Source organism: Lacticaseibacillus saniviri JCM 17471 = DSM 24301, from assembly GCF_001311785.1.
Classification (GTDB): Bacteria; Bacillota; Bacilli; order Lactobacillales; family Lactobacillaceae; genus Lacticaseibacillus; species Lacticaseibacillus saniviri.
Genome location: NZ_BBBX01000014.1, coordinates 1 through 57,671, shown reverse-complemented (window position 1 = coordinate 57,671; position 57,671 = coordinate 1). Strand labels below are relative to the sequence as shown.

The 57,671-nt window shown below is 47.3% G+C and carries 49 protein-coding genes, 14 pseudogenes and 1 CRISPR repeat array (1 of these 64 running past the window's edge); of the genes and pseudogenes, 52 read left to right on the top strand and 11 right to left on the bottom strand.

All coding sequences use genetic code 11. The annotated features are described in order from the left end of the window. The 6 genes and pseudogenes from JCM17471_RS08175 to lpdD all read left to right on the top strand — a co-directional run. Nucleotides 1-1,135 (top strand): annotated as a pseudogene (locus tag JCM17471_RS08175) (glycerate kinase family protein) (it extends 7 nt beyond the left edge of the window). A gap of 126 nt (nt 1,136-1,261) precedes the next feature. Continuing rightward, entirely contained in the window at nt 1,262-1,627 is a 366-nt protein-coding gene (locus tag JCM17471_RS15255; protein WP_225354197.1) for a LysR family transcriptional regulator, read from the top strand. Then, entirely contained in the window at nt 1,624-2,061 is a 438-nt protein-coding gene (locus tag JCM17471_RS15250; RefSeq protein ID WP_263849462.1) for a LysR family transcriptional regulator substrate-binding protein, read from the top strand. Before JCM17471_RS15255 ends, JCM17471_RS15250 begins: the two co-directional genes overlap by 4 nt. Before the next feature lie 189 nt (nt 2,062-2,250). Beyond that, a pseudogene (locus JCM17471_RS08165) lies at nt 2,251-3,724 on the top strand (UbiD family decarboxylase). A 28-nt stretch (nt 3,725-3,752) separates the two neighbouring features. Then, nucleotides 3,753-4,325: a UbiX family flavin prenyltransferase gene (locus JCM17471_RS08160; protein WP_439646758.1), complete on the top strand. Its 573-nt coding sequence runs from the start codon at nt 3,753-3,755 to the stop codon at nt 4,323-4,325. After that, nucleotides 4,309-4,719 (top strand): prenylated flavin chaperone LpdD, encoded by a 411-nt coding sequence (lpdD, locus tag JCM17471_RS08155; protein ID WP_054777488.1) that lies wholly within the window; start codon nt 4,309-4,311, stop codon nt 4,717-4,719. Before JCM17471_RS08160 ends, lpdD begins: the two co-directional genes overlap by 17 nt. Nucleotides 4,720-4,803: 84 nt before the next feature. On the opposite strand, the gene JCM17471_RS08150 is transcribed toward lpdD, so the two are convergent. Then, nucleotides 4,804-5,088 (bottom strand): hypothetical protein, encoded by a 285-nt coding sequence (locus JCM17471_RS08150; protein ID WP_054777487.1) that lies wholly within the window; start codon nt 5,086-5,088, stop codon nt 4,804-4,806. Between the two features lie 33 nt (nt 5,089-5,121). Continuing rightward, a complete protein-coding gene (locus JCM17471_RS08145) occupies nt 5,122-6,219 on the bottom strand; it encodes a low temperature requirement protein A (protein ID WP_054777486.1) in 1,098 nt (365 codons plus the stop codon). A 138-nt stretch (nt 6,220-6,357) separates the two neighbouring features. On the opposite strand from JCM17471_RS08145, the gene JCM17471_RS08140 reads away from it, so the two are divergent. Together JCM17471_RS08140 and JCM17471_RS08135 are read left to right on the top strand one after the other, a co-directional pair. Next, the gene (locus tag JCM17471_RS08140; protein ID WP_082395262.1) at nt 6,358-7,401 is read left to right on the top strand and encodes a DMT family transporter; all 1,044 of its coding nucleotides are present in this window, start codon (nt 6,358-6,360) and stop codon (nt 7,399-7,401) included. Between the two features lie 44 nt (nt 7,402-7,445). After that, nucleotides 7,446-8,258, top strand: coding sequence for a fumarylacetoacetate hydrolase family protein (locus JCM17471_RS08135; protein WP_054777485.1), 813 nt, complete (start codon nt 7,446-7,448; stop codon nt 8,256-8,258). A 54-nt stretch (nt 8,259-8,312) separates the two neighbouring features. Here the strand turns inward: JCM17471_RS08135 and JCM17471_RS14080 are convergent, their stop codons facing one another. Beyond that, nucleotides 8,313-8,468, bottom strand: coding sequence for a hypothetical protein (locus JCM17471_RS14080; protein ID WP_156321648.1), 156 nt, complete (start codon nt 8,466-8,468; stop codon nt 8,313-8,315). Nucleotides 8,469-8,607: 139 nt separating this feature from the next. Between JCM17471_RS14080 and JCM17471_RS16550 the strand changes: the two are divergent. Continuing rightward, a pseudogene (locus JCM17471_RS16550) lies at nt 8,608-8,876 on the top strand (histidine phosphatase family protein). After that, nucleotides 8,873-9,292 (top strand): 2,3-bisphosphoglycerate-dependent phosphoglycerate mutase, encoded by a 420-nt coding sequence (locus JCM17471_RS16545; protein WP_369395842.1) that lies wholly within the window; start codon nt 8,873-8,875, stop codon nt 9,290-9,292. Before JCM17471_RS16550 ends, JCM17471_RS16545 begins: the two are co-directional and overlap by 4 nt. Nucleotides 9,293-9,707: 415 nt before the next feature. Here JCM17471_RS16545 and JCM17471_RS08125 read toward each other — a convergent pair whose 3' ends face one another. Further along, complete coding sequence (locus tag JCM17471_RS08125; protein ID WP_054777484.1) at nt 9,708-11,048, bottom strand: C1 family peptidase; 1,341 nt, start codon at nt 11,046-11,048, stop codon at nt 9,708-9,710. A gap of 187 nt (nt 11,049-11,235) precedes the next feature. Between JCM17471_RS08125 and JCM17471_RS08120 the strand changes: the two are divergent. From JCM17471_RS08120 to JCM17471_RS08080, 9 genes and pseudogenes are all read left to right on the top strand, one after another. Beyond that, nucleotides 11,236-12,184: pseudogene (locus tag JCM17471_RS08120) on the top strand (LacI family DNA-binding transcriptional regulator). Nucleotides 12,185-12,585: 401 nt separating this feature from the next. Further along, complete coding sequence (locus JCM17471_RS08115; RefSeq protein ID WP_054777483.1) at nt 12,586-14,259, top strand: glycoside hydrolase family 13 protein; 1,674 nt, start codon at nt 12,586-12,588, stop codon at nt 14,257-14,259. A 4-nt stretch (nt 14,260-14,263) separates the two neighbouring features. Further along, complete coding sequence (locus JCM17471_RS08110; RefSeq protein ID WP_054777482.1) at nt 14,264-16,009, top strand: glycoside hydrolase family 13 protein; 1,746 nt, start codon at nt 14,264-14,266, stop codon at nt 16,007-16,009. A 373-nt stretch (nt 16,010-16,382) separates the two neighbouring features. Further along, nucleotides 16,383-17,620 (top strand): annotated as a pseudogene (locus JCM17471_RS08105) (extracellular solute-binding protein). 62 nt (nt 17,621-17,682) lie between these two features. Continuing rightward, the gene (locus tag JCM17471_RS08100; RefSeq protein WP_054777481.1) at nt 17,683-19,041 is read left to right on the top strand and encodes a carbohydrate ABC transporter permease; all 1,359 of its coding nucleotides are present in this window, start codon (nt 17,683-17,685) and stop codon (nt 19,039-19,041) included. 3 nt (nt 19,042-19,044) lie between these two features. After that, nucleotides 19,045-19,901, top strand: a pseudogene (locus JCM17471_RS08095) (sugar ABC transporter permease). Between the two features lie 107 nt (nt 19,902-20,008). After that, nucleotides 20,009-22,260 (top strand): annotated as a pseudogene (locus tag JCM17471_RS08090) (glycoside hydrolase family 65 protein). Between the two features lie 95 nt (nt 22,261-22,355). Next, nucleotides 22,356-23,026: pseudogene (pgmB, locus tag JCM17471_RS08085) on the top strand (beta-phosphoglucomutase). 14 nt (nt 23,027-23,040) lie between these two features. Then, a complete protein-coding gene (locus tag JCM17471_RS08080) occupies nt 23,041-24,324 on the top strand; it encodes an alpha-amylase family glycosyl hydrolase (protein WP_054777480.1) in 1,284 nt (427 codons plus the stop codon). 300 nt (nt 24,325-24,624) lie between these two features. Here the strand turns inward: JCM17471_RS08080 and rpiA are convergent. Next, nucleotides 24,625-25,313, bottom strand: a pseudogene (gene rpiA / locus JCM17471_RS08075) (ribose-5-phosphate isomerase RpiA). A gap of 82 nt (nt 25,314-25,395) precedes the next feature. Next, nucleotides 25,396-25,689 (bottom strand): GNAT family N-acetyltransferase, encoded by a 294-nt coding sequence (locus tag JCM17471_RS08070; RefSeq protein WP_054777479.1) that lies wholly within the window; start codon nt 25,687-25,689, stop codon nt 25,396-25,398. Nucleotides 25,690-25,871: 182 nt separating this feature from the next. On the opposite strand from JCM17471_RS08070, the pseudogene JCM17471_RS08065 reads away from it, so the two are divergent. The 4 genes and pseudogenes from JCM17471_RS08065 (at nt 25,872) to JCM17471_RS08050 (ending at nt 29,884) form a co-directional block, all read left to right on the top strand. Further along, nucleotides 25,872-26,408, top strand: a pseudogene (locus tag JCM17471_RS08065) (dCTP deaminase/dUTPase family protein). 21 nt (nt 26,409-26,429) lie between these two features. After that, nucleotides 26,430-27,803, top strand: a complete 1,374-nt coding sequence (gene radA / locus JCM17471_RS08060) for a DNA repair protein RadA (protein ID WP_054777478.1) — start codon at nt 26,430-26,432, stop codon at nt 27,801-27,803. A gap of 192 nt (nt 27,804-27,995) precedes the next feature. Further along, a pseudogene (locus tag JCM17471_RS08055) lies at nt 27,996-29,056 on the top strand (PIN/TRAM domain-containing protein). A 66-nt stretch (nt 29,057-29,122) separates the two neighbouring features. Further along, entirely contained in the window at nt 29,123-29,884 is a 762-nt protein-coding gene (locus JCM17471_RS08050; protein ID WP_054777477.1) for a CPBP family intramembrane glutamic endopeptidase, read from the top strand. Nucleotides 29,885-29,960: 76 nt separating this feature from the next. On the opposite strand, the gene JCM17471_RS08045 is transcribed toward JCM17471_RS08050, so the two are convergent. Continuing rightward, nucleotides 29,961-30,305, bottom strand: coding sequence for a TM2 domain-containing protein (locus tag JCM17471_RS08045; RefSeq protein ID WP_054777476.1), 345 nt, complete (start codon nt 30,303-30,305; stop codon nt 29,961-29,963). 169 nt (nt 30,306-30,474) lie between these two features. On the opposite strand from JCM17471_RS08045, the gene gltX reads away from it, so the two are divergent. The 9 genes from gltX to crcB all read left to right on the top strand — a co-directional run bounded on the left by gltX (nt 30,475) and on the right by crcB (nt 37,246). Then, entirely contained in the window at nt 30,475-31,965 is a 1,491-nt protein-coding gene (gene gltX / locus JCM17471_RS08040) for a glutamate--tRNA ligase (RefSeq protein WP_054777475.1), read from the top strand. Between the two features lie 373 nt (nt 31,966-32,338). Further along, on the top strand, nt 32,339-32,506 hold the full coding sequence (locus JCM17471_RS14075; RefSeq protein ID WP_156321647.1) for a hypothetical protein: 168 nt from the start codon (nt 32,339-32,341) through the stop codon (nt 32,504-32,506). A 63-nt stretch (nt 32,507-32,569) separates the two neighbouring features. After that, the gene (gene cysS / locus JCM17471_RS08035; RefSeq protein WP_054777474.1) at nt 32,570-33,976 is read left to right on the top strand and encodes a cysteine--tRNA ligase; all 1,407 of its coding nucleotides are present in this window, start codon (nt 32,570-32,572) and stop codon (nt 33,974-33,976) included. Then, nucleotides 33,973-34,413 carry a Mini-ribonuclease 3 gene (locus JCM17471_RS08030; RefSeq protein ID WP_054777473.1) on the top strand — a complete coding sequence of 147 codons (441 nt, stop codon included), beginning with the start codon at nt 33,973-33,975 and terminating at the stop codon, nt 34,411-34,413. The genes cysS and JCM17471_RS08030 overlap by 4 nt, the downstream gene beginning before the upstream one ends. Further along, nucleotides 34,370-35,236, top strand: a complete 867-nt coding sequence (rlmB, locus tag JCM17471_RS08025; RefSeq protein WP_147660984.1) for a 23S rRNA (guanosine(2251)-2'-O)-methyltransferase RlmB — start codon at nt 34,370-34,372, stop codon at nt 35,234-35,236. The genes JCM17471_RS08030 and rlmB overlap by 44 nt, the downstream gene beginning before the upstream one ends. A gap of 2 nt (nt 35,237-35,238) precedes the next feature. Continuing rightward, entirely contained in the window at nt 35,239-35,775 is a 537-nt protein-coding gene (locus JCM17471_RS08020; protein ID WP_054777472.1) for a YacP-like NYN domain-containing protein, read from the top strand. A gap of 106 nt (nt 35,776-35,881) precedes the next feature. Then, the gene (locus JCM17471_RS08015; RefSeq protein WP_054777471.1) at nt 35,882-36,412 is read left to right on the top strand and encodes a sigma-70 family RNA polymerase sigma factor; all 531 of its coding nucleotides are present in this window, start codon (nt 35,882-35,884) and stop codon (nt 36,410-36,412) included. Between the two features lie 83 nt (nt 36,413-36,495). Continuing rightward, nucleotides 36,496-36,897, top strand: a complete 402-nt coding sequence (locus JCM17471_RS08010) for a fluoride efflux transporter FluC (RefSeq protein WP_054777470.1) — start codon at nt 36,496-36,498, stop codon at nt 36,895-36,897. Beyond that, entirely contained in the window at nt 36,890-37,246 is a 357-nt protein-coding gene (gene crcB, locus JCM17471_RS08005) for a fluoride efflux transporter CrcB (protein WP_054777469.1), read from the top strand. Before JCM17471_RS08010 ends, crcB begins: the two co-directional genes overlap by 8 nt. A 468-nt stretch (nt 37,247-37,714) precedes the next feature. Here crcB and JCM17471_RS08000 read toward each other — a convergent pair. The 4 genes and pseudogenes from JCM17471_RS08000 to JCM17471_RS07985 form a co-directional block, all read right to left on the bottom strand. Next, a pseudogene (locus JCM17471_RS08000) lies at nt 37,715-38,689 on the bottom strand (polyprenyl synthetase family protein). 4 nt (nt 38,690-38,693) lie between these two features. Beyond that, nucleotides 38,694-39,236, bottom strand: coding sequence for a Gx transporter family protein (locus JCM17471_RS07995; protein ID WP_054777468.1), 543 nt, complete (start codon nt 39,234-39,236; stop codon nt 38,694-38,696). Further along, a complete protein-coding gene (locus tag JCM17471_RS07990) occupies nt 39,233-39,670 on the bottom strand; it encodes a NusG domain II-containing protein (protein WP_404820127.1) in 438 nt (145 codons plus the stop codon). Before JCM17471_RS07990 ends, JCM17471_RS07995 begins: the two co-directional genes overlap by 4 nt. 89 nt (nt 39,671-39,759) lie before the next feature. Continuing rightward, complete coding sequence (locus JCM17471_RS07985) at nt 39,760-41,667, bottom strand: NAD(P)/FAD-dependent oxidoreductase (RefSeq protein WP_054777498.1); 1,908 nt, start codon at nt 41,665-41,667, stop codon at nt 39,760-39,762. Nucleotides 41,668-41,950: 283 nt separating this feature from the next. Between JCM17471_RS07985 and pplA the strand changes: the two genes are divergently transcribed. From pplA to csn2, 20 genes and pseudogenes are all read left to right on the top strand, one after another. Then, the gene (gene pplA / locus JCM17471_RS07980; protein ID WP_054777467.1) at nt 41,951-42,880 is read left to right on the top strand and encodes an extracellular electron transfer flavoprotein PplA; all 930 of its coding nucleotides are present in this window, start codon (nt 41,951-41,953) and stop codon (nt 42,878-42,880) included. A gap of 129 nt (nt 42,881-43,009) precedes the next feature. Continuing rightward, the gene (locus tag JCM17471_RS07975) at nt 43,010-44,074 is read left to right on the top strand and encodes an FAD:protein FMN transferase (protein WP_054777466.1); all 1,065 of its coding nucleotides are present in this window, start codon (nt 43,010-43,012) and stop codon (nt 44,072-44,074) included. A gap of 38 nt (nt 44,075-44,112) precedes the next feature. Continuing rightward, a pseudogene (menA, locus tag JCM17471_RS07970) lies at nt 44,113-45,056 on the top strand (1,4-dihydroxy-2-naphthoate polyprenyltransferase). Beyond that, on the top strand, nt 45,053-46,024 hold the full coding sequence (locus tag JCM17471_RS07965) for a UbiA family prenyltransferase (protein WP_054777465.1): 972 nt from the start codon (nt 45,053-45,055) through the stop codon (nt 46,022-46,024). The pseudogene menA and the gene JCM17471_RS07965 overlap by 4 nt, the downstream one beginning before the upstream one ends. A 54-nt stretch (nt 46,025-46,078) precedes the next feature. Continuing rightward, the gene (gene rpmG, locus JCM17471_RS13435; protein WP_082395260.1) at nt 46,079-46,213 is read left to right on the top strand and encodes a 50S ribosomal protein L33; all 135 of its coding nucleotides are present in this window, start codon (nt 46,079-46,081) and stop codon (nt 46,211-46,213) included. Between the two features lie 16 nt (nt 46,214-46,229). Further along, the gene (gene secE / locus JCM17471_RS07960) at nt 46,230-46,400 is read left to right on the top strand and encodes a preprotein translocase subunit SecE (protein WP_054777464.1); all 171 of its coding nucleotides are present in this window, start codon (nt 46,230-46,232) and stop codon (nt 46,398-46,400) included. A 136-nt stretch (nt 46,401-46,536) separates the two neighbouring features. Then, nucleotides 46,537-47,082, top strand: a complete 546-nt coding sequence (gene nusG, locus JCM17471_RS07955) for a transcription termination/antitermination protein NusG (RefSeq protein WP_054777463.1) — start codon at nt 46,537-46,539, stop codon at nt 47,080-47,082. A gap of 3 nt (nt 47,083-47,085) precedes the next feature. Next, nucleotides 47,086-47,907 (top strand): alpha/beta fold hydrolase, encoded by an 822-nt coding sequence (locus JCM17471_RS07950; RefSeq protein ID WP_054777462.1) that lies wholly within the window; start codon nt 47,086-47,088, stop codon nt 47,905-47,907. 126 nt (nt 47,908-48,033) lie between these two features. Next, a complete protein-coding gene (locus tag JCM17471_RS07945; RefSeq protein ID WP_225354194.1) occupies nt 48,034-48,363 on the top strand; it encodes a nucleoside 2-deoxyribosyltransferase in 330 nt (109 codons plus the stop codon). A gap of 150 nt (nt 48,364-48,513) precedes the next feature. Further along, a complete protein-coding gene (gene rplK, locus JCM17471_RS07940; protein WP_225354200.1) occupies nt 48,514-48,918 on the top strand; it encodes a 50S ribosomal protein L11 in 405 nt (134 codons plus the stop codon). A gap of 57 nt (nt 48,919-48,975) precedes the next feature. Continuing rightward, a complete protein-coding gene (gene rplA, locus JCM17471_RS07935) occupies nt 48,976-49,695 on the top strand; it encodes a 50S ribosomal protein L1 (protein WP_054777460.1) in 720 nt (239 codons plus the stop codon). Between the two features lie 83 nt (nt 49,696-49,778). Next, nucleotides 49,779-49,931: a hypothetical protein gene (locus JCM17471_RS14070; protein WP_156321646.1), complete on the top strand. Its 153-nt coding sequence runs from the start codon at nt 49,779-49,781 to the stop codon at nt 49,929-49,931. A 64-nt stretch (nt 49,932-49,995) separates the two neighbouring features. After that, nucleotides 49,996-50,445 (top strand): hypothetical protein, encoded by a 450-nt coding sequence (locus JCM17471_RS07930; protein WP_054777459.1) that lies wholly within the window; start codon nt 49,996-49,998, stop codon nt 50,443-50,445. Next, nucleotides 50,442-50,654: a hypothetical protein gene (locus JCM17471_RS07925; protein ID WP_054777458.1), complete on the top strand. Its 213-nt coding sequence runs from the start codon at nt 50,442-50,444 to the stop codon at nt 50,652-50,654. The genes JCM17471_RS07930 and JCM17471_RS07925 overlap by 4 nt, the downstream gene beginning before the upstream one ends. A gap of 76 nt (nt 50,655-50,730) precedes the next feature. Next, nucleotides 50,731-50,940, top strand: a complete 210-nt coding sequence (locus tag JCM17471_RS14450) for a hypothetical protein (protein ID WP_054777457.1) — start codon at nt 50,731-50,733, stop codon at nt 50,938-50,940. Further along, nucleotides 50,858-53,817, top strand: a pseudogene (gene cas9, locus JCM17471_RS07915) (type II CRISPR RNA-guided endonuclease Cas9). Before JCM17471_RS14450 ends, cas9 begins: the two are co-directional and overlap by 83 nt. A gap of 489 nt (nt 53,818-54,306) precedes the next feature. Beyond that, nucleotides 54,307-54,765, top strand: coding sequence for a Cas9 endonuclease PAM-interacting domain-containing protein (locus tag JCM17471_RS07900; protein ID WP_054777453.1), 459 nt, complete (start codon nt 54,307-54,309; stop codon nt 54,763-54,765). A 195-nt stretch (nt 54,766-54,960) separates the two neighbouring features. Continuing rightward, a complete protein-coding gene (gene cas1, locus JCM17471_RS07895) occupies nt 54,961-55,866 on the top strand; it encodes a type II CRISPR-associated endonuclease Cas1 (protein ID WP_054777452.1) in 906 nt (301 codons plus the stop codon). Next, a complete protein-coding gene (gene cas2, locus JCM17471_RS07890) occupies nt 55,844-56,149 on the top strand; it encodes a CRISPR-associated endonuclease Cas2 (protein WP_054777451.1) in 306 nt (101 codons plus the stop codon). The genes cas1 and cas2 overlap by 23 nt, the downstream gene beginning before the upstream one ends. Then, entirely contained in the window at nt 56,146-56,826 is a 681-nt protein-coding gene (csn2, locus tag JCM17471_RS07885; RefSeq protein ID WP_054777450.1) for a type II-A CRISPR-associated protein Csn2, read from the top strand. The genes cas2 and csn2 overlap by 4 nt, the downstream gene beginning before the upstream one ends. 20 nt (nt 56,827-56,846) lie before the next feature. Beyond that, nucleotides 56,847-57,605: a CRISPR direct-repeat array (repeat unit 36 nt; unit sequence GTTTTAGTTGGATGTCAGATCAAATAGGTTAAGCAC). Between the last annotated feature and the right edge of the window lie 66 nt (nt 57,606-57,671).

Sequence of the window (57,671 nt, the reverse complement as noted above, 5' to 3'; positions counted from 1 at the left end):
TTGTGATTGCACCTGATTCTTTTAAAGGTAGTTTGACGGCAAAAGAAGCTGCTGAGGATATTCGAACAGGTCTCGCTCGGGTTTATCCCGACGCCACCTATGAACTGGTGCCCATGGCTGATGGCGGTGAAGGCACGGTTCAATCATTGGTGGATGCCACAGATGGTGAACTGATTACTGAAACGGTCACTGGTCCACTGGGTAAGCCTGTTCAAGCAGCGTATGGCATGCTGGGTGACGGCGAAACGGCCGCCATCGAGATGTCTGCGGCGAGCGGTATCGGCTTTGTGACGGATGAAACCAAGAATCCATTGGTTACAACCACATATGGAACCGGTGAATTGATCATTAAGGCACTCGATCGTGGCGCCAAAAGATTATTCTGGGTATCGGCGGTTCTGCCACCAATGATGGTGGGGCTGGGATGGCTCAAGCAATCGGGGTGTCACTCAAGGATGCAGCGGACCAAGAACTCGGTTTTGGTGGTGGCCAACTCGGCGATTTGCTGACAATTGATGTCAGTGGGGTTGATCCACGCATCAAGGATACCGAAATTTTGATTGCGTCTGATGTGACGAATCCGCTCGTTGGTGAAACAGGTGCTTCGGCTGTCTTTGGCCCACAAAAGGGGGCAACACCAGAAATGGTGAAGACATTGGACGATAACCTGAATCACTATGCGGCAGTGATTAAAGCAACCATGGGAAAGGACTTGGCTGATTATCCTGGTGCAGGCGCTGCTGGTGGCTTGGGTGCTGGACTGTTGGCCTTCACGAATGCCACGATGGATCGTGGTATTGAGATTGTCATCGCGTATACCAAACTGAAGGAACGCGCACAAAACGCGGATTATGTCATCACTGGTGAAGGCGGCATTGACTTCCAAACTCAGTACGGCAAGACGCCGTATGGTGTTGCACTCGCGACCAAGAGTGTGGCACCGAATGCGCCCGTGATTGTGATGGCGGGTAATATCGGTGAAGGTGTCGATGTGCTGTATAAGAAGGAGGCCATCGATGCCATCTTTGCCACACCGGATGGCGCAAAGCCACTCGATAAGGCCATCGCTGATACGGATCATGACATCAGTGAATTAGCCGAAAATATTGCTCGATTGATTAAGGCAAGCCATTAATTGGCAGCTTTTATTGCTAGATAATATGAAAGCAGTTGTGGAAATTGATTTCTACAACTGCTTTTTTAGTGTCCGTTTGCCTGTGTTAGAATAGCGGTACGTGGATTGATGAGAGGACAAGAGAGTGTGGATACTCAAAAATTAGCAACATTTGTGGATTTAGCAACGACCAAGAACTACAGTGAGACTGCAGCACGTATTTTCTCGACACAAGCAACGGTCTCAAAACAGATTATGGCGTTAGAAAAGGAATGGGGCATTAAGCTATTCACTCGCGCTCACCGTCAAGTGACTTTAACGGCGGCCGGTGAAGCAGTGTTGCCGGCAGTGAAGCGTGTTCTTGCTGAAACACAAGTGTTAGCTGACAAAGTGGCAGCACAGCGCTTAGCATCCGAGCAAACTTTAGTCATCAAGGGGATCCCATCGATTTCTCAGTACCAAGCGTTCAAGATCATTACAGAATTCACCAAAAATATCCCGACATCAACTTGAAGTTCAGTGAAGTCGAAACGGATCAACTCGAGTCGGCTCTGACCCATGATCGAGCGGACATTATCTTCACCCGCCTCTTTCATCCCATTCAGGCAAAATATACGGCGTTAATCAATGAAGAGGATTACTTTGTTATTTTGATGCCAAAATCCAATCGGTTAGCCGCGCAAGCAAGTGTGAAGCTTGAAATGCTGGTACATGAATCATTTTTGCTGTTGGATTCGGCGACTAATCTGTTTGATCCAGTGAAAACAATGCTCATGCAGGCCGGCATTACGCCGCAGATTACGTATGAAGGTCGAAGAATCGATTTGATTTTAGGCATGCTCAATCGCGGCGTGGGAGTCTCGATTATGATGCGTAAATCATTTGATCTGACCAACTATAAAACGTGGTGGCCATCCCGATTGAACCCAAGGCATACAGTCACTTAGCATTTGTCAAACAACGCAATAAGCATTCGCAGGCCATTGATACCTTTTGGCATTTTGCCAATCAATCGATTTAACAAAAGCCCGATGTATTCCATATTGGAATACATCGGGCTTTTGTTTGAATTGTTCACCAGCTGACTGCCTCTCATAATGAAGGTATCAACAAGTGAGCAAATAGGAGGCTTATTCATGGTGAATGAACTATATGATTTAAGAAAAGTACTCAAAGAAATTAAAGATGTTCCAGGACAGTATCACGAAACGGATGTCGAGATTGATCCCAATGCGGATCTAGCTGGTGTTTATCGCTATATTGGCGCCGGTGGGACCGTTAAGCGGCCAACGACAGAAGGACCAACCATGATGTTTAACAACGTTAAGGGATTCCCTAATAGCCGTGTGCTTATTGGATTGCAGGCTTCACGCAAACGCGTCGGTCAAATCTTGCACCATGACTACAAGACGTTGGGTCAGATGTTGAATGAAGCTGTCTTGCATCCCGTTGCACCCGTTCAGGTCGACAAGTCACAGGCACCAGCACAAGAAGTGGTGCATTTGGCCTCAGATCCGGATTTGATATTCGCGAATTACTTGCCGCTCCGACCAACACACCGGAAGATGCTGGGCCCTATATCACCATGGGCGTTGTGTACGGTCATAGTATGGATCATCAGCAGAGCGATGTCACCATTCACCGGATGGTCTTGGAGGATAAAGACACCATCGGTATGTATATCATGCCAGGCGGCCGGCATATCGGTGCTTTTTGAAAGCATATGAGGCCCAGAACAAGCCGATGCCAATCACCATTAATATTGGCTTGGACCCCGCAATTACCATCGGTGCCACATTTGAGCCACCAACCACACCACTGGGGTATAACGAATTGCAGGTTGCCGGTGCATTACGTAATGAACCGGTTCAAGTTGTGCCCGGTGTTGCCGTTGATGCATTAGGCATTGCCCGTTCCGAATGGATTATTGAAGCCGAAATCATGCCGAATCAGACGATGCAAGAGGATATCAATACGAACACAGGCTATGCGATGCCTGAATTTCCAGGTTATAACGGCACAGCCAATCCCGCTGTGAATGTGGTCAAAGTTAAAGCCGTGACGCATCGACAGGATCGTCCAATTGTGCAAACAACGATTGGCCCTTCTGAAGAACATGTTTCGATGGCGGGCATTCCAACCGAAGCATCGATACTGAATCTGGTTGACCGGGCGATTCCAGGCAAAGTATTGAATGTTTATAATGCGCCTGCAGGTGGTGGCAAGCTCATGACGATTATGCAGATTCACAAGGACAATGAAGCCGATGAAGGGATTCAACGCCAAGCAGCACTGTTGGCCTTTTCAGCATTCAAAGAGCTTAAGACAGTTATTCTAGTGGATGAAGATGTGGATATCTTTGATTGGAACGATGTGATGTGGACAATCAACACACGGTTCCAAGCCGATCGTGACATCATGGTCCTCGAAGGCATGCGGAATCATCCGCTCGACCCCTCCGAATTACCGGAATATGATCCCGCGCGCATTCGAATTCGTGGTATGAGCTCAAAGTTGGTACTAGACGGCACAGTTCCTTACGACATGCGCGACACATTCAAGCGGGCCGCATTCAAAGAAATCTCAGATTGGCAAAAGTATTTGGACTAAATTGGAAAAGGGGCACATATGAAAAATTGTGGTCGGTATCTCAGGCGCAAGTGGGACCATCTATGGCATTCGTTTGCTAGAAGTTTTGCACGCAATGGCTGACGTTGAAGTTCATTTGGTGATGAGTCGTTGGGCCAAAGAAAACTTGGCCATCGAGCAAACACAATATAACGAGACTCAGGTCAAGTCACTGGCTGATGTGACTTATTCTGATCAGGACTTGGGGGCCGCTATTGCGAGTGGCAGCTTTATTCACGATGGCATGGTCATCGTACCCGCAAGTATGAAAACAATTGCCACAGTGGCGACTGGGATCGGAGAAAATTTGATTGCCCGCGCAGCAGATGTCACATTGAAGGAACAACGACAATTGATTGTGGTGCCGCGGGAATCCCCCTTCAATCAGATTCATCTTGAAAATATGTTAAAGCTATCAAAGATGGGAGTCGCGGTGATTCCACCGATTCCAGCCTTCTACAATCACCCCAAGACAATCGATGATATTATTAATCACACGATTATGAAAATTTTGGATAGCTTAAGGCTCGAAAATACAGTGAGCGCACGGTGGGAGGGGTTAGGCCATGCAAGACAACGATAACACGTTTGAAACGTCCATCACGCGTGAAGGCTATACGATGAAGGCAATCTTGGAACGCCAGAGTCTAGACGTGTTGATTCAAGTCATTGGTGGTGACGTGCCACACTATGGCGTTGTGATGACTGTGGATAACACGGGACAGACTGAAGTCATTGCGATGCCGAGTCGACCTGGACATGTTCATCAAGAAAAAGTGCTCATCAATCCTGTGATTAAGGCTATTAAGCCAGCCTTACAAAACAATGCAATCATTGTGTCTGGCATGCATGTAAATGACATCACACCGGCACAAATGCGGGCAGCAGTGCCAATGGCAAAGGTACTTGGTGAGCGGCTTGCGGATTGGCTGATGGCGCATCCAGGACATCGGACCGAAGTGACTTTCGCCCAGTGAGGATTCAGAACAAAGAAATAAGGCGCTATGACAAAACCTGATTGGTCTTGTCATAGCGCCTTATTTTGATTGAAATCTTAGGGATTACAGTCCCATCTGACCCAAGGTATAGATGGCGTTGCGGAATTCATCGCGACGATCTTGCGACTTTTCTTGATCGGATTCGAGTTCAGTCATATCAATCCGGACAATTGCACTGCGCAGCAAGCTGACCAAAGTCTTGTCATTCATGCGGATGAACAAGTGATCGGTGTCGAAGCGTTCGACCGCGTCTTCCCAAACACGTTCGTTGTTATGTTCACTGTTGACGTTTCGCTTGATGATTGATTTGCCGTCAAGCGTGTGGAATGTTACATCATATGTTTTCAAATTTGCCACCCCTTTATTCCTCTCATTATACGCTTAGTTGCGTTCTGACAAAATAAATTGCCAGTAGTATAGGTTATTTGCAATCAGATAAGCGGTGAGCCCGAGCAGATTGAGTAGTGGAATACCCATCGTGACGAAGCTGTAAACAGCAAATAGCAAAATCGTGAAGCCAAAATAAAAGAAGCGTTTAAAACCGATATCGACTTGTGGTCGCCGATACGCGTGCAGGTATATGGCAAGACTGAATAAGAAACCAGCCAGTGCGAGCACACTGCCTAACCAGTACCATTGCGGATTCAATTCATGACTCAGATAGAGGCGAATGAAGGTTGCCAGCGCGAGAATACTGATCAGCAAGGGGTAATGAATATGGATGGTAACCAGACCCGCCGTTTGACGATGGCGATCGATGCCGCGTTCATAAACCAGAATGTACATCACGAAGAGTAAGACGATTATCGCGAAGAAAAAGAACTGTGCGATGCCGAATTCGTGATGTAAGGTTTCAGCGATGGCAATTACTGCTTCACCGAAAATCAGTAAGGTGAGCAGTGAGTAGCGTTCGGTGAGGTGGGGGAAATCAGTCGGCAAGGCTGCAAACCGATTGGCAAACAACAGTGGTGAGAAAGCCGCGATGATGATACCGGTGAAGAAGATGCCAAATGAAACCGCATAGTTACTGGGAAGCAAAGAGATGAGGGCGAAACCACCACTGAGACTCAGAATCGTTATCAGTGGGCGACTCAGCGGATTGGGTGTTGCCTTGGCCGCGATGGCATATTGTATCGCAACACTCAATAACAGCAGTGCTGTGCTCAGTTGAAACGCAACCTTGGTGGCGGCAAAGTCAACGTTGAGGGCCGTCGAGAGGTAGGTGACCAGAAACATATCTGCGGCCATGAAGAGCTGCGACCAGAACTGACCGGTGAAGAAGCGATTGGCAAAAACGGTTTGATAAGTCCACACCGTCCAAAAGACGAGGAACATCATCAAGAATTCACCCAGATTGAGCCAGGAAATCACGCCATGGGTTGGCATCGCGAGTGTCTGAGTCATGCGGCCAATTGCATAAGCAAAGATGAGATCATAAAAAAGCTCCGGCATCGAAACCGGTTTTTCAGTTTGTTGCATGATGAAATCACATTCTTTCAAAATATTATTGATGTTACAAGTAAATTCAAAGGCCGATTTTAAACGCTTTGGCCCGCATAATTTCTGAAAGTGCTATACTGAATATTGTAAATTACATAATAGATTGGACTGGCTGACGTGAGAAAAACGATCGGATACATTGTAATGTCAACCTTCTTGTTCAGTTCAATGGAGATTGTTCTGAAACTGGCAGGAGGCACTTTTTCAGCACTACAACTCAACTTTTTGCGCTTCTTAATCGGCGGATTAGTGTTATTACCGCTGGCAATGAAGTTTTTGCGGCAACATCAACTGCGGATTCTACCGCACTGGGGGATTTTTGCACTGACAGGATTCGTGTGTGTAATTGTCAGTATGACCTTCTTCCAGCTGGCGGTTGAAAATGCGCCAGCGGCTACGGTTGCTGTCTTGTTCTCTTGCAACCCCGTCTTCGCGCTCTTATTCTCATATATCTTGTTGCACGAGACGTTGAGTCGAACCAGCATCATCTCAGTGGTGATCTCGGTTATCGGCTTATTGATTATCATTAATCCAGCACATCTCACGAATCCATTTGGCTTGAGTCTTGCTGTGATATCAGCCATTACTTTTGGCTTATATAGTATCATTTCTCGTTGGGGTTCACAAAAATATCACTATAACGGGATTGTGATGACGACCTTTACGTTCTTGTTCGGTGCCGCTGAACTGTTGATCGGTATTGGTTTGAGTCACTTACCTGTTGTGACGCGGGCCCTGGCTAATCCGGGACTCAAAGACTTCGTGAATATTCCAGTTGTTCAGGGAATTTCATGGTCTTCCTTACCAATGCTTGCTTATATTGGGATTGGGGTCACCGGTTTAGGGTTTGCCTTTTACTTCATCGCGATGGAGCGCTCTGATGTCTCAACAGCGTCACTGGTGTTCTTCATCAAGCCAGGCCTTGCACCAATCATGGCCGCTATCATCTTGGGCGAACGCATTCCTGGGCTCACCATTGTCGGGATTGTCATTATCTTGCTCGGTTCCGTCATTTCATTTGTCGGCGAGAGCTTTATCGAACGTGTCGACAAGATGTTGCCTTGGCACAAAAAGATTCAGTCCACGATTTGTAAAATCAACTCAGTTCCAGCAGTACCGGCCGCATGGTTGGTGGTGCTGGAACTTTTTGTCTTCATGTGATTGCACTCCTATAATAGGTTAAAACGGTTACAGGAGGCACCATCATGAAATTAGGGATGTATCACAATCAGGTCGTGGCCATAACAGTTGAAGGCGATACGGTCGTGGGCCAAATTGTGCAATCAGCGGCGACTGTGTTTGAAGTGATTGAAAATGGTCTGGCACACTATACCTTGGAAGCGGCCCATCCACTGGATATGGCAGCACTACAGATGCCGATTCCGGTGCCGACACAGGTGTTTGCGGTGGGGATGAATTATCGTGATCATTCACAAGAGATCCATATCCAATTACCCGAAGTGCCCAGTATCTTCACCAAGTTTCAGACGAGTTTGGCCGCACCCAATGTCACTGTCAAGCGGCACGGCGATAAGACGGACTGGGAAACAGAGTTGGTGATTGTGATTGGCCGTGGTGGCCGTGATATCACAAAGGCGGATGCACTGACGCATGTTGCCGGCTATATGATTGGTCAAGATTTATCCGACCGGGCGGTGCAATTTGCCAATGCCACCCCGCAATTTTCAATGGGGAAGTCATTTGAAAACTATGGCCCCATGGGACCTTGGGTAACAACACCAGACGAAATCAGTGAGTTGGGGCAACTCCAGATTGAAACGCGCGTCAATGATCAGGTGATGCAGCATGCCACACTGGACCAAATGATTTTTGATGTGCCAACGTTAATTAGCTATGTATCGAGCGTCACTGAATTGGTCGCAGGCGATGTGATTTTTACCGGCACCCCAAGTGGTGTGGGCGTGGGGCGTGACCCGCAACAATTCCTGCAACCAGGCGATAAGCTGGTGAGTGCGATTGACCAGCTGGGCAGCCTGAATATCACCATTCAAGATTAAGAAAAATAAGGCTGTGACGACCCCGCGTGGGTGTTGTCACAGCCTTTTGAATGTTTATTTTTCGTCAGATTGATAGTAAGTGGTTGCGTAAGCTGAATCTTGCTGTTGACCCAGTTGTAAGTAGTGGGTGACCAACAAGTAAGTCATCCCGGTAATACCAACGACTGCTGCGAGAACCGCCCCGAAAATACGTTTTGCTGATAGCTTCATCTCTGTCACCTCCACCAACTATATTACATGCAAGACCGGCTGCCAAACATTGAAATCGCGAACAAACGCAGGCCCGTAAATGACAATTCTGTAAGGTCCGCTTGCGCCCGTGAAAAATGCTATACTTAAGTGAAAATCAATGAGAGGTGAGAACGTGGTCAAATTAGTTTTATTGCGACACGGTGAAAGTGAGGCCAATTTTGCCAATACATATACAGGCTGGTCAGATGTGCCTTTGACAAAAAGGGAATCGAGCAGGCTCATGCGGCGGGCCAAGCACTGGCACAGACAGGATTGGCATTTGAACATGTTCACACGTCAATGCTCAAACGCGCTATCATGACCGCTTACTTGGTTCAGGATGAACTGGAACAAATTGGTTACCCATCACCAAGAGTTGGCGCTTGAATGAACGGCATTATGGGGCGCTACGTGGTCTGAATAAAGACGAAACCAAAGTCTTATTTGGCGTCGATCAAGTCGCAATGTGGCGGCGGAGTTTTGCTCAGGTACCACCATTGCTGACACATCCTTCGCGCAGTCGGCGTTATCACCGTTTCCCTGCATCCATTATTCCTCGTGGTGAAAGTCTCAAGATGGCGAGTGAGCGATTGGTTCCTTATTGGACTGACGAATTAGCGCCACGTCTGAAAGCAGGAGATAATCAATTATTGGTCGCCCATGGTTCAACCATTCGCGCGTTGGTGAAGTTCATCGAAGCGATTCCTGATGATGAAATTGACCGCGTTGAAATCGGTAATGCGCAGCCGCTCATCTATACATTTGACGATCAACTGCAATTGATCGATAAGGCACACCTATAACCACAAAAAAGCAGTGACAAACCTTCGCGGTTTGTCACTGCTTTTTTGGTTCGCGGTTGCGCGCTAAACGCGTTCCCAGTCCCAACAATCTCCGTCTAACTCGCTTGTCGCACATGGCACAGGACGCCATGTCCATCAAAGCCCGTTAGTACTCGATTGCTAACCGGGATTGGTCACGCTCTAAACGCGTTCCAAAAGCCAAAACGCTCCGGTTAGCTCATTTTGTCCGAATACACAGACCGTATTCTGACCAAAATATTGCTAATCCTCATGTTTTAACCGTCTTTTGTCGCGCTCTAAACGTGTTCACTCACACTGCCTGTTCCGCCTAACAAAAACTAGCGCCAATTGCAAAATTCGCAATTTGACGCCAGTTCCGTTAGTGCTCACAGGCAAAACGTGTGAGTTCACACTCTTATGCCAAAGCACCCATTGGATCCCATGGTGCCAAGACAGTTGGCTTGTCATATTCATCTGTGATGACGGTTTGGAGTTCAAGTGGTAAGTACTTCTTGCTGATGACAACTTGGTAGACGAATTCATCAAACCAAGCATCACTGGCAACAAAGTAACCCTTGTTCCCAACCTTATCGCCCCAAGAGTTTTCAATCTTCCACTTGGTTGGCTTGCCATCAACGATATCCACACCGGTTAAGACCATAGCGTGGGTCATTAAGCTTTCACCGTAATCCAAACGTTGTGCCTTGGTGATGCTGAGGTCAACGTTGAACAGGGCATCCTTGTGATAGATTTCGGTGTCCAGAATCCCGATTTGACGATCGGAACTTTGACCAACATCACTACCGAACCAAACAGATTCGCCAGCTTCGAGCTGCTTGATAGCCAGTTGCTTAAAGGTGTCGATATCGAGGTTCAAGTGACGCACTTCACGTCCGCCGACAACGTTCCCTAACATTTCAACTGTATACAAGTGATTGTATGGCTTGTCGTCAGTAGGGGCGTTGATGATACTTTGATAATCAGCCAAGTTCCAGCCGACATACTTTTGGAAGAAGGTCTTTGGTGTGAGGTCACGATCGATATGATATTCGTGGTCATCATCGCGGTATTCCCAGTCGAATTCGGTTGGTGGGTTGCCCAATGTGTAAGCCAAGATGCGGTAAACACCGGATAACATCTCTGCCTTCTTGGCTTCAACATCATCCGCGCTTGCGCCACTGTTGACCAGATCGCGCAAAATCACAGCATCCTTACGTAACTTCAGGTTCAACACGCTATTGAGTTCAGCACTCTTGCTTGAGTTGTAAGTTTCAGGCATCACGGACTTTGGCACAATCCCATACTTGTCGATGATCGCTGTCAGCATATCCCATTGCCCACCATCTTGTTGAGGTGTGGCGACTAAGAATGCGACCTTACGACTATCGAGTGATTCGCCAGCAGTCTTAATGATATTCTCATAGAAGTAGTTAGATTTTTCGAATTTATCCCAGAAATTGGTGTAATTTTGAGATAGTTCAAAATCCTTAATCTTGAATTGGTCTTGAATACCATGACGCATGGTGTTCAATGCCGCAAACATCCAGCAACGGCCAGATTGCTTTTGATTGGCAACGGAACCGGTATCGAGTTCGATAGAGAACGTTGGGGTCATGCTGACCTTACTATCTGTATTCTCACTGCTTGCCAGCACGCCGTTGTTCATGACGGTCTTTTGAATCACATCACTAGCGGGTGTGTTAGCCAAATCGGCTTGGAACTGTTTGATGTTGTCGTTCGAAATTGCTCCACTCATAAAATGAACACTCCTTTAATTAAAGATTCATGGTATTTTAATAACATTAATCAGTGTAGCATATCCAGCAATAGATTCAACCTCACACACGGTAAAAATCTGTCGAGCAACTGGTCTAGGTGAAATCGTTGTGCTACATTTAAAAAGATAGACGAATATACGAATCATGAGATAAGCGAGGCAAATTATGGTAACGCTAGGCGATGTCGCAAAGCAGGCAAATGTATCAAAAATGACGGTATCACGAGTGATCAATCATCCTGAACAAGTCACAGATGAGCTCAAACAACTGGTGTTCACCGCCATGAGACAATTGGATTATCGGCCCAATGTGGCGGCCAAGGCGTTAGCCAACAACCGAACACAAGTGATCAAGTTTTTCATCTTGGAGGACATTGATACCGTTGAGCCCTATTATATGAACCTTTTATTTGGAATCGCTTCCGGATTGGATAAGAAACAGTATGCGCTGCAATTGGTGACCAAAATAATTTTGATTTGGGTGGCAGCGATGGTTATATCATCACGGGTGCACGCTATGAAGACTATGAGTGGATTGATCGTCTGGAGAAGCCAGTTGTGATTTTTGGTGAGAACCGCAACGGCTATGACTTCGTTGATACGGACAACAACAGGGAACCACATTGGCAACAGAATACGCCATTGCGAAGAATTATCAGTCGATTGTGTTCCTCGGCATCGACGTCAAAGAGCCCTTCGAATATTCGCGAGAGGCAGGATACATCAATACCTTGCAGAAGCATCAAAAATTGCCGCAGATTTATCGCATGGGAAATCACAGTCACGAAACGGAGCAATTCATTCGTGATCATTGGCGGCAATTTGCGACCAATACGGCATTCATCGTGGCAAGTGACCGCATGGCGCTGGGCGTGATTCGTGGGCTACAGGCGCAAAATGCTAATATTCCGACTGATTTTGGCATTATTGGGTTTGACGGGGTCTTTCTCGACCAAGTGACCAATCCCAAGTTGAGCACGGTCCGCCAACCCGTGCAGGACATGGGACAGTTAGCGGCAGAAATGTTGTTGCGCAAGATTGATCAAAACGGTGCGCCTCAGGGAGAGAAATTAATTCCACCTGAGCTGATGATTCGCGGTACGATGCGGCAATAATTGAGCAAACAAAAGACCAGTAACATCGCGGGATGTTGCTGGTCTTTTTGCGTTGGGATTGTCGCCACATAAACGTGATCCAAAAGGAAAAACATTCCGGTTAGCTCATCTTTGCTGAACTCACAACCCGATTTCTAGCAAAGATATTGCTAAACTGGGATTGCCGCACTCTAAACGTGCTCACCAACACTGCCTGTTCCGCCTAACTTACTAGCGCTAATTGCATATCCCGCAATTCATGCGCTAGCTTCGTTAGTGCTCACAGCCAAACCGTGTAGGTTCGCACTCTTTTTGTTACCGATAACAGCTATTGCGTGGTTGTGCTTTTGATAAAAACCCCATAAGCTGAAATCAGGATAAAATTCGTGATTGCATCGATTGCGCATAAAGGGGGAGTTGGCATGGCAGAATGGTATGACAAAGCCATTATTTATCAGATTTATCCCAAGTCATTCCAGGATTCAAATGGTGATGGGATTGGGGACTTGCAGGGGATTATTCAACGCATTCCATATTTACAACAACTGGGTATCAATGCGGTATGGCTCAATCCAATTTTTGTGTCACCACAAATTGATAACGGTTACGATGTGGCCAATTATTTTGCGATTGAGCCGACCTTGGGCACTATGGACGATATGGAGGCGCTCATTAAGGCATTCCACAAGGCCGGCATCAAACTGATTTTGGACTTTGTTTTGAATCACACTTCTGACCAACACCCATGGTTCTTAGACGCAGCAAAGAATCCAGATAGTATCTATCGTGACTACTACATGTTCGCCGGACATGATGGCCAAAAGCCCAATAATTGGGGCAGCTTCTTCGGCGGGTCGGTCTGGGCGGATGATCCCGCTGGAACGGGTGCGTCTTATTTCCACCTATTTGATAAACGTATGCCTGACTTGAACTGGCAAAATCCTGAGGTGCGGCATGCGATGGGAGATATTGCCGAGTTTTGGTTGGCCAAGGGTATCGATGGCTTGCGACTCGACGCATTCATCCATGTCGCCAAAGCGGATTTGCGACAAAATTATCCCCTTGCGGCCGGACAGCAAGCCCCCGTTGTGGCTGAACCGTTCTTTGCTAATTTGCCAAATGTCAAAACTTGGTTACAACCATTCAGCCAGCGCATCAAGCAACAGTTTCCACATGCATTTCTGCTCGGGGAGGCGGCGAGCGCCAACGTTAATTTGGCTGTCACCTACACAGAAAAAGCCAATCAGCTGATGGATAGTGTGATTACGTTCCGCTACTTCACGGAGGATGAGTCCCATCTTGATCCTGCTATTTCAGGTCAATTTCAACCAAAGCCATTGGATGTCACAGCCTTTAAGCAGACGCAAGTGGTTTGGCAGCAAACACTGGCTGCAGTCAGCAAACCGACACTTTATTGGAATAACCACGATATGGCCCGGGTGGCAACACGATATGTGACCGCTGGTAAAGCGCATGACGTGCAAGCCAAAAGCTTGGCGATGATGATGTATCTGCAACGCGGCATTCCCATCATTTATTACGGTGAAGAGCTCGGCATGCAAAATCTGCAGTTCAGTCAAATTGATCAGTTCAACGACCAAGCGGCCACAGATTTTGCACAGCAGGCGCAAGTTGCCGGCTACAGTGAAGCGGATGCGTTACACATGTTGAGTCAAACCCACAAACTGCCAGCTCGTGGCGGGATGCAGTGGGATGAGAGCGCCCATGCTGGGTTTACGACTGGGACGCCTTGGGTGGATGGCGCATTCGACGCGACCATCAATGTCGAAACCGAACAGCAAAACGCCAATAGCTTGTTGCGCTTTTATCAGAACTTGATTGCGCTCAAAAAGTTACCTGTTTTCACTGAGGGTGACTATTACTTGCTGGATACCGACGACTCGAGTTATGTCTACCAGCGCCATCTCGATAAGCAGACCATGATTGTGGCGGTCAACTTATCGGCGACCACAAGTACCATTACCTTACCAACGGGCCATTATCGGGCAACCTTAACGGCCGGTCAACACGAAATCAATGATAATCAACTCACCTTGTCAGCTTATGCGGGGTGTGTCATCGAAAGGATGGATTAATCCCATGGAATTAGCAGCAATTACGCATCGCCCAGAGAGTGAAGATGCTTTCTTATACACGCCAGACCACCTACGCTTGCGGTTACACACTAAGCGCGACGATATCGCCAAGGTAACCGTCCTTTACGCCGATCCTTACTGGTCAGAACCCACCGCTGATGGGGCATATCGCTTCGCATATCAGGAACAGGCACTCACTATTTTGGGTGAAGGCCAAGTCCACACGCATTGGGGTGCTGAAGTTACCGTGCCTTATCGGCGGATTCAGTATCTGTTCAGCGTGACTGATCACAATGGCGATACCTATCTATATGGTGATCGTGGGTTGCGCCCCGATACAGAAGAGGAGCGGCAGTCACTCGGTAATTATTTCAAGTTACCGTATTTTCACGAAATCGATCGGGTGAAGACTCCGGATTGGGTCAAAGATACAGTTTGGTATCAGATATTTCCTGAGCGTTTCGCTAATGGTGACACCAGCAATGACCCTGTTGGCACGCTCCCATGGAATCCGAGCGATCATCCAAGCCGTGATGCGTATTATGGCGGCGACCTGCAAGGCGTGCTCGACCACATGGATGACCTGGTTGAGTTGGGCGTGAACGGCATTTATTTCAATCCGCTGTTCAAGGCACAATCCAATCACAAGTACGACACACTGGATTATTTTGAAATTGACCCGGACTTCGGTGACAAGGCGCTGTTTGCACAGGTCATTGAAGAAGCGCACAAACGGGGCATCAAGGTGATGCTGGATGCCGTCTTCAATCACCTGGGAAATAATAGCCTGCAGTGGCAAGATGTGATTAAACATGGGCAAGACTCGCGCTTTGCAGATTGGTTCCACATTCAAGAGTTCCCAGTCACGCCGTACCGCAATCCAATCAACGGTGAGGGTGATCCTCAGTTTGATACATTCGCGTTTGGTGAAGGGATGCCTAAGCTTAATACCGCCAATCCTGAAGTGAAGGCATTCTTATTAGAAATTGCCACTTACTGGATCAAACAATTTGATATCGATGCTTGGCGGCTCGATGTGGCTAACGAAATCGATCACCGCTTCTGGAAAGAATTCGCGGATGCTTGCTTGGCCATCAAACCCGATTTTTATATCTTGGGTGAAATCTGGCACAGCTCGCAGACTTGGTTGAACGGGGATGAATTCTCCGGCGTGATGAACTACGCCTATACGCAGCTGATTGAAGACTATTACCTGAAACATGCATTGTCCACGCGTGATTTCACCGGCTTATTGACGGATCAATTGATGAAATATCGCGACCAGACTAATCAAGTGATGCTCAATATGCTGGATTCGCACGACACACCGCGATTGCTGACACTGGCACACGATAACAAGGCGCTGATGTTCCAGACGATTGCTTTCACGTTCCTTCAACCGGGTAGCCCATGTATTTATTATGGGACCGAGATGGGGATGGACGGTGAGAACGATCCCGACGATCGCAAACCAATGGACTGGAGTCAAAAGGGTGCCGCTGCTTGGCAACAGACCCAAAAGTTGGTGCAATTTCGAACCGACCATGCCCATACATTGAGTCGCGGTGAGATTCAATTTGAAACCGTTGATGGCCTACTCAAGGTGACGCGCACAGGTGAAGAGACCATCGTGGGTTACTTCAATCCGACAGCAGAGATGATTTCATTGGATCTACCGGCGTTTGATCAGAGCCAAAACTATGTCAGCCACATTCTGCAACCAAATGGCTATGTGATGGTGGTCGCATAAACGCGCTCCAAAAGGCAAAACACTCCGGTTAGCTCATCTTTGGCGAACCCACAAACCGGTTTCTGCCAAAGATATTGCTAATCCTCATGTTTTAACCGCCTTTTGTCGCGCTCTTCATTTGTTACTCGTAACAAGCCAAACAAAAGCATGGCCTCGAAACAATCGAGTGTCATGCTTTTTGTTTGCCCAGAGTGGCGCGGATTCACCGTGTTTAGGGGCTGTTTTGTTTTGGTACCGGTAACAACGGAAATGATATTGATAAACCGTTTTCATATCCGCATAATGAAATATGTAAGGTAGCGAGGGCGACTTGCTACCACACAGCGATTCAGTTGGTCTTATATCACAGATTTTATAAGGAGGAATTATTGTTATGAAGTTATGGAAGAAGATTCTCATGGGAAGCACCTCATTGGTTGCGATCACATTGCTCGCTGCCTGCGGGTCCAATAGTTCAGATTCATCATCGAGCACATCATCCTCAAAGGGTGTGTCAGGAGACGTGACCTTGTGGGTTGATACCCAACAAGTGCCATACTACAAGACAATCGCTAAGAACTTTAACAAGAAATATCCTGATGTGAAGGTTAAGGTCCAACAAAGTCCTAACGGTTCAGCTAACGCCAAGACTGATGTTGCCAAGGATCCATCAAAGGCTGCGGATGTCTTCGAAGTGCCTAACGATCAATTGGGTCAAATGGCAGATGCTGGTTACATCAATCCATTGTCACCAGATGCCACCAAGACCGTGAAGAATGAAAGTGTTGCCGCTGCTGTGAAGGGCGTTCAATGGAAGAAGCAACTCTATGCCTTCCCATTTGCGCAACAAGCACAAACACTTTATTACAACAAGTCTAAGCTGAGCGCTGAAGATGTGAAGTCATGGGATACATTAACTTCAAAGGGTGTTGTGGCAACTGACTTTACCAATGCTTATGTGGCTTATCCTGTCTTCTTCTCTGCTGGGACGCAACTTTACGGGAGTACCGGTGAAGACTTGAAGGGTACAAACATCAACAGCACTAAGGGTGTCGACGCCATGAAGTGGTTCGCTGCTCAAAAGAGTAACAAGGGCGTGATGCAGACAACTAATGCGTTAAACCAATTGAAGTCTGGTAAGGCAAGTGCCATTCTCGATGGTCCTTGGAACGCTTCTAACTTGAAGAAGGTTCTGGGCGACAACTTCGCGGTTGCACCATATCCAACAATCACTATCAATGGCAAGCAAGTTCAAATGCAAGCTTCTTAGGGATTGAAGCATTCGCAGTGAATGCAAAGACCCCAACGAAGAACCAAAAGGCTGCACAAACATTGGCCCAATTCATCACTAACGAACAATCACAATTAATCATCTACAAGGGCGAAGGTCAAATTCCTGTTAACAAGAAGGCTCAAAAGAGTAACGCTGTCACAAGTGATGCAGTTGCTGTCGCTGTTAACACCATGTCCAAGTCTGACCACTCCACTTTGATGCCTAAGATGCCACAAATGAACGTGTTCTGGAACCAAGCTGCACCACTTATAAACGGTGCTTACACTGGTTCAATCAAACCTGATCAATACACCACCAAGTTGGACACCTTCGTTAAGGCTGTATCAAAGGAAAACTAATCACAATGAACTGGAAAAGGTTGGGCGGCCTGCTCAACCTTTTCGCTTAGAAGGAGACAGTTATGTTCAAGAAAAAAGTTAAACACACTCCTGCGGCAACGTTTCGAGAAGTTTGGTCAAAAGGTGATGCTGCTAACAAGCTAAGCTTCTTCGTAATGGGTGCATCAGCAATTAAGAATAAGCAGTGGGTTAAGGGTTTTGCCTACTTAATCGCAGAGATTGTTTTCATCGCTTGGATGGCGATGAGTGGTGTCGGCGCGCTGGGCATGTTTGCTTCACTTGGTCCCATCAAGGCCAAGAAAGTTGTCTTTGACAAGGCGCAAGGCATTTATGTTACCCAACAACCCAGTGATTCCGTTGTTATCTTGCTCTTTGGGGTCTTCGCATTGATCCTGATTGTCGCATTTATCGGTTTGTACTACACCAATCTGCGGGTCAACCGCAAGTTGTACGTCGAGAAGCGTGACGGCCTGCACATGATGAGCAATAGCGAAGAATTGAAGTCACTCTTAAATGAGAATCTGCACGCAACATTGATGACCTTGCCAATCGCGTTAATCGTGTTATTCACGGTTTTACCAACGTTGTACATGATCTCAATGGCGTTCACCAACTATGACTCGAAACACGCGATCGCATTTTCTTGGACTGGCTTTAAGGCCTTTGGTAACGTGCTCTCCGGGGATTTGGCAGGGACTTTCTTCCCAGTTCTCGCTTGGACCTTGGTCTGGGCGGTGATGGCAACAGCAACCACCTTCTTCTTTGGGGTGTTGCTCGCCATGCTGATTGAATCAAATGGGATCAAGTTCAAGGGCGTTTGGCGGACCTTATTCGTTATCGTCTTTGCGGTACCACAATTCGTTTCCTTACTGATGATGGCGCAATTCTTGGATCTGCAAGGGCCACTGAACGGCTTGTTAATGAACATCGGTTTAATCAGTCATCCGATTAACTTTATCGGTGCGTCGGCGAGTCCGCTCATCGCACGGATTACCGTTATAGTCGTCAATATGTGGATCGGGATTCCCGTCTCCATGTTGGTCTCCACCGCGATTATTCAGAATTTACCAGAGGATCAGATTGAAGCGGCGCGCTTGGATGGCGCCAATGCTTTCCAAATTTTCCGTTCAATCACATTCCCCCAAATCCTGTTTGTGATGGCACCATCATTGATTCAGCAGTTTATCGGTAACATCAATAACTTCAACGTGATCTTCCTGCTGACTGGTGGGATGCCGATGAACAATAACTACAATGGTGCCGGTGACACCGATCTGTTAGTGACATGGTTGTACAACTTGGTATTCGGTCAAACACAGCGTTATAACGCATCCGCTGTCTTAGGGATTTTGATCTTTATCATCAGTGCCACATTCTCACTTTTCGCATATCGGCGGACCAATGCATTCAAGGAGGGCTAACCTATGAACTCATATCATGCAAAACGGCGCCTATCGTTAGTCTTGCGTTACCTGCTTCTCACGTTACTAGCCGTTATCTGGCTGTTTCCAATCGTTTGGATTATTCTTGCCAGCTTCTCCTATAACGATACCGGTTTCGTTTCAACGATTTGGCCCGAACAATTCACACTCAGTAACTACACCGGCATTTTGAACAATCCACAGTATCCATTCCTGGATTGGATTCGCAATACATTCCTGGTTTCCATCGTTTCAATGATTCTGTCGACCTTCGTGACCATCACGGTGGCTTATGCGCTGTCTCGGTTACGGTTCGCCTTCAGAAAGCCATTCTTACAGATTGCCCTTGTGTTGGGGATGTTTCCCGGCTTCATGTCGATGATCGCCTTGTACTACATCCTGAAGTCATTCAATATGTTGAACCTGGCCGGCTTAACTCTGGTCTATGTCGGGGGTGCTGGACTCGGTTTCTACATCGCCAAAGGATTCTTTGACACCATTCCCGTCGCGCTCGATGAAGCGGCCGAAATCGATGGGGCAACCAAGTTCCAATCCTTTATCCACATTGGGTTACCCATGTCTCGGCCAATGATTGTCTACACGGCATTGATGGCCTTCATGGGTCCTTGGATTGACTTTATCTTCTCAGGTATTATCCTGTCATCTTCAGGGAATCCCAAGACCTACACCATCGCGTATGGTTTGTACAATATGGTGCACAGTTCAAAAGGCGCATCGACCACATTCTTCACGCAATTCATTGCGGGTGTGTGATCATCGCGATCCCAATCACTGTCTTATTCATCATCATGCAACGGTTCTATGTTAACGGGATTACTGCAGGTGCTGATAAGGGTTAAGAATTTGCTCCAGCGAAGGACCTGTGCTGTGCGAGTGGCGCAGGTTCTTTTTTTAAATCAGAAATGAAACCGCTATTTGGATTAAATGAGAGAGAGGCAGACGGATCATGAAACGAATTTTTGAAATCGATCCCTGGATTGTGAAAACACACGAACTGGATGTCGAGAACAAGCGACTCCAAGAAAGTATCACCGCCATCGGTAATGGCTACATGGGCATGCGGGGCAACTTTGAAGAAGGTTACTCAGGCGACACACTTCAGGGGACTTATCTGGGCGGTGTTTGGTTTCCAGACAAGACCCGTGTGGGATGGTGGAAGAACGGTTATCCGGAATATTTCGGCAAGGCCATCAATGCACCAGCGTTCAATCACATCGGCATCACTGTGAATGGCGAGAAGATTGATCTGGCCACCAGCAAATTCACGGACTTCTACTTAGCACTCGATATGCACCAGGGATTGTTGACTCGTAGTTACGTCTATCATGGCCACGATGCCGCCATCAAATTCACCTTTGAACGCTTTTTGAGCAATGCGGTGCAAGAAGCGGCACTGTTTAAGGTCTCCGTTGATGTCCTTGAGGGTCACGCCGACATTCAATTTGATGCGAGCCTCGATGGTAATGTGGTTAATGAGGACAGCAACTATGATGAACAGTTCTGGCAGGCGCTGGAAGAGAATCCCGTGGCGCACAGCATCACCATGGAAACCATTCCTAATCCGTTCAAGGTACCTCAATTCACTGTGACCTTGGCGCAACACCTGCAACTCAATGGCCAAGACGTGAGGGCGTTCTCACAACGGCTAGTGGTACGCTGAATGAAACAGTGACAACACGCCTCGATGCGGGTGAACACAGTGATTTGGTCAAGAGTGTCGTCGTGGTTACCAGTCGCGATATTGAACCAGAACATCAAGTGGAGCGCGTGAGTCAATTATTGGACGGCGTTGTTGCCGCCGGATTTGACGAGTTGCTGAATCAGCAGACCGCTATCTGGGCCGATCGGTGGGCGACCAGCGATGTCGTGATTGATGGCGATGACGCGGCACAACAGGGCATTCGCTTCAACATCAGTCAGTTGTTCATGACCTATTATGGTGATGATCCGCGCTTAAACGTCGGACCAAAGGGGTTTACTGGTGAAAAATACGGTGGCGCGACTTATTGGGATACCGAGGCCTACATTGTGCCGATGTATCTGGCCGTCACCAAGCCTGAGGTGACACATGCGCTGTTACAGTATCGCCATGACCAATTACCCGGTGCTTTCCACAACGCACAGCAGCAGAACCTTGCGGGCGCTCTGTACCCCATGGTGACCTTCAATGGGATTGAAGCCCACAACGAATGGGAAATCACCTTTGAAGAAATTCACCGGAACGCCGCGATTGCATTTGCGATTTATCAATACACGGCTTATACGGGTGATGACACCTACGTCAATACAGACGGTATTGAGGTGTTGGTTGCGATTGCGCGCTTCTGGGCCGATCGAGTGCACTTCAGTCAAAATGCCGGTAAGTACATGATTCATGGTGTCACCGGCCCCAATGAATATGAGAACAACGTCAACAACAACTGGTACACCAATACCATGGCGAGTTGGGTGCTCGAGTACACCCTCGAGCGGTTACCAAAGGCCAATGGGGCTGTGCTTGCCAAATTGGCCGTCAGCGATGACGAACAGGCGCATTGGCAAGATATCATCGATCGGATGTATTTCCCAACCGATGAGAAGCGCGGTATTTTCGTTCAGCACGATACTTTCCTCGATAAGGATTTGCGGCCAGCCGCTTCCATTCCCGCTGATCAGCGGCCAATCAACCAGCACTGGTCATGGGATCGTATCTTGCGCTCACCATTCATCAAGCAAGCGGATGTGTTACAGGGCATCTACTTCCTGAACAATCGCTTCACCATGGCGCAAAAAGAAGCCAACTTTGATTTCTATGAACCGATGACGGTGCATGAATCCTCGCTGTCGGCCTCCATCCATGCGATTTTGGCTGCGGAACTGGGTAAAGTGGACAAAGCGGTTGAACTCTATGCACGAACGGCCCGGCTTGATCTCGACAACTACAACAACGATACCGACGATGGCTTGCACATCACGTCGATGAGTGGCAGCTGGTTAGCCATCGTTCAAGGATTCGCTGGCATGCGCTATAACGACACACAATTATCCTTCAAACCCTTCTTGCCTTCGACGTGGACGCACTACGCGTTTAAGATGAACTATCGTGGCCGGGTGTTGGCCATCGATGTGGCCGACACCACGACAATCAAATTGGTCGCGGGTGAGCCGATCACCGTTCTGGTCAATGACAAACCCGTTCGTTTGGAAGTCGAAGCATAGGCAAAACTGCTGGTAATGTGTAGAATGTGAGTGGGTGCGAATCCGGTTTCAAACCGAACACTCACCGTAGTTACCTAAGCAGAGGAGGAATTATTGTGTTAAAAGGTTTTGTATTCGATCTCGATGGTGTGATCACCGATACCGCGCGTTACCACTATGAAGCGTGGAAGCACGTTGCTCAAGAAGAAGCGGGGATTACCATTAATGAGTCCGTCAATGAGCAGTTGAAGGGCTTATCCCGCATGGATTCATTAGAAACAATTTTAAAGTTTGGCCACAAGGAGAACCGCTATACGGACACAGAAAAAGCGGTGATGGCCTCTGAAAAAATGATTATTATCTGAAATTGATCAAGAACATGACCCCAAAAGACATCTTGCCTGGGATGAAGGATTTCTTAAAAGCATTGCATGAAGCGGGTTATAGGGCATCGATTGCTTCTGCTTCTAAGAATGCGCCAACGATTATTGACCGTTTAGGCTTGACCACAAGTTTTGACGGGATTGTCGATCCTTCCTTGTTGAAGAAGGGCAAGCCCGATCCCGAAATCTTTGAACGCGCTGCGGAGCTGTTGCAGTTTGATAACAGTGAAGTCGTGGGGTTGGAAGACGCCTCAGCAGGAATCGCTGGGATCAATGCGGCCGGCCAATTCTCAGTCGGTATTGGCGACAAGACGATTCTGAAAGACGCTGATTTGATTTTCCCATCCACAGCAGATGTCGATTTGAAGGCCATTGAAAAGGCATTTAACGACCAAAATAACTAGAAGAGGATGTTAGTATGGCAACGACAACAAAACTGGCGGTGCGGCAACAATTGATCTATTCCGTCTTTGTACGGAATCACACAAAAGCTGGTACATTCCAAGCACTCGAGGCTGATTTGCCTCGCATTAAGGCACTCGGCACGGATTATGTTTGGCTTTTGCCCATCCATCCCATTGGGGTCACCAAGCGCAAGGGCGATTTGGGCTCACCCTATGCGATTAAAGACTATCGCGCAATTAATCCCGAGTATGGGAGCATGGCGGACTTTGAACACCTAGTTGATGCGATTCACGCGCAGGGGATGAAGGTGATGCTCGATGTTGTCTACAATCACACCAGTCCTGACAGTGTTCTCGCAACCAGTCATCCGGAATGGTTCTATCAGAATGCGGATGGTTCATTGCGCAACAAGGTCGGCGATTGGTCCGATGTGGCCGATCTCGATTATCGCCAACACGACTTATGGGCGTACCAGATCGACACGCTGACCTACTGGGCACAGTTTGTGGACGGTTATCGCTGTGATGTGGCGCCGCTGGTACCCACCGCATTTTGGGAAGCTGCTCGTGACGCTGTGGCACAGGTCAAACCTGATTTTCTGTGGCTGGCTGAATCTGCCGGTGATGACTTCATCGCTGAATTGCGGCACCAGGGCTACTTTGCGGCGAGTGATGGTGAAATCTTCAACGCCTTTGACATCAGTTACGACTATGATGTGTATGGGCTGTGGCAAGATGTGATTAACGGCAAGGCACCGTTGCGCGATTACGTGGCTGCCTTGACGCACCAGGATGTTGCGTTTCCTGCTAATTATGCCAAGTTACGTTTCTTAGAGAATCATGATCAAGAACGGGCGCACGGCCAAATTGAAAATATCGCGCAGCTCAAGGCGTGGTTAGCCTTCAGTTATTTTGAACGAGGGACCACCTTGTTATATGCGGGCGAGGAATTCGGCTTGCGTCACACACCGAGTCTCTTTACCAAAGATACGTTGGCGACAACGCCAGAGGTGGATCTCACGACGTACTTACAGACACTGCAACCTTTGTTACGGCATCCACTGCGTGAGGCGGATGATTATCAGCTGACAAGTGCTGGCCATGATGATGTGTTGGTCGTGAGCTACACGCGTGACGATCATGCGTTGATTGGGATTTTTCCGGTGATGGGGCAGGCGGCCAATGTGCCGGTTGCACTTGCGGATGGCGATTATCGTGATTTCCTGAGTGGACAAACTGTTGCCGTCGTAGATGGTATGGTGGGCGTGCACGCGACGAGCATGGTGCTCGAAAGCTAGCCAAAACAAAAAGGCCTGAGCTAACCCAATTGGGTCGGCTCAGGCCTTTGTTTTGATGCATGAGATTGATTAGACACGTGCTCTAAACGTGCTCACCCACACTGCCTGTTCCGCCTAACAAAAACTAGCGCCAATTGCATAAACCGCATTTTAGCGCTAGTACTCGATTGTTAAGCGGGACTTGTCACGCTCTAAACGCGTTCCAAAAGGCAAAACACTCCGGTTAGCTCATCTTTGGCGAACCCACAAACCGGCTTCTGCCAAAGATATTGCTAATCCTCATGTTTTAACCGCCTTTTGTCACGCTCTTTTTGCTTCCAGAATCTTAGGCCCGTCTTGTGTGCCTACGACCACGGTATTAACGATGTCGAGGAAAAGTCCGTGTTCGAGCAAACCAACTTGACTGATTAACCAGTTGGCTAACAGATGTGGATGGTCAATGTGCCCCATGTACAAGTCGATGACGTAATTATCGGAATGTGTTTTCACACGTTCGCCGTCATCATTTAAGCGGAACTTAGGATTGAGCCCTTCGTTCTGGAGTCGATCGAATACTTTGGTACTCCCATAAGGAATCACTTCAAGTGGCAGTGGGAACTTGCCCAGTGTGTCGACCAATTTGGTTTCATCCACAATCCAAATATTCTTGGTTGAACTTGTTGCAACAACCTTCTCAAAGGCATGAGCAGCACCGCCGCCCTTGATTCCTTGGAAGTTCTTGTCGACTTCATCAGCACCATCGATAGTGAGATCGACATGTGGCACCTCGTCGATTGTCTTCATCGGGATACCCAGAGACTTGGCCTGCTTGCCTGTTCGCTTGCTGGTCGCAACACCTGTGATATGTAACCCTTCTTCTTGTACACGCTTGGCGATTGCTTCAACCAAAAAGTTACGGTTGAGCCAGTGCCTAAGCCGACGATCATGCCGTCTTCAACGAATTCTGCTGCTTTAATTGCTGCAGTCTTTTTGAGCTCATTTTGATCCATTGCCACAAGTCACGCATCCTTTTCCTCAAATTAATTTTATTATACCTAATTTCCGAACGAAAAACGGGTTTATGGCGAAATTTTAAGAGAGACCGCTTCCTTTACGCCAAATATCGGCGTACTCGGGGTGCGTCTCGAAGGAATGCACGGCATAAGTGCACAGTGGCTGGATCATTTTGTGTTCCGCACGGGCTTTTTGGACGACGGCATCGACCAATTGCGCGGCGATACCTTGCCCGCGCAAGCTCTCGTCAACAAAGGTGTGATCGATGCTATAGGCGGTGTCATCAGCGATTGATTGGAAGGTGATTTCGGCGAGTAGTTGATGTTCGGGATTTTCGAGATAGAAACGTCCTGGTTCTGATAAAAATTCCATATTGGCCTCCTCAAAGTTGATATCTTCAGTCTAACAGTATTGGCGATGAATGGGCAAAGCTATCGGTTGGCACAGCTTTGAATATATTTAACCCTAAAAACGCTTACAAGTAAAGCTCTGAGCATGGTCGGCAAACGGTTTCCGTGGTATGATTATCTGTACCATAAATAAGGAGGGCAAGCATGGCAATTCGCGGTTTTGAAGTGGTCTCGACGTACAAGGAACAAGACATCACATTGCCCACACGCCAAACCAAACAGGCGGCGGGTTATGATTTTATGCACGGGAGGATTTCGTGCTCAAAAGTGTTTGGCGTTACAACTTTATTCGGTTATTCCGGCTCATCAAGAATGAACATCCACTGACTGAAAGTGATTTTAAGCGCGCTAGTAAGACGCTGAAACCACAATTGGTGCCAACTGGTGTGAAGGCGTATATGCAACCAGATGAAATGCTGGTGTTGGCTAACCGCTCGAGCAATCCATTGAAGCGAGGTTTGATTCTGCCCAATGGGATTGGCATTGTGGATGCAGATTATTATAACAACGACGATAACGAGGGTGAGATTTTTCCAATTGGTGAATCTCAGCCCCAAAGATATGATTATTCGAAAAGGCGAACGTATCGGCCAAGGCATTTTTATGCCATTCTTAAAGGCCGATAACGATTCTGCGTTGGACCAAGTGCGCAAGAGCGGCTTTGGTTCGACAGGCAAGTAAACATCGCGTTAAGGGGGACCAATGGCGAAAAGTAAAACACAATATGTCTGCCAAAACTGTGGCTACATCTCCGCGAGCTATTTAGGGCGCTGCCCAAATTGTGGTGCGTGGAACACACTGGTCGAAGAAACGATTACGGCAGCTAAGGTCGCAGCCACACCACGGACAACAACCGCTGGTGCCAAGGTGCAACCACAAAAGCTGACCGACGTGACCATTACCAAAGAAACACGGGTTAAGACCAAACTCAACGAACTCAACCGCGTCTTGGGTGGCGGGGTTGTGCCTGGGTCATTAATTCTGATCGGTGGCGATCCCGGTATCGGGAAATCCACACTGCTGCTACAGGTTTCAGGGCAACTCGCTCAAACCGGTGGCAAGGTGTTGTATGTCTCCGGGGAAGAAAGTGCCAGTCAAATCAAGATGCGCGCGGGCCGATTGCATGTCGGCGATTCTGGCATGTATCTGTATCCTGAAACGGATATGCCAAGTATTCAACAGGCCATCGATGACCTCACACCTGATTACGTGATTATTGATTCGGTGCAGACGATGAATGTGCCCGATATGAACTCAGCGGTGGGTTCTGTGGCGCAGATTCGTGAAGTGACCGCGGAACTGATGCGGATTGCTAAGTCCAATCAGATTACGATCTTTATCGTGGGTCACGTCACCAAGGACGGCGCAATTGCGGGACCAAAGATTCTCGAACACATGGTGGATACCGTGCTGTACTTTGAAGGAGACATGCATCACACCTACCGTATTCTGCGTTCGGTTAAGAATCGATTCGGCTCAACGAACGAAATCGGTATCTTCGAAATGCATCAAGCGGGGCTCGAGGAAGTCGCAAATCCATCCGAGATTTTCTTAGAGGAACGATTAGCGGGTGCCACAGGTTCGGCGGTGGTGGTCTCGATGGAAGGGACGCGGCCGATTCTGGTTGAAATTCAGGCACTGATTTCACCAACCATGTATGGGAACGCCAAGCGCACCAGTAGCGGGCTGGATCACAATCGAGTTAGCCTGATTATGGCGGTGCTCGAGAAGCGGGCCAGCTTGATGTTACAGAATCAAGATGCGTATCTCAAAGCCACCGGTGGGGTGAAACTCGATGAACCCGCGATTGACCTCGCCATGGCTGTTGCGATTGCTTCTTCCTATCGTGACCAAGAGATTTCACCGACCGATTCATTTGTGGGTGAAATTGGTTTGACCGGTGAAGTGCGCCGGGTCAATCGGATTGAAGATCGCATCAAGGAAGCTGCTAAGTTGGGCTTCAAGCGCATCTTCGTGCCAAAGAATAACTTACATGGTTACGATGACATTCCAAAAGACATCCAAGTCATTGGGGTGACGAGTGTTGCCGAGGCGCTGCACAAAGTCTTTAATTAGGTCGCATAATCGGACCTTAGCCGTAGGTGAATGATTAGCGCTAGATTTAGAATGAAGCATGTTCAAAAATGGTTGCGGCATGACTGGCGGTTGTGTCGCAACCGCATTACATATCAGATCCATGAGAGGAGGAAAGACGATGCAAAAAGAATTGTGAGTTTAATTTTTGGCTTGATTGGGATCGGTGTCGGGATGGCTGTCATGCCCCCGTTCTGGTTAGCAATCGGCTTCAACAATACCTGGTTAACATCCCCACTGATTAATGCAATTATTGGTGCGATTATCTTTTTGATTTTGGGGGAAATGGCGTCAGGCTGGATTCTGAAACAACTCAAACGGGCGGAGACCTTCTTGACCAAGCAGTCACCGAGTTATCTGCTGTTTGGGAGTATCTCAACGATTATCGGATTGGTGTTAGCGGCGATTTTGTCCTTGCCACTGTATAGCTTACCGATTCCAGGACTGAACGTGATTTTGCCGATTGTTCTGATGTTGATTTTGGTTACTTAGGGTTTCGTGTCGGGACCACACGGCGGGAGGAATGGCGCAAATTATTGACCATTCGTCGCCGCAATAGTGAAGAAGATGGCAATGCCGAGAAGGTCTTGGAACGTCGGGCGGATGAGAATTACCGCAAATACAAGATTCTTGATACCAGCGTGATCATCGATGGCCGGGTGCAAGCGATTGCCAAGACCGGCTTCATCGAAGGAACACTGCTCGTGCCTAATTTTGTCTTACACGAGCTGCAACTGATCTCTGATTCCGCCGATTCTGTTAAACGCAGTCGAGGTCGCCGCGGTTTAGACATCTTGAACGCGATGCAAGAAGATCCCGATATCAATATCGAGATGTACGACGGTGACTTTGAAGACTTGACGGAAGTTGATGGTAAGCTGATCAAGCTCGCCAAATTACTCGACGGGGTTGTGGTCACCAATGACTTTAACCTGAATAAGGTCAGTCAATTTCAAAATGTGCCTGTTTTCAATATCAATGAACTGGCGAATGCCTTGAAGCCTGAGATGTTACCAGGCGAGGGCATGCGTGTCACCGTTATCAAGTCTGGGACTGAGCGTCAACAAGGGGTCGCTTATCTTGAGGATGGCACAATGGTCGTTGTTGAAGATGGTCAATACTACATGAACAAGCCATTGGACGTTGTGGTCACCAGCGCGCTGCAAACGGCTGCCGGGCGGATGATTTTTGCCAAACCTGCCCATCAACAGAAATCACTGAAAGGTAAAGACTAGTCAAGACACTTTAATTGCAAAAATGCTGTGAAGAAGGCATGATAATTGTTGTTTGGAGGGGATTTCATGCAAGAACAACGATTTTTCTTGGAACGCCGTCAAAATCGTGGCAATATGCCACTGGTTGACGACGCACCACTTTCAGCATCACGACTATTAGGTCTATTAGTCGGTATTATTGTCATTGCGCTAGTCTATGCACTGCCACAGACATGGGTGACAAATAGCACCCCAGTCGCCATGACGTATGTGATTCAATTCATTTCTTCGGTTCTGCCGTTATTACTGTTTGTTGCTCTTTTTCGGTACGGTGCAAAAGAATCGATGACTAAGCTCTATAAGCGGCTCAAGTGGCGCGATTTGGGCTTTGGGCTCGTGATGACGATTTTGAGCTTGATTTATTCAACTGTCATGGGATTGCTGCTAAAGGGTCAAACGGCTCCCAATGGTGCTGTGGTTGCCATGAAGGGTGTCGGCGAGTCCCGCATCGTGTCCTATTTCATTACTAATGAAATTATCTCAATCCTAAATTTGATGATTGAGGAACTGCTCGCTGTCAGCTTCTTCCTGGTACTCAGCGCCTTGGTGATGCAGCATATGCACGCTTCACGCAATGCAGGTATCTGGTGGGGACTTATTGGGTCGATGATATTCTTCGGTATGATTCATTTCGTTGCGTATGATTGGCATATCTTGCAGATGCTTCTGGTGATTGGCGTAGGTCGAATTTTTGATACTGGGATGTACATTCGGACCAAGAATATTTGGATCTCGTACATTTTCCACTTCCTATGGGATTCGATTCTGTTCTTCACCTCTGTATTCTAGGTCAAAAACAAAACAGGAGCTTGTGACAACCCAAACGGGTGATGTCACAGGCTCCTGTTTTTGCCTATCTTTGATTTTAGTATTCGAGTTTGCGATTAGCCACGATACGAGCAGTGGCCTCTTCGCGAATGGCATTATTGATGGCATTGACCTTGCCATAAGTGGTGAACAGGTCGATCACGTTCCAGACCCACACAATTGCGAGAAAAATAAAACCGATCAGAATCCATGACGTTGCCCAGCCAGCAATTGCCAAACCCAACATGGTAAAGCCGCCGCGCTTGTCATCCAAATACAAACGATGAATGCCAAATCCCCATAAGACAATCAATAATAAGTAAGCGACAAGCATGGATTTGCCACGTGTCTGAACCTCACTGTTGATGGCGGTAATTTCTTCAGGACTAAGATTTTGTTGCATCAAATCACTCCTCCAGGACGCGTGAACGCGCCGCTTTTGAAACCAGTATACCCGAAATGCTTAAGACTTGCTGATACAAACGCTGATAAACGCGATTAAATCGTGAAAGCAAGGACTGAATGTGGTACACTATCACTGCATTGTTTAATGAAAATGGAGGCGTAATGCATTGGCAGATCGACCAATTCGGGTGCGCTATGCACCAAGTCCTACTGGGCATTTACACATCGGGAACGCGCGGACAGCTTTATTTAACTATCTGTTCGCTCGTCACAACAACGGTACTATGGTATTGCGGATCGAAGACACCGATACCAAGCGCAATATTGAAGACGGCGAAAAGAGCCAAATCGATAACTTGCACTGGTTAGGCATTGATTGGGATGAAGGTCCCGACAAGCCCGGGGAATTCGGCCCATACCGTCAGTCTGAACGTAAAGATATCTACTTACCACTCATCCAACAATTGGTGGACGAAGGTAAGGCTTACGAATCTTACAAGACTGAAGAAGAGCTCCAAGCAGACCGCGAAGCACAGCAAGAACGCGGCGAAATGCCTCACTACGAATATGAATATGCTGGAATGACGGAAGAAGAAAAGGCAGCCAAGATTGCGGACGCAAAGGCCAAGGGCTTGACACCTGTTATTCGTTTCCACATTCCAGAAGACAAAGTTTACGAATGGAATGACATTGTTAAGGGCGACATCAGCATCGAAGCCAAAACCATTGGTGGCGACTTCGTTATCTTGAAGCGCGATGGCATGCCAACTTATAACTTTGCCGTGGTTGTGGATGATCACATGATGCAAATCAGTCACGTCTTACGTGGTGATGACCATATCGCAAACACACCTAAGCAATTGGCCGTTTATGATGCCTTTGGTTGGGAAGCACCAACATTTGGTCACATGACCTTAATTATCAATGGGGATACCGGTAAAAAGTTATCCAAGCGTGACGAATCAGTGCTTCAATTCATCGAACAATATCGTGAATTGGGGTACTTACCAGAAGCGATGTTTAACTTCATTACGTTATTGGGCTGGTCGCCAAAGGGTGAAAGTGAAATCTTCTCTAAGAAGGAATTCATTGATCAGTTTGATCCAAAACGTCTGAGCAAGAGCCCAGCACGTTTTGACAACAAGAAGCTTGAATGGGTCAACAACCAGTACGTGAAGAAGGCTGATCCTAACGAATTGATGAGCCTGTCCTTGGCCAACTTGGTTCAAGATGGCTTGTTACCAGCTGATCCCGACGCGATGACCGTTGAATGGGCACGCCAATTGATCAGCCTGTACACCGACCACATGAGTTATACCGCCCAAATTTCTAAGTTAGCAGATATCTTCTTCATCGAACCAGGTGATTTGGATGAAGATGAACTGAAGGAACTCGCTGATCCATCAGCGCCTCAAGTTCTGGAAGCATTCGCTGACAAGATTAAGGCATTGGACAACTTCACTGCTTACTCAATCAATCAAATTGTGAATGACGTGAAGACCGAAACTGGCGTCAAGGGCCGCAAGCTCTATATGCCAATTCGGATTGCCGCAACTCGGCAAATGCACGGGCCTCAACTTGCTGAAACCATCGAATTGATGGGCCGCAAGAAGACCTTGGCAAACATCAACTTTGTCTTGGATGCCATCAAGGCTTAATGACGAATAACGCAACATGATTTCGAAGGAGCTGTGACAAAACACAATTGTTTTGTTGCGGCTCCTTTTGTCACAAGTGAAGGCTCGATTGTTACCTGAGACTTATCGCACTCAAAACGTGCTCACCCACACTGCCTGTTCCGCCTAACCAGCCTCCTGACAATCGTCAAAACCACGATTGCTTCGTGAGTCTCGTTAGTGCTCACAGCCAAGTCGTGTGGGTTCGCACTCTAAACATGCTCTAAGTCTCAACAATCTCCGCCTAACCTGCTTTCCGCTCATGGCAAAAACCGCCATGCGGCGTAAAGCCCGTTAGTGCTCGATTGTTACCCGAGACTTATCGCATTCTCCACTCTCTAGGAGGTAGAAAACTATGCGTACTGGTCGTTATCGCATTATTATGGGCATCATCATGATTTTCTTATTGGCCTTCATTGTTCCCTTGTCTCGTGGACAACTGCATTTCAATGTGCCGGCCGTGATTCTGCTCATCATGCTGGTGGGATTGAGTGTCGCTTATTGGCGCAGATTCCGTCGCTAATACTTTATAAACCGCCGAAATTCCGGTATGATACGTTTAGAACGCTCAGAAAGGAAGACCGCAATGTTACAAGTTTACAATACCCTGACGCGGCAAAAAGAACCGTTTAAGCCACTCGTTCCTGGCGAGGTGCATATGTATGTCTGTGGACCAACCGTCTACAACTACATTCATATCGGTAATGCGCGCAGTGCCATCGCTTTTGACACCATTCGGCGCTATTTTGAATATCGTGGTTATGACGTGACCTATGTCTCCAACTTTACGGATGTGGATGACAAGATCATTAAAGCGGCCAATGAGAATCATGAAGAACCGCTCGAACTGGCGGATCGCTTCATTGACGCTTTCATGGAAGATACCAAGGCAATCGGCATCCAAAAGGCCACGGTGAATCCACGCGCCAGCCAGATGATTCCAGAAATCTTGGACTTTGTCAGCGACCTGATTGCAAAAGGTTACGCGTATGCGGTCGATGGTGATGTTTACTATCGCGCCCGTAAGTTCCCGGATTACGGTGAACTGTCTCATCAAAATATTGACGAGCTTGAACAAGGGGCCAGCCAACACATCAATGATGAAGAAACACAACGCAAGGAAGATCCGATTGATTTTGCACTCTGGAAGGCTGCAAAGCCGGGCGAAATCTCTTGGGATTCACCTTGGGGCGCGGGCCGTCCAGGCTGGCATATCGAATGCTCAGTGATGAGTACCACATTGCTCGGCAATACGATTGACATTCATGGCGGTGGGCAAGACCTTGAATTCCCACATCATGAGAATGAAATTGCACAGTCCGAAGCCAAAACAGGCCAAAAGTTTGCCAACTACTGGATGCACAATGGCTTTGTGACCATTGGTGACGACGATCAGAAGATGAGTAAGTCACTCGGTAACTTCATTACGGTGCACGACATCATTAAGACTGTTGATCCCATGACATTGCGGTTCTTCATGGCATCGACACAGTATCGCAAGCCAATCCGTTATTCAGAAGCGAACCTGAAGGATGCAGAGAACAACTTGAATCGGCTCAAAATCGCGCGTGATAATTTGAGCTATCGCTTGAGTCAAGCGACTGCGGGTGCTGATGCAGCCATTGATCAGCAGCTCGATGAATTGGAAACCCGATTCGTCACAGAGATGGATGATGACATCAATGTTCAAAATGGTTTGAGTGTCTTATACGACCTGACCAAGTTGATGAACGAATACGCCAACGCGGAAACCGTCAAAACGGATGCGATTACCGCGATGTTGGACAAGCAGGCAGCGTGGTTACAGATTTTTGGCATTCAGTTTGACGTGCAACAATTGCTCGACAGTGATGTTGAAGACTTGATTCGCCAACGTGACGAAGCCCGCGCCAACAAGGATTTTGCGATGAGTGATCAGATTCGCGATCAATTGGCCAATCAAGGTATTATTTTGGAAGACACAGCAAACGGAACGAGGTGGCGTCGCGCATGATCAGTCCCAATCAACTCAATGGTATTGCACTGGCCTATTTAGGCGATGCCGTGTATGAAGTGTTTATCCGGCAAAACCTGCTCAATCGTGGGATTGTTCGGCCAAACCAATTGCAAAAAGCCGCAACAGCATATGTCTCTGCCAAGGCCCAAGCGGCTTTGATCAAAGGTATGCAGGAAGCGGAATTGTTGACGCAAGATGAAATCGATGTCTTTCAACGCGGTCGCAATGCCAAGAGTTACACCCACGCCAAGAATACTGACGTGGTGACATATCGCTTTTCAACGGGGTTTGAAGCCCTGTTTGGTTACTTACAACTCACACAACAAACAGAACGCATTGCGCAGCTCGCGCAATGGTGTATCGATTATGTCGAAGAAGGAGGCACAGGTCATGGTCAAACCCGACCGCAACAATCGTCCAGCACGCAAAAATGATCGTAAACACCCAGTGCGCGGCGACAACAATGACACGGATCGCGGCAATGCGAATCGCCGTGTCGAAGCGAACGAAGAAGAACAAACCGATTTTGTCTTTGGTCGCCATGCCGTGATGGAAACCCTGAAAACCGGGGATCAACAATCCATCAATAAGGTCTTTGTTCAAAATGATTTGAACAGTGACGCGATTCATGATTTGGTGAAATTGGCCAAGTCGAAGAAATTGATTGTCAGTCAAGTGCCAAAGTCGCGCTTGGATTTACTGAGCGACGATGGCAATCACCAGGGGATTATGGCCGCCATTGCGCCGTATTCCTATGCGACAATTGATGATTTATTTGAAGTCGCTAAGGCAAAGAACGAAGAACCATTCTTCCTGATCTTAGATAACTTAGAAGATCCCCATAACTTGGGCTCAATCATGCGGACGGCCGATGCAGTGGGTGTGCATGGAATTATTATTCCAAAGCACCGCGCAGTCGGCTTGACCAGTACCGTGGCGAAAACCAGTACCGGTGCGATTGAACACGTTAAGGTGGCACGGGTCACGAACTTGGCTTCAACCATTAAGATTTTGAAGGAACGTGGGATGTGGATCTTCGGAACGGCTATGGATGGCCAGGACTACCGAACATGGGATGCCAGCGGGTCAACGGCATTAGTGATCGGTAATGAAGGTAAAGGCATTTCACCAGGGGTTGCCAAGTTGATGGATGCCACGATGACGATTCCAATGGTCGGTCACGTGCAGAGTTTGAATGCCAGTGTTGCGGCAGGCGTATTAATGTATCAAGCCTTTACTAGCCGCCAAGGTGACTAGTCATGAAAAATCAGATTATGATTGTCGATGGCTACAACGTGATTGGCAACTGGCCCGAGTTGGCCAAGTTAAAGGCCGAAGATCATTTTGATGTAGCACGCGATCGCTTGCTGGATGTTCTGGCCGAATATCGCAGTTATGAAGATCGCCAAATCATTGTGGTTTTTGATGCGATGTACGTGCCTGGCATGGGCAAGAGCTTTGCCAAGTGGGATCTCGATGTGATTTTTACCAAAGAAGATCAGACTGCCGATAGCTACATCGAACAGTTGGCACAAAAGCTGAATACGCATCTGAATCAGTTGACGGTGGTCACCAGTGATCAGGCAGAGCAGTGGACGATTTTCTCCCGCGGTGCCCTGCGGATCTCATCGCGTGAATTTCTGCAAGAAGTCTTGCGGGCGCGCGCCGAATTCAATCAGGCCACGCCGGCTTTTGCCAGTCAAGCAGAACGCCGCAATGTGCCTTGGGATACCAGCCAGTTACTGATGCTTGAAAAGATGCGCCGCAAGCTCGAAAAGCGGCCAAAGTACAAGTAAGATTGGTGCGCTAGACGACTTCAAAAAATAGAACTTGCGTTCGCTAGTTTTTGTAAGCACTTCAGCATACAATAAGCGTGTCAATTATCCTGCGGAAGGAGTTGCCATGACGATTGGTGCTGAAACGCTCATTCAACGTGCCTCGCAGGATTCCAATGCATTTGAACAACTCTTTAAGCAATATATGCCACTTGTTGGCAAAGTGATCAAGACGTATCATCTGCGCAACTATACGCGCGATGATTGGTTACAGGAAGCTCGGATTGCGATGCTCAAGGCAGTCGAGCATTTCGATGGCAGTCAGGGTTCGCAATTCGGTGCCTATTACAAAATGGTCTTGGTCTCGCATATTCGTTCGTTGCTGCGGAAGCAATTTGCACAGAAGCGGACGGTGGATAAACAATATGTCTTGGCTGATGTCCCCATTCTTGAGGCATTTCAGCAGGACTTAGTGCGAGGCGATACCGTGACGGTGACGCTGAATGCGGAGCTAGCCGATTTCTTTGCGGATTTGTCACCAACAGAACAAACCGCGCTCAATGCGTTGTTGCATCCAGCCCAGGAGACAACGACGGGGCCGGCGCGCAATGTGGTGCAACGTATCCGCAAGAAAATGATGCGCTATCTCTATGAATGACTGTATGACAGTAAGTGAAGTGAGTTAACAAGAGGATGAACGCCGATGGGTGAGCATCCTTTTTTGAGTTAGGGGGAAGGCAAATGCGTTATCGGCAATTTGAAGTTGATTATCGCGTCTTATTGGCAGTGTTTGTGTTTGGGATGTTGGGTGGCTTGGCCCGTTATGGGATTGGTTTGGCCTTGCCCAGTTACTTTGGAACGTTGACCGTTAATCTAATTGGCAGTTTCTTTTTGACGCTGATTCTGTATTGGCTGGGACCTGTGTTTGCCTTGCCAACGTGGGCATTGACTGGTGTCGGCACAGGTTTTGTGGGTGCCTTCACCACTTTTTCGACTTTCAGCTTAGAGACATGGACGCTGTTGCAGCAGGATTTTTGGTGGGGCGTCGCCTATCTGAGCGTGAGCTTGGTTGGCGGACTCACCATGGCGATACTGGGCTATCTGCTAGCCAAACGATTGACGAGGGGGCGTTTCGATGATTGATATGCTTCTCGTGGCATTAGGTGCGGGTACCGGTGCTGTCGGTCGTTATCTCTTGAGTCAGGTTGGCAAAATGTATCACTTTAACTTTCCTTGGGCGACCTTCGTGACTAACTTGAGTGGGACTTTCATCATTGGTTTGCTCACCGGGCTCAGTCTGAGTCAGGGCTGGCATCTGGCGCTGGTGACTGGCTTCTGCGGTGGCTTCACGACATTTTCGACCTTCAACGCTGAACTGGTGATTCTATTGCGCGATCATCAAACCGCACGGGCCATGGTTGATCTGTTGGCGAGTGTCATTGCTGGGGTGATGCTGCTCATTGTTGGCTTGTGGTTGGGCCAGTCGCTCTAAGTACATACAGGAAAAAAATAAGCTATCACCAAACTCGTTTGAGGGTTGATGATAGCTTATTTTGTTGGCGCAAAGCCTGTTAGTACTCGATTGCTAACCAGGGCTTGTCGAAACATAAACGTGCTCCCAAAGGCAAAACACTCCGGTTAGCGCATCTTTGTCGAATCCACAAACCGGATTCTGTCAAAGATATTGCTAATCCTCATGTTTTAACCGCCTTTTGTCACACTCTCAACGTGATCACCCACACTGCCTGTTCCGCCTAACAAAAACAAGCGGCAATTGCACAAATCGCAATTTACCGCTTGTTCCGTTAGTGCTCACAGCCAAAACGTGTGAGTTCGCACTTTAAACGCGTTCCCAAAGACTGAGAATTCCGGTTAACTCGCACTTCTTCAAATCCTAAACCCAGGATTTAAAATCGGTGCCCGTTAATCCTCATTCTCACCCGTCTTTTGTCACGCTCTGCTACACATTTCTATTCAGCAGTGCCGCCGTGAGTTGGTGCAACGTTTGGCGGGCTGGCATGTCTGGCAGTTTATCGATGGCTTTGAGTGCCTTGTTTGTGTACTCAGCAGCCATGTCACGGGCTTGGTCGACACCACCGGCCGCATGGACCCGGGCAACCACTTCAGCGGTCTCAGCGTCTGTCATGGCTGTTTGTTTTTGAAGCAGGACCTTAATCTGTGGATCCTGGTTCATCCCAAAATCAGTGGCGCTGAATAGACGCCTTGACGCATGTCATTGTGGACGGGTTTGCCGATTGTATCGGTGTTACTCGTGTAGTCCAGAATGTCATCGAGCAATTGAAAGGCGATGCCAATGTTCAGGCCGATTTTTTCACTGTTGCGTGAGAAGCGAAGTGACTGGCCGCTTTCATAGGCGCCGATGAAGCTACTCAACGCGAATAATTGTCCGGTTTTGCCACTCACTTGTTTGAGATACTGGTCGATTGTCATATCCAAGTGATAACGGGTGGCCATCTGTGCGAGTTCGCCATTCAAAATATCGGCCATGCTCTTGCCGTCTTGCTGGACACTGCGCAGGGAGCTGGCGTAATTGGACAATAACTGGAAGCAAACGACGAAGAGATAATCCCCCGGCATAGACCGCGGTGGGGAGGTCAAATTGCGTTTGAATCGTAGTCACACCCCGGCGAATCGGTGATTGATCGATGACATCATCATGAATCAAAGTCGCCGTGTGTAGCGTCTCAATCGCAGCTGCGAGCGCAATCATTTTGGAACGGTCAGTTGGCTTAAACTGTGAGAAGAGCAGGCAGTAGGCGGGGCGTAACAACTTGCCTCCTGCATTGATCAAGTCGAGAATGGCCGCGTTGACGGGCTGATTGTCCGTTTTAATCTGTTGTTGAATCAGTTCGAGGGTCGCCTGTAACTCCGGCTGTAGATCAGGATAGGTGGCCCACATGGGATGAATCTGCATAAGTTTACTCCTTTAATCGGGTGTAGCGAAGTCGTTGTAGCGTATCGACGTGCTCAAAGAGAAAGTTAGCGGCAATCCCCACCGCAATCCCTGACAAGATGCCCATAAAGGCGAGAACAGGCAGATAAAGCATGACGGTCCAGCTGCCAGCGATGGCGCTAGCGACCACCAATTGACCGACGTTATGTAGAATCCCACCTGCTGCAGAGATACCGATCATGCTGACGCGTTTTTCTCCCAGTTGCATGATTAGGAGCATGCCTAACCAACTGAGAAAAGCACCGGCAGAACTGTAGAGAAATGTCGATAGTGTGCCACCCAGCAAAGTTGTGAGCAGCAGTCGCAGTAACATCAAGAAGAAACTATCGGGGACTGACATCGTGAATAGTGAGACGATTGTGATCAGATTCGCGAGCCCTAGCTTGGCACCAGGCGCAAAGGCAAAAGGGAACGGAATCATCCGTTCGAGTAACCCGATGATGACGCCTTGCGCACAGAGCAACGCGATATAGATATATTGCCGGGTTCGGCTTTGTGTTGAACTCATTCTGTGACGAGACCTCCATCCTGGCTCCCAGAACTCGCATTAATCTGGACGAGCAGTTTATGTGGCAAACACACGATTGATTCACCGGCGTGGCTGATTTCACCCTTGCGGACACAGACTTGGTCCTGACAATTTGCCTCGGTAATCGCAATTTTGTCGTCGGTCGCGACGATTTCGTTCCATTCATCGCCGTCCTTGAAACGGTAGCGTGTGGTGCCCTTGTGATTGGTGAGTTTGAGTCGATAGATTTCTTTACCGTCATGTTTGACGATAGCCGTGAGTACGCGATTAGGTTCGCCTTGGTTGGCTTGATGCTCGTGATACGCGAAGACGCCATAGGGAATGAACGCGCCAATCATCAATAGGCCAACAATAATCCAGTCGAAGGGCCGAATCATTTTGAGGTATTTTTTAAGTCCTGTTGTTTGCACAATATCGCTCCGTTCAATAAAAAGGTTCTGGAGCAAGTTTACCCCAGAACCTCGTCACTCACAACGGACCAAGGTGGAATTACCCTATGGCCTTATTTGGTTGTGTCAGTACCATATAACGCTTTAGGTGTGCCGTAACGCCACTTACCGAATGTCTTTTGTAAGTATGGGACAACCCACTTGTCGAGGCCGAATGCACGCCCAGAACCGTTCATGCAGGCGATGGCCATTGGAATCATCCAGATGTTGACCCAGTAGAACATACCAGATAAGCAGAAGGTGGCAACAAAGGCAACGGTAGCAGCGGATGATAACCAAGTGAACAAGCCAGCAACTAAGGCGAGGCCGATCAGGATTTCCATGATTGTCATGGCTTTTTGCATGAAGAGCGCAACATCTTGGTTAGGAATCAACGTCTTGGTGATGTTGTACATCCATGTTGGCATTTGACTGAACACTGCTAATGGATCGTGACCGTATTCATAAGAAAGTGAGAACACTGACTTGGCAGCTGTTGTGGCAGCCTTGGTTGCCTCGGCACCACTGGCAGCAGTTGTGGCATCAGCACCGGCTGCAGAAGCACCACTTGTTGCGGCGGTCTGTAACCAAGCGAATGGCAAGCGTAACTTGTCAGTGAACCAAGAACCAGAGCCTTGAATCTTACCCCAACAATCGACTAACCACATCGCACCTAAGAAGAGGCGAGCAGGGATAGTCCATAAGACGTTCCCTTGACGTGAAATGTGACCACGCATCAAGTTACGATTGTTACGGGTGCGGAAGAATTCATGCATAAAGTATTGGAACAAATAATAACCGGAATAGATTTGAACAAAGTAGAGCATGTTGACCAGGTGCTTCATCAACATGGCAAAGAATCCGGACAGATGCATCCAGCCCATCAGGTTGGCAACACCGTAGCGAGAACCTAAGCTGACCATGAACCCAGAGTAGTTTGGCTTGAAATCAACGGCTGCTTTGTTTTCAATTTTTGCTTCGATGTTGAGTAATGCGGCCTTGGCAGTGGCTTCGGCACCTTGAACGATTTGTGGTTGGCCCTTACCAGTACCATCTTCATCGACCAGGGAAACATCCCCAACAACATAAATATCGGGATCATCTTGTGATTCCATCTGCTTGTTGACCAGGATCCGGCCGGCACGACCTTGTTGCAAGCCAAAGTTTGCGGCTTGGTCAGTTGCCTTCACACCAGCAGTCCAGATTAAGGTTGCTGTTGGATAGGTAGAACCGTCCTTCAAATCAACATACGTGTCATGAACACCGACAACACCGGTGCTCTTCATGATCTTGATACCGCGCTTGATCATGTAGCGTTCAGCCTTGTTGGCATCGTTACGATCCAACATGTTCATGATGGTTGGTGCCATTTCAATCAAGCTGAGCGTGATTTCGTCAGGATCAATCTTATTTTCTTTTGCTAAGACGTCCTTCCAGTCGCGCAATTCGCCGATAGTTTCAGTCCCAGTAAAGCCGGAACCGACAACAGCAATGGATAAGAGGGCATGCCGCTTTTCGGGATCGTGTTCAGTGGCACCACGACGGATGACGTCGCGAACGTGTTCCTTCAAACGGATAGCGCTTTCCCAAGAACCCAATGTAAAGCCGTGTTCCTTAACACCGGGAGTTCCGAAGTCATTCGGTTCGGAACCAATCCCAAGCATGACATAGTCGTAATCATAGCGACCGTGTTCGGTAACGACCTGCTTGTTTTGGCGGTCAATTGTTGTCACCGTATCGGTCACGAGCTTCACGTTCTTACGCCGGCAGAATAAGCGTTGTAAGTCGTATTGGATGGCATCTTCTTCGACACGGTCCGCAGCGATTTCGTGTAATTCTGTCATATATGTAAAGTAAGAATGCCGATCAATCAAAGTGATTGTGATATCTTTATTCTTCTTGTAGTGCTTGGCAAGACGCTTTGTGGCATAGACGCCAGCGAAACCGGCACCGATGACCACAATATTTTTTTGGCCATGAATAACACTCCTTAGTCTTATTAATCTTAATAATGGCTTGTATAAACAAGTTCGATTATACGCCAAAAAACACGATTTGTCTAATTTTTCACGAAAATATGGTCTGTTATTGAACGTGTGGCTCAATAGGCTTTGATATCAATGTATCCGGTTGCTTAATATGAGAATATAATAACAAATTTTGTCTTATTGTTGATTTATGCACATGACTCGGTTTACACTTGTCTTGTGTGAAAAATACCACAAAGGTAATCACCATACTTTATACATAAAGGAGTTTTTAGGGATGAAGCTCAGTAAAACAATTACTAGTATTTCTTTAGTTGCAATGTCAGCAATGGTGCTCGCAGCGTGCGGTAACAGTTCAAGCAGTAGCAAGGACTCAAGCAGCAGCAAGACAAGCAGCAGCAAAGTGGAAAAGTCATCATCAAGCAAGGCCGCAACAACGCAAAAGCAAGTTGCTGGTGGCGCTTTGAAGGATGGTACCTACAAGTTAGCTGAAACAGGTTACGATCACGGCTACAAGGTTGAAATGTCCATGACTGTTAAGGATGGCAAGATTTCCTCAACAACTTACGACTATGTGGACAAGAATGGTAAGAGCAAGACCAAGGATGCTGACTACGAAAAGAACATGAAGTCAAAGACTGGCGTGGGCCCTGCTGAATATATTCCAGAACTCAACAAGTCTTTCCAAAAGAACGGTGCTAACGTTGCCGCTATTGATGTTATTTCTGGTGCAACCGATTCTTCTGCAGCATTCAAGAACTATGCCCAACAATTAGTTCAAGCTGCTCAAGCTGGCGACACAAAGACCATCGACATCAAGAACACTGACAAGATGAAGGATGGCACTTACACACTTGAAGAAAAGAATTATTCTCACGGCTACCGTGTTGTCTTCACGATGACAGTCAAGGATGGCAAGATTAGCAAGTCCGGTTATGACTACGTCGATAAGAACGGTAAGAGCAAGACCAAGGATGCCAACTACGAAAAGAGTATGAAGGCAAAGACTGGCGTCGGCCCTGCTGAATACATTCCTAAGTTGAACGATGCACTTGTTAAGAAGCAAAATGCGGCACAAGTCGATGTTGTTTCTGGCGCAACTGAAAGTTCACAAACATTCGTCCTGTATGCTGATCAATTAATCAACGCTGCTCAAGCTGGTAACACCAACAAGATCGTTGTTGATAACATCGTTTACGGCGAATAATTCACAATTTGAATATCAACGTCAATAAGGCAGGGGTTGTGGCAGATCAAACGATCTGTCGCAACCCCTTCGTCTTTGCATGATAATCTGGTATGGTAGGTACGAAAATCAAATAAAGGGGTCAAAAGAATGAAACGCATTGGCTTATTGTTTTTGCCATTATTGTTAGTGATTGGTTTGGTGGGGTGCCAACAAAAGCAGGCCACCCCTAAACCCGAGATGGTGTCTCAACCGTACCAAGATACACAGTTCTTAATGGGGACCGTGGTCACGTTGCGTGTCTATGACAAAGGCAAACAGGATGCACTGAACACCGCATTTGCTCGCATCAAGCAGCTGGCTAATGAAATCACGGTCAATGAAAAAGGCTCTGAAGTCGATGAGGTCAATAAGCAGGCCGGGATTAAACCCGTCAAGGTGACGCCTAGTGTGTACAAATTAATCAGTTATGCCAAGTACTTCAGTGATAACTCCGATGGCTCCTTTGACTTGGCCATTGGACCGATTACGGCGCTTTGGCACATTGGATTCCCCGATGCGAAGAAACCAACACAACAAGAAATCGATGAACGCTTGCCGTTGGTCAACTACAAAGACGTAACGCTGGATGCTACTAAGCAGACCGTCTACCTCAAGCGAAAGAATATGGCGCTCGACTTGGGCGGGATTGCGAAGGGCTTTATCACCGACGAAGTGGTCAAGACCTTGAAGAAGTCTGGTGTGACGACCGCCATTGTCGACTTAGGTGGGAATCTGTACGTGCTTGGGAACAGTCCAAAGCACAAGAATGCTAAGTGGAATGTCGGGATTCAAGATCCTAAGTCCTCCCGCGGGACCGCGTTAGGAACCGTGCCAGAAGTCAATAAGACCATTGTGACCTCCGGAATCTATGAACGTTACCTCAAGGTGAATGGCAAGATCTACATGCATTTGATGAATCCAAAGACGGGGTATCCTTTCGACAATAACTTGATGGGGGTCTCAATCATCACCAAGAAGTCAGTGGATGGTGATGCCCTATCGACGGCGACATTTGATAAGGGCCTGAAAGACGGTATGACTTATATCGAGAAGAAGAAGGATACCGAAGCTGTCTTTATTACCAAAGACAAGAAGGTTTATATCACCAGTGGGTTGAAGAACAAGTTCAAACTGGTGTCAGGATCCGGCTATAAGATGGCAACACTGAATTAACAAAGGAGATGGCAGTAAGCTTTGGGGATGGATAAGCGATGACGTTACCAGTATTTTGGGAGTTAGTGGAGGCCCGCACCAAGCTGGCCAGTATTCTGCCGTTTCTGGTGGGGATACTGTTTGCGGCACTTTATTTTCAGCAGTTCAATGGCATCGACACCGCGATTTTCTTTGTGGCGATGCTCTTGTTTGATATGACCACGACCGCGATTAACAACCTGATGGACTATCACAAGGCAAAGGACCAAACCTACCGTGACCAAACGAATATCGTTGGCCGTGCCCACTTGAATCCGACGGGAGTGGCGGCGTTGATTGGCGTGATGCTGCTCATCGCCACCGCCTTGGGGCTCATCTTGGTATGGCGCACGGATTGGCTGCTGCTCTTAATCGGGGCGGTTTGTTTTGGGATTGGGATTTTTTACACCTTTGGGCCATTGCCACTGTCACGCTTGCCGCTGGGCGAAGTCTTTTCCGGCGTGACCATGGGCTTAGCGATTCCGTTCATCGCCATCTATGTGAATGTCGATGCAGCCAAATTGCTGAATCTGACCATCACGTGGCCGCGATTCGACTTGAGCGGCGACTTTGTGGCGCTGATTCTCATCGGCCTGACCTGCGTGCCGTGCATGGCCACGATTGCGAATGTCATGCTGGCCAACAACTTGTCCGACTATGATGAGGATGTTCAAAATGGGCGCACCACCTTACCGATGTACCTGGGCAAAAATGGGGATTGGTGCTCTATCAATTCTTGGCCTATGTCGGCTATCCCGTGATTGTGTTGGTCGTTGCGTTGGGCGGCTTGCCAGTGGCGACCTTGTTGATGCTGATTTCACTGCCTTGGGTGATCAAAAACACGAATCGATTCGTTGCCAAGCAAGTGAAGGCCGAAACCTTTGTGACGGCCGTGCGCACGCTGGTGATTGAGAATGGGAGCTTGATTCTTGCCATGTTGATTGGATGGGGGTTACCGGGATGACAGAAACCTATCGGCCATTGACCTGGCCACTCTTCTTGGAATTGATTCGCTTGCCTGCTAAAGCAGCGAGTCTGTTGCCGTTTCTCTTTGGTATCTTTTATGCCTACTTCGCGTTCGGTCAATTCAACTGGATCAATACACTGGTTTATTTTGTCGGTCAGATGAGCATTGCGCTGTTTGTGACGGGTTTCAATAATGTCCAGGACTTCTATAAGGCCAAAGACATCAAGTATCGCGACACGCAAAACATTATCGGCCGTGAACATCTGTCACCGCGCAGGACGTTAGCACTGATGCTGTTCTTTCTAGTACTCGCCTGCACCATGGGCGTTATCTTGGTGTGGCGTACGAACTTGAGCCTGCTCTTCATCGGTGGTGCGGCCGTCTTTGTGGCCATCTTTTATACCGCTGGTCCTGTGCCACTGTCGCGGATGCCAACGGGGGAATTTCTCGCCGGGATGTGTGAGGGCTTTGGCACTATTTTGATTGCGGTCTTCGTCAATCTGGCGCCACAACCGGTGATGCTGCAGTTGAGTGGCAGTCACTTCAGCTTCAATGGGAACTTGGCCGTGATTCTGCAACTGTTATTGGTCGCCTTACCGATTGTCATTCTGGATGGCACGGTGATGTTTGCGGACAACATCTGTGATCTCGATCAAGATAAGAAGAATCAGCGCTACACCTTGCCGTATTATCTGAGCAAAAGGACAGCACTCAAAATTTATCCGTGGTGTCCGGTAGCGGCATTTGCCTTTCTGATTGTTGGTGTCGTGCTGGGATTCCTGCCACCATTGATGTTGGCCGTCTTATTGTTGATTCCCATTGTTTGGCGCAATACCAAAACATTTTTGGCCAAGCAGAGCAAGGCCGAAACCTTCATTACGGCCATTCAAACCTTACTCACTGTGGCTTTCGCCCAAGTGTTGGTACTTGTTGTCATCGACTTGATGCGTTGGCTTGCACAATGAGCAACTTTCTGGTAAATTTGTAAAGATTGGAGGGTTTTAGATGTCCGTTAAAAAGTGGCGTTAGCGTGTTCAGTCTGTGGACAACGGAATTATTACATTCCTGAGAATCCCCGCCGTACAGAACGTCTAACCTTGAACAAATATTGCAAACATTGTGGTCGTGTGACCGAACACCGCGAAACGCGTTAAGATTGGAGGCTTACGAATGAAGTTCATTAAAAGTGTATTTGCTGAAATGAAGCTAGTGACTTGGCCAACTGCCAAAGAAACTCGCCGCGACACCTTTACCGTTGTCGCTACTTCAATCTTATTTGCGATCTACTTCGCAGTTGTCGATTGGGCACTGCTCTTAGTCTTGAATCGATTCATCTTTTAGATTGTGGATTCAGCGAAATCTGGTATACTAGTAATAGAAAAAACCGCTCACGTGTTGACGGTTTTTTTATTTTGTCGTCGATTTTTGAAGAAAGATAAGGCCTCATTTATGAGACAGAAAAAAGGAGAAAATGGTCATGGTTGAATCAGCCGAAAAACAATGGTACGTCTTGCACACTTACTCAGGTTACGAAAATAAGGTGCGCACAAACTTGGAATCACGTGCGAGCTCAATGGGCATGGACGATTTTATTTTCCGTGTTGTTGTTCCTGAAGAAGAGGAACACGAAGTAAAGAACGGTAAGGATAAAATCGAAAAGAAGAAGACATTCCCAGGGTATGTGCTGGTCGAAATGGTTATGACCGACGAATCATGGTTCGTTGTGCGGAACACACCTGGCGTGACTGGGTTCGTGGGTTCTCACGGGGCTGGTAGTAAGCCAGCACCATTGTTGCCTGATGAAGTGACGAATATTCTCCATGAATTAGGTATGAGCAAGCGTCACTCCAACTTGGACTTTGAAGTGGGCGAGACCGTCACAATCGTGGATGGCCCATTCAGTGGCATGACCGGTAAGATTACCGAAGATGACAAGGACAAGCTGAAGTTACGTGTCACCATCACCATGTTTGATCGTGAAACAGCTGCTGAACTCGACTACGATCAGGTCGACAAGCTGTAGCCGATGATTGGGCTTGGTGTTGCGTTACTGAGCTTGATTATGATTGGGTTGGCCATTGATTTCTGGTTCCTGGGTCATCCCAAAAAAGTGTTGGCCGGTGATCAAACAGATCTGGTGCCAACACTTTTTATTCCGGGTTATTACGGCAATCGCTATTCGTTTGGTCACTTACTGTTGCGATTGACACATGCGGGCATGCTGGAAAAGCAGGTGGTCGCAATCGTCAAACGCGATGGCACCGTCAAGCTGCGCGGTCACTTGCGAGCGGCCAATCACAGTGCGGTACAGGTAATCTATCAGCAGAAGAGCAGTCGCCCGGATCGCCAACAGGTGGGGTTAGTGGCCGTGATTGCCGCACTCAGGAAACAGATGGCGTTTGACCGGGTGAATCTGGTGGCACACTCCATGGGTGGTGTCACCGCGGTGCTCTACATGTTGAGTCAGCCCGCAGTGCCCGTTGCCAAAATGGTCACCATGGGCGCGCCACTCAACGACCTGGAAGTGGCAGAGAACGGGCCGATTTCGACGTGGCGGCTGACCCGCACCGGCCCTGAACACATCGCGCCGGTCTATGCGACCTTTCAGGCCACCATCAAAAACTTACCGCCACAACTCGAATGGCTCAACATTGCCGGTGACTTGTTAATCGGTGGCCGTCACGATGGGGTGGTTGCTGTTAATAGTAGTTTTGCCATTCGGTTCTTGGTCAAGGGCAAGATTGCGCGTTATCAGGAATTGGTCATTCGCGGGCCACGCGGTGCGCACAGCTTGTTACACGAGAATCGATTGGTTGACGCCAATATCAGCCACTTTTTGTGGGACTAGACTGGGAGATTAAGGATGAGAATTTATTTAGCGGCACCATTTTTGATCCAGAACAACTCGATCGCCTGGCACAGGTGCGGACGGCCTTAGAGCAGAATCCGACCGTGACGGCGGTCTTTAGCCCCCATGCATCATACCAATGCGGCGGGGTTAACCGAGAACACACCCGAGTGGCAACAATTGGTTTTTAATGAAGATGTCGGCGGGCTAGAACAAGCGGATGCCGTGGTTGCCGTACTGGACTATGCGCACCAACTGACTGATCCCGGGACCGCATTTGAAATTGGCTATGCGTATGCCAACAAGATGCCCGTTGTCGGTGTCGCTGTGACGGACGTGGCAATGAACCTGATGTTCCAGGGTGCCATGCGCTATTTCACGCGCGACATTGCCGCACTTGCGACCGTCGATTTCGGCGCGCTACCGAGTCAGCCATATGTCGGGCCAGTGTTCTAAGACGCAGGATTCACCTTGCATTTCATGTGATATCATGTTAAATTGTTCAAGTATGTTTCGACATGCGCGTGGGAGGCCAAAATAACCTGGCCATCTTAACCACATCACGGACTTAAGGAGGTTATGTCTCGTGGCTAAAAAGTAGCAAATATCGTTAAACTCCAAATCCCTGCTGGGAAAGCAACTCCAGCTCCACCAGTTGGGCCTGCTTTAGGGCAAGCTGGGATTAACATCATGGGCTTCACAAAGGACTTCAATGCCCGGACAGCTGACCAACCAGGGATGATCATTCCTGTTGTTATCACTGTTTATGAAGATCGTTCATTCGACTTCGTTACGAAGACCCCTCCAGCTGCCATTCTTTTAAAGAAAGCCGCTGGGGTTGAAAGTGGTTCTGGTGAACCTAATACCAAGAAGGTTGCAACTGTAACCAAGGATCAAGTTCGCCAAATCGCTGAAACAAAGATGCAAGACCTAAACGCTGCAGACGTTGAAGCTGCAATGCGTATGGTTGAAGGGACTGCACGGTCCATGGGCTTCGTTGTCGAAGGCTAAATCACAGTCCGGATTATCAGTGAAAACTGAGTAAATCAAGTGGAAGGGATAATCCCGTTGACCACATTTGCAAGGAGGAAAACCCAGAATGGCAAAAAAGGTAAGAAGTATATCGAGGCAGCAAAGCTTGTCGATGCTACTAAGATTTACAATCCAGAAGAAGCATTAGCATTAGTTAAAAAGGCTGATTTTGCTAAGTTCGACGCAACTGTTGAAGTTGCCTACCGTTTAGCATTGGATCCAAAGAAGGCTGATCAACAAATCCGTGGTGCCGTTGTTTTACCAAACGGTACAGGTAAGACCGCTCGTGTGATTGTGTTCGCACAAGGCGACCAAGCTAAGCAGGCTGAAGAAGCCGGTGCCGACGTTGTTGGTGCTGAAGACTTAGTTCAACGGATTCAAGACGGCTGGATGGACTTTGATGTTGCAGTTGCAACACCACCTATGATGGCCCAAGTTGGTCGTTTAGGTCGTGTCCTCGGTCCTAAGGGCTTAATGCCTAACCCTAAGACTGGTACCGTTACAATGGACGTTACCAAGGCTGTTAATGATATCAAGGCTGGTCAAGTCGCATACCGCGTTGACAAGGCTGGTATCGTTCACGCACCTATCGGTAAGGTATCCTTTGACGATGCTAAGTTGTTTGAAAACTTCAAGATGATGAATGACACACTGGTAAAGGCTCGTCCTGCATCAGCTAAGGGTCAATACATCAAGAGTTTGACAGTCACATCAACACTTGGCCCTGGTGTCAAGGTTGATCCTGCTGCATTCTAAGCAACTCACTAAAAAGCCTCTCCCATGTGGAGGGGCTTTTTTGTTATACTCAGGAAGTGAAATATTGTCTGGGGGATAAGTGAATGAAAAAATTATGGTTTGGATTACTCGTTGTCCTAGTGGGCATACTGATGACACCCGCGGCTCGGGTCGCTGCGAGTGGTGCTGTGCACGATGATGTCGGCATCTTAACGAGGCCGATCGCGCTGAAATTATCGCTATCAATCGGCGCTTGAAAAAGGCCAAGGTGAAGGCGCCCATCCGCGTGGTTATCCTAAAAAATCGGATCACTATTCGGATTTGCAGGATGAACTGCAATCCGAATACGAATCTGGCAATATCGTCGAGCTTCCCAATGATGTGAGTCCCGCAACGTTAGGTGTCGCGGAAGTCGATGATAAATATCGCATCTTCTTTCGGATGCCCGACAATGTGGGCAATGACTTTGAAAACTGGTACGTGTCGGCGTTCTTATCACGGACTGATGTGACCCGTGCGAATGTGATGGCGTGGGTTCGGCGCTATAGCTGGTTTATGCTGCATCATCATGTGAGCGCACTACCGGGGGATGAGCGGTTCAGTCTCGAAAGCTTGCGCGACTGGATGTTTAGTTTCTGGCTCGCGTGGTGGCTCTATTTGTTTATTCGCGCTGTGCGGCGGACGCCACCCAGCGGCATGCCTGATGATCCGGATGCTGCATTCGACGATGGCTATTACTTCGGTTACACGGAAGGACGGGATGACCAATGAGAGCAATCTTACGGTTTGTTTTGACACACCTCGTGTTTGTCGTGGTGCTGTATGTCTGTGCCATCTTGATGGACTTCTTCTTCTTTGACTTCTCGCGCAAACACGAGCTGATTATCATGTGGGCCATTGGCGCGCTGGGATTCTATTTAAACATTCACTTTTTTTACACGAAAGATATTCTGGGAGTGGAAAAGAAGAAAAGTCGCTAAGAATGCGCTTTAAAAATGAGTTGCTATCAGTTTTATCCTGTTAGATAATAAATGAATAAGTGATGGAGGTTGGAATATGGTTGAACATTATGCGATTGGGTTTGATATTGGGACAGGCTCGACAGGATTTGCCGGTGTTGACCCTAATGGTAAGCTTGTGCGAATGCGCGGCAAGAATGTTTACGGGGTTTATCGCTTCAAGGGTGGCGAAGCAGCTGCGGATCGACGTGGTTTTCGGACGACACGGCGGCGAATCAAGCGGCGCAAATGGCGCTTGCGGTTTTAAAGAGTTTTTTGAGCCCTACATAGCACCAATTGATCCAGAATTCTTTTTACGGCAGAAGTATTCAGCTGATTCGCCATTGGATCCAAAGGGGATCCGAGCGGATAAGGGCCTTTTGTCAGACATGAGTGATCAAGAGTTTCATGCGAAATATCCAACGATTTATCACCTGCGCTACCAGTTGATGCACGAGAAGCGACAATTTGATGTCCGCGAAATTTATCTGGCGATGCATCATATCATCAAATATCGGGGTCACTTTTTAATCGAAGATGGCGCGGACAACTTTGACGCTAAACAAATCGATTTCTTTGATCAATTCCAACGAATGGCTGCGGTGACGGCGGGCTTGCCTGAATTAGAAACTTTGGTCGTGCCAGATGAGACACAATCAGATGCATTTAAGCGCGTCTTGTTTGACGAATCACAGACCAAGTCTGATCGGCAAAAAGTATTGGCCAGTCAACTGCTGGATATTCAAGATAATCAGAGTAAGGCGATTAAGGACTTTATTGCAGCACTAACTAAGGCTGTGGTGGGCATGAAGGCTAACTTAGCGACATTGACATCAACAGCTATTGAGAGTACTGACAAGAATGACTGGACCAAACCGCTTGGCCAGCTCGATGATTTCTTACTCAAGCATGAAGAAGATCTTGATGAGGATGGGTATGCACTGATTGATGCGGCTAATCAGATGTATTCGGCTGCTGTATTAGCCGCGCTTGTTCCTGAAGGCATGGGTTTCTCTGAGGCAATGATGGCGCGTTATGCGCAACATAAGAAACAATTAGCGTTGTATAAACAAGTTATTGCCAGTTTGCCTGATAAGACACAGCGCCATGAGCTGAAGGATGCTTATGCGGACTATATTGAACATGCCGCACAAAATCCGAGAGATGCATTTTATAAGCGTGTGACCAAGGTACTGGAAGGTGTGGACTCAGCAGACGCGCGCACAGTTATGACCGCTATCTCACACGATGAGTTTTTATTAAAGCAACGCACATTGAGTAATGGCAAAATTCCTTATCAGATGCAGCAGCATGAATTTGATGCCATTATTGAGAATCAAAAAGCTTATTATCCATGGCTGGCCACGCCAAATCCAGTTGAGGCGGATGCTAAGCGCCTGCCGTACTACCTTGACGAACTGATTGGCTTTAGGGTGCCTTATTATGTGGGGCCAATGGTAACGGAAAAGCAGTCACAGTTTGCCTGGATGATTCGTAAAGCCGATGGAGAATTGACACCATGGAATTTCTTTGACGTGGTCGATCGGGAGAAAACCGCTAATCGATTCATTCAGCGGATGCAGACAACAGATAAATATATCCTGGGTGAAGATGTCCTGCCGAAGCATAGTATTTTGTACCAACAATTTGAGGTGCTCAATGAGCTGAATAATATTCGTGTAGAGAAACATCCACTGACAACTGAGCAAAAACAATTTATCTATCAGCGATTATTTGTTGATCAACAGCGAAAAACAATTACCAAGAAGAATCTTCAAGATACCTTAGTGGCCATGGGTGAGTTTGATAAGGCACCTGATATCGGCGGTTTGGCTAAGGAAGACGTGATGATGAGCAGTCTCGCGACGTTTGCTGATTACAGCAAGATTTTACCCGAAGCGATTAGTGACCCCACACGGCAAAATGATATTGAAGATATCATTGCATGGTCAACTATTTTTGAAGACACACAGATTTTCTTTGATAAGTTGAAGACAGTGGACTGGTTGACGACCCAGCAACGCAAGCGCTTGGCAAGTATTCGCTACACCGGTTGGGGCAAATTATCGAAGCGATTACTGCAGCAGATTCCAACCAGCAAGCACACCAACGTGATGGCAGCATTATGGGCAACGAGCGATAATTTCATGCAAATCCTGCAAGATGAACAATTCCAAGAAGGTCTGTATGATGCCAATCGCTTACCAGAAGAGACACTTACGCCGGATGAACAGGTTGAAAAAATTCTGGATGAAGCGTACCTGTCACCTGCCGATAAGAAGGGCGCGCGTAAGGTTATCAAGGTGATGAACGACATTGTTCGCGCTAATCACGGTGTTTTACCCGAACAGGTATTTCTGGAATCAGCTGATGATCCGCAAAAAATAAGCGGCGTAGTGTCAGCCGCAGCAAGCAATTGGAAGAAAAGTACAGACAAGCCGCACAGAGCTTCATCGATGAAGCGGTTAAGGAAGAACTGAATGCACAAATTGTAAACAGTGCAGAATTCAATGACCGATTGGTACTATACTTCACTCAAAATGGACGCGATATGTATACTGGCAAGCGATTAGACATTGAAAACCTGGGTAGTTACCAAATTGATCATATTTTGCCTCAGTCTCTGGTAAAGGATGACTCACTGGATAATCGCGCACTGACAGCTAGAGATATTAATGCGGAGATGAGTAATCAGTTCGTTTCTGAACGTTTCGGGCTAGGGCCACGGGCTTTTTGGCAACAATTGAAGAATAACGGTTTGATCAGTGGCCGGAAGTTCCGTAATTTGGTTATGCAACGTGATGAGATTGATAAGTACGCGCCGGGATTCATTAATCGGCAACTAGTTGAAACGCGACAGATTATTAAGACGGTTGAGCAAATCATTCATCGCTTGTGGCCAGATATTCAGATTGTGACGATTAAGGCAAATTTGACGCATCAGGTGCGCTCTGAATTGGGCTTCCCCAAAGTTCGTGAGTTGAATGATTATCATCACGCGTTTGATGCATTATTGGCTGCCCGTATTGGACAGTACTTGTTGGAACATTATGCTGGCTTAAAACCCTTCTTCACTTATGGTGAATTCAAGCGCGGAGACACCAAGAAATACGGGACAACGAATTTTTTTGCGGCGGCTAACTAAAGATAATAAGGACAAAAAGGTGAGTTGCTACCTGAAGTAAGTGATTGGATTGACAGCATCGATTCCATTTACAATTATAAGAAAATACCTGTGGTTTGGGAAAACACAACGAACATGAGTGCCCTCTTTGACCAGACGATTTATCCCCGACCTGATCGTGATACGACAAAGCGCAAATTGATTCCGACGAAGCTTGATAAACCGACAGATATTTATGGCGGTATTCAAGCGCTAAGACAGCCTATATGGCAGTGATGCGGGTACAGACTAAAAAGGTACTGAATACCCGGTTTTCAATATTCCTGTCTCAATCGCGTCTCAGCTGAATCGTATTACTGATCAGACGATGTTAAAGCAGCAAGTCAAACAGTTCATTATCAACGCTGAACAAAGTGCAAGTAAAAAGAAGTTGTACGAGAGTGGCGATGTGATTTTGTCACGGGTTGCATTAGGACAACGATTTACTGACAAAATTATGGTGAAGTTTTCTTGATTTCAAATATGGAAGTGCAGAATCCTCAATCGCTTTGGTTGGGTCGCGCTAGTCAACAACGATTAACGCGTGAACCAGAGGGCAATGAAAAGCCAGAGACATCGCTGGCCGATATTTATCAGCAAATCTTGAAACAGGTCGACCGATATTTCTTGGCCTTTAATATTCGCCAACAACGCCAGAAATTATTGGGCACTTTGGACCAGTTTACGAGTTTACCTGTAGGTCGAGTCAATGAGCAGACACGCACTGATCAGAATCAGCGCTCCATTATTGCGAGAGTGATGATTGTTCTCGGCAAAGGCTCGAGAGAGGAGAAATTTCCAGAATTTGGCCTTAGCGCGTTAGGTCGACTGGTTCGTACTGGTGGTATCACGCTCTCAGAAGATGCCCAGATCATTTACCAATCTCCAACTGGATTGTTTGAACGTCGGGTGGCACTGAAGGATTTATAGGCAAAAGAAAACACACCCGCCGAAACGGGTGTGTTTTTATGTATGGCTCGATAGCGAGCCCTAAGAATAAAACTTGGCCGAAGCCTTGTTTGATTTTAACCTTGAATGTCAGATCAAATAGGTTAAACGTTGGGGATGTCGTCCCAACAAAAATAGAATAGCATGCAAAAGTGCGAAAATCAAGGAGTGAGATTTATGGGATGGCGAACGGTTATGTTGACGCAGCATGCGAAGGTCTCAGTTGCGAGCCACAGTTTAGTGGTTCAAACCAACGAGGATACATTACGAATTCCAATCGATGATATTCAAGTCTTACTGATTGGCACAACACAGGTGATGATCTCCGCTGCAGCAATTGCTGCACTGGCAGAAGGAGAAGCTAAGGTCATCTTTTGTGGTCGGGATGGGCAACCAATCACGGAAACGGTGAATGAATATTCGAGTAGGCAATCGTTACAAACAATTCAGAAACAAAACAATTGGAATCAGAATCGAATTGAGATTATGTGGACGAGTATTGTAAGTGAAAAAATCACCAATCAGATACAAGTGCTCAATCATCTCGGCTTGGATGGCAGTAATCTCGGGCAAGAGCTCGATGCTCTGGAGTTGAATGATATCACGAATCGAGAGGCCGTTGTGGCACGCAGATATTTTCAGCAGTTATTTGGTCCCAATTTCAGTCGTGATGATTTTGATCCGCGTAATGACGCACTAAACTATGGCTATTCAATCCTCTTGTCAGCTATTAATCGTGAAATAGTTGCTAATGGGTACTTGACGGCTCTAGGGATTCATCATTACAACCAAAATAATCTCTTTAATCTGGGATCAGATTTAATGGAGCCATTTCGGCCAATTGTGGATCAATTTGTGTATACATACAAATTCTCTGAATTGACGCCTGATGTAAAGTTCGGCTTAGTCGACTTACTCAATCTTGAAATGACAATTAATGGCCGCCAAGCGATTCTAAGAAATGCGGTAGCTGAACATGTCAATCGCTGTTTAAGGTATCTGAGCGGTGAGTTAGATGAATTTGAAATCGAGGTGAATATTCCAAATGAGGTATCGAGTCATGCGATTAATGATCATGTTTGATTTGCCAATGACAACGAGTCAGAATCGGCGAGATTACCGTAAATTTCGTAAGGCGCTAATCAACGAGGGCTGTTTGATGATGCAATACTCGATTTATGTGCGCGTGTGTCCATCACGACAGTCCGCGAAGTTTTTGGAAAAACGAATTAAGTTGTTTGCGCCGCCGGCTGGAACCGTACAGACCATGATGGTGACTGAGGCCCAGTATCAAACCATGAATTTTATTGTTGGTGAACAGAGCCAAGATATTCGGAATTCGGCAGCGAGGACCATCGTGATATGAAATTAATTTATTATCCTTATAAACCCATGACCATTACAAACAAGCGACCATTAGTCGTCGAGACGGCATCGCCGAAAGTGTACACAGATTTGATGAACGCCTTTCGCTTAGAGCTGGATACAATTCACTTGGCAGATGATTTTGACGAGTTACTGGATGTTGCGGCGCACAGTGAGTGGTATGGGGACCCGATGCTGGAGATTGACCTCGACAGAACGTTTCAACGTGTTGTCCAGAAACAGCTAATCAAGCTAATGACTGATCAGGAGAAACAGCGTCTCGTCGACCTGTCTCAGCAGTTGGCAATGGAGGTTTTGTCCCGATCGTTCTTACTCGACTTACCACTCAATGTTTCGCCAGAGAATTCAATCCCGGCAATCATGAAGATGGTCAAACTGAGTTATGACGAAGAGATAAAGCAGCATCCCTATGATATAATTGAAACCGTATTGAAGACACTAACGGAAGTTGATGATCATCAACTTTCAGTATTTACTAACCTGAGTCATTACTTGGATGTCAGCCAGATTAATAATTTGGTCGAAGTAGTGGCAGATGTTGACATTGAAGTTCTTATCATCGAATTCTCAAAAGTGAGTCGACAGGATATGTTTGCAAATTGCGACTATATCTACATTGACGAGGATTTTGTGGCGTTCGATGATGAGCATAATTAGAACCCAATGATAAAAATGCGGTTTTAGTTGGATGTCAGATCAAATAGGTTAAGCACCTGTCGGTAAGGTTGTTGGTGCATTAGTAAGTTTTAGTTGGATGTCAGATCAAATAGGTTAAGCACCCGCTAAGTTTGATGATCAGTATGAGCGTTGTTTTAGTTGGATGTCAGATCAAATAGGTTAAGCACATATTATGGACCGGGTGCATTTGAATCACAGTTTTAGTTGGATGTCAGATCAAATAGGTTAAGCACATTGGTGCCTCTCTATTTAATAAACTATCGTTTTAGTTGGATGTCAGATCAAATAGGTTAAGCACTACGGTTTTGGGCTGTCGAACCATCAACACGTTTAGTTGGATGTCAGATCAAATAGGTTAAGCACCATACGAATTGAAGAATGAACGCTACTGGTGTTTTAGTTGGATGTCAGATCAAATAGGTTAAGCACTCAAAACTGAGTGCATGAGCTTTTCTTGTAGTTTTAGTTGGATGTCAGATCAAATAGGTTAAGCACGACAGCAGCAAGTAAAACAGTGCAAGCAAGGTTTTAGTTGGATGTCAGATCAAATAGGTTAAGCACTGCGATTAACCAAAATTAGTGAAGCTCGAGTTTTAGTTGGATGTCAGATCAAATAGGTTAAGCACATGTTCCTTCAATGCCATAAAACTCACGCAGTTTTAGTTGGATGTCAGATCAAATAGGTTAAGCACGTAAATTTTCAAAGCCCACGAAAATTTCCGGTTTTAGTTGGATGTCAGATCAAATAGGTTAAGCACTGACCATGATAGTTTCGGCCTGGATTGTTTGTTTTAGTTTGGATGTCAGATCAAATAGGTTAAGCA

What these genes read in the sequence shown, in the direction of transcription:
- JCM17471_RS07975 (WP_054777466.1), top strand. Translation starts at nt 43,010, where the DNA reads ATGAAACGCATTGGCTTATTGTTTTTGCCATTATTGTTAGTGATTGGT.
- JCM17471_RS14075 (WP_156321647.1), top strand. Translation starts at nt 32,339, where the DNA reads ATGCGTACTGGTCGTTATCGCATTATTATGGGCATCATCATGATTTTC.
- JCM17471_RS08045 (WP_054777476.1), bottom strand. Translation starts at nt 30,305, where the DNA reads ATGCAACAAAATCTTAGTCCTGAAGAAATTACCGCCATCAACAGTGAG.
- JCM17471_RS08010 (WP_054777470.1), top strand. Translation starts at nt 36,496, where the DNA reads ATGCGTTATCGGCAATTTGAAGTTGATTATCGCGTCTTATTGGCAGTG.
- JCM17471_RS07925 (WP_054777458.1), top strand. Translation starts at nt 50,442, where the DNA reads ATGAGAGCAATCTTACGGTTTGTTTTGACACACCTCGTGTTTGTCGTG.
- JCM17471_RS08030 (WP_054777473.1), top strand. Translation starts at nt 33,973, where the DNA reads ATGATCAGTCCCAATCAACTCAATGGTATTGCACTGGCCTATTTAGGC.
- JCM17471_RS07945 (WP_225354194.1), top strand. Translation starts at nt 48,034, where the DNA reads ATGCATCATACCAATGCGGCGGGGTTAACCGAGAACACACCCGAGTGG.
- JCM17471_RS08100 (WP_054777481.1), top strand. Translation starts at nt 17,683, where the DNA reads ATGTTCAAGAAAAAAGTTAAACACACTCCTGCGGCAACGTTTCGAGAA.
- JCM17471_RS14070 (WP_156321646.1), top strand. Translation starts at nt 49,779, where the DNA reads ATGAAAAAATTATGGTTTGGATTACTCGTTGTCCTAGTGGGCATACTG.
- pplA (WP_054777467.1), top strand. Translation starts at nt 41,951, where the DNA reads ATGAAGCTCAGTAAAACAATTACTAGTATTTCTTTAGTTGCAATGTCA.
- JCM17471_RS08020 (WP_054777472.1), top strand. Translation starts at nt 35,239, where the DNA reads ATGAAAAATCAGATTATGATTGTCGATGGCTACAACGTGATTGGCAAC.
- csn2 (WP_054777450.1), top strand. Translation starts at nt 56,146, where the DNA reads ATGAAATTAATTTATTATCCTTATAAACCCATGACCATTACAAACAAG.
- JCM17471_RS08115 (WP_054777483.1), top strand. Translation starts at nt 12,586, where the DNA reads ATGGCAGAATGGTATGACAAAGCCATTATTTATCAGATTTATCCCAAG.
- JCM17471_RS07965 (WP_054777465.1), top strand. Translation starts at nt 45,053, where the DNA reads ATGACAGAAACCTATCGGCCATTGACCTGGCCACTCTTCTTGGAATTG.
- JCM17471_RS14080 (WP_156321648.1), bottom strand. Translation starts at nt 8,468, where the DNA reads ATGAAGCTATCAGCAAAACGTATTTTCGGGGCGGTTCTCGCAGCAGTC.
- JCM17471_RS07950 (WP_054777462.1), top strand. Translation starts at nt 47,086, where the DNA reads ATGATTGGGCTTGGTGTTGCGTTACTGAGCTTGATTATGATTGGGTTG.
- JCM17471_RS08125 (WP_054777484.1), bottom strand. Translation starts at nt 11,048, where the DNA reads ATGAGTGGAGCAATTTCGAACGACAACATCAAACAGTTCCAAGCCGAT.
- lpdD (WP_054777488.1), top strand. Translation starts at nt 4,309, where the DNA reads ATGCAAGACAACGATAACACGTTTGAAACGTCCATCACGCGTGAAGGC.
- JCM17471_RS14450 (WP_054777457.1), top strand. Translation starts at nt 50,731, where the DNA reads ATGGTTGAACATTATGCGATTGGGTTTGATATTGGGACAGGCTCGACA.
- JCM17471_RS08135 (WP_054777485.1), top strand. Translation starts at nt 7,446, where the DNA reads ATGAAATTAGGGATGTATCACAATCAGGTCGTGGCCATAACAGTTGAA.
- cas1 (WP_054777452.1), top strand. Translation starts at nt 54,961, where the DNA reads ATGGGATGGCGAACGGTTATGTTGACGCAGCATGCGAAGGTCTCAGTT.
- JCM17471_RS07995 (WP_054777468.1), bottom strand. Translation starts at nt 39,236, where the DNA reads ATGAGTTCAACACAAAGCCGAACCCGGCAATATATCTATATCGCGTTG.
- secE (WP_054777464.1), top strand. Translation starts at nt 46,230, where the DNA reads ATGAAGTTCATTAAAAGTGTATTTGCTGAAATGAAGCTAGTGACTTGG.
- JCM17471_RS08110 (WP_054777482.1), top strand. Translation starts at nt 14,264, where the DNA reads ATGGAATTAGCAGCAATTACGCATCGCCCAGAGAGTGAAGATGCTTTC.
- nusG (WP_054777463.1), top strand. Translation starts at nt 46,537, where the DNA reads ATGGTTGAATCAGCCGAAAAACAATGGTACGTCTTGCACACTTACTCA.
- radA (WP_054777478.1), top strand. Translation starts at nt 26,430, where the DNA reads ATGGCGAAAAGTAAAACACAATATGTCTGCCAAAACTGTGGCTACATC.
- cysS (WP_054777474.1), top strand. Translation starts at nt 32,570, where the DNA reads ATGTTACAAGTTTACAATACCCTGACGCGGCAAAAAGAACCGTTTAAG.
- JCM17471_RS08070 (WP_054777479.1), bottom strand. Translation starts at nt 25,689, where the DNA reads ATGGAATTTTTATCAGAACCAGGACGTTTCTATCTCGAAAATCCCGAA.
- JCM17471_RS08015 (WP_054777471.1), top strand. Translation starts at nt 35,882, where the DNA reads ATGACGATTGGTGCTGAAACGCTCATTCAACGTGCCTCGCAGGATTCC.
- crcB (WP_054777469.1), top strand. Translation starts at nt 36,890, where the DNA reads ATGATTGATATGCTTCTCGTGGCATTAGGTGCGGGTACCGGTGCTGTC.
- cas2 (WP_054777451.1), top strand. Translation starts at nt 55,844, where the DNA reads ATGCGATTAATGATCATGTTTGATTTGCCAATGACAACGAGTCAGAAT.
- JCM17471_RS08145 (WP_054777486.1), bottom strand. Translation starts at nt 6,219, where the DNA reads ATGCAACAAACTGAAAAACCGGTTTCGATGCCGGAGCTTTTTTATGAT.
- rlmB (WP_147660984.1), top strand. Translation starts at nt 34,370, where the DNA reads ATGGTCAAACCCGACCGCAACAATCGTCCAGCACGCAAAAATGATCGT.
- JCM17471_RS08080 (WP_054777480.1), top strand. Translation starts at nt 23,041, where the DNA reads ATGGCAACGACAACAAAACTGGCGGTGCGGCAACAATTGATCTATTCC.
- JCM17471_RS08050 (WP_054777477.1), top strand. Translation starts at nt 29,123, where the DNA reads ATGCAAGAACAACGATTTTTCTTGGAACGCCGTCAAAATCGTGGCAAT.